Source organism: Salinisphaera sp. C84B14, assembly GCF_040361435.1.
In the GTDB taxonomy this organism is placed as follows: Bacteria; Pseudomonadota; Gammaproteobacteria; order Nevskiales; family Salinisphaeraceae; genus Salinisphaera.
The window spans coordinates 1-56,444 of record NZ_APNL01000017.1 but is presented as its reverse complement, the minus strand read 5'-3'; the positions used below and the strand labels follow the sequence as shown (position 1 = coordinate 56,444).

Sequence of the window (56,444 nt, the reverse complement as noted above, 5' to 3'; positions counted from 1 at the left end):
TGAATAATTTAGCTTTACCTCGTGTTCGAAAATTATTATTTTCACACCGTGAGGGCGGGAATGATGGAGAGCAATGCTGAGAGTCTTGCGCTGATCGGCCTGGGGCCTCGAGGAATCAATGTGCTTGAGCGGCTTACGGCTTTCGCCAGCCTGCGTGAAAAGTTTCCGCTACAACGCATTTACTTAATCGATCCAACAGCCTCAGGCGAGGGCATCCATGAGATCGAGCAGCCAGATCATATGCTGCTTAATACGGTCGCTTCACAAATCACTATGTTTATGGACCATACGGTCGAAGACTCAGGGCCGATATTGCCAGGCCCAAACTTGCATGACTGGGCATTACTAAACGCACCTAAGTATCTTGACGATGGGCCGAACACTTATCTACCCAGGAAAGTGTTCGGTCGGTACATGCGATGGGTTTACAGCTATCTTTCTGAACGATTAGCGCGATATTGCGACGTGATTCCCGTTCGGCATAATGCGGTGGAACTCGAACGCGAACCCGGCGGGGAGTTTCGCCTAGCTCTTGAGAACGGCGAGAACTATTTCGTCGACAACGTGATCCTGACTACGGGCCATGCAAGCGTAGAAGGGGACTCGTTCGATAAACGATGTCAGCAGTTCGTTGCTGACCATAAGCAGGATAATCCGCACCTTCGCTACGTGGCTCCTTGTAAGTCGAGGATGGCCGAACAACTAAAAGATGTGGCGCCAGCCGCGAAGGTCGCGATCCAGGGCATGGGCCTGACTGCGATCGACGCAGTAACAACACTTACGATCGGTCGTGGCGGCTGGTTCAGTAGGGAACATAATAGCGATGGGATGAAATACCATCCATCCGGAAAAGAGCCCTCGATTATCCTGTACTCACGAAGCGGACTTCCACTTTCCGCTCGTGCGGTCAACCGAAAGCGCGACGACGAACAGCATCAAGCGCGTTTTTTCACCCCCAGGGCGGTCTCCATGTTGAAGACACTGCATGGAAAACTTGATTTCGAGACGCATGTTTTGCCGTTGCTAATGCGGGAAATGCGCCACGCATTTTTCCTTTCTCACGCCAGCCGTTGTGAGGGCAATCAATTTGCTCGTTTGCTTGATCTCTCAATGTCTGACAGCGATGAGAGTCGGGCTGACGAGATCTGCGCAGCGTTCTTTCCAGACGCGAAACTGCTGTCGTGGACGCAGCTGAGTGATCCAATACCATCTGAGGCTCGATCAAATTACCCAGCGTTTCGTGACTGGCTTCTAAGGTTCTTTAGAACCGATGTGCAGAACGCATCCGAAGGCAACGTCGACAATCCATATAAAGCCGCTTGCGACGTTCTCCGTGATACGCGCGACGTGCTTCGCTCATGCATCGACCACGGCGCGCTAACGGCCGACTCGCATCGGCGCTTCAAAAGCAACTTTCTTCCGGCGATGAATCGTCTCGCGGTGGGCCCGCCTCTAAATCGAATGTGCCAGTTGATCGCTCTGGTGAAGTCGGGGCACGTCTGCATGGACTTCGGACCGGGGCCAGATATGCAGCTTGATAGCGAAAGAAAGGCGTTCACTGTAACCAGCAAACTTCCGGAAGGCCCGTGCTTTGCTGCGGACGTGCTCGTGAGGGCGCAGATTCCTCATAGCGATCCACTCACTGACATCTCGCCACTTATGAGAGCGATGATCGATAACGGACTCGCTCGCCCCTTCCAGAACGAAGACTACTCGCCGGGCGGGATCGACGTAGATCGCAATCAACGCGTCATCGACCGCAATGGCCATCCTCAACCGAATGCGTGGGCACTCGGAACAATCTGCGAGGGCGCGAAGTTCTACACCTACATCGTGCCCCGACCCTACGTCAAATCTACAGCTCTAGTCGATGCCGCTGGCGTGGTCAATGACCTCCTTGAACGCATTTCCAGCCGCGCTTCTGATCGATCGACTTCGCTAGAAGACAGAGTTCCATTGCTCCAAATGTGAACTAACAAATACAGCGGCCTCAACAACTCCACTTCACCGCAAGTGAGATGCTCCAAGTGCAAGATGGAATCAACATGCTAACCAACAACTCAACATTTGCCGAATTGTTCGGCGCTAAAACACCCATTTTTCAGGCGCCTATGGCCGGCGTCGCCACGCCGCAACTCGCCGCCGCAGTAAGTGAAGCCGGCGCGGTTGGTGGACTCGGCTTAGGCAGCAGTTCTGTCGAAAAAGCCGAGAAGGCAATCGCTGAGACACAGGAGCTCACGTCAAAGCCTTTCAACGTGAACTTCTTTTGCCACAGACCGGCCGCTTGTTTGGAACAAACTCGGCAAGAATGGATCAGCAAGCTTTCGGAGCATTTCCGAAATAACAATGCCGCGCCGCCCACATCGCTAACTGAGGGCTATTCTCCGTTCGATCAAGATCCCGACGTGCTGCGCATGCTGCTCCGGCGCAAACCCGCGATTGTAAGCTTCCATTTCGGTCTTCCTGACCAATCTGCAATCGACGCGATACAAAGCTACGGCGGAAAGGTCATCACATGCGTGACCAACACCGCCGAAGCCCGAAAATCCGAACTAGCTGGTGTCGACGCGATCGTTGCTCAAGGGGTCGAAGCCGGTGGCCATCGCGGAAACTTCGACGCAAGTCGTGACGATGAAATCGGGCTGCACACACTGGTCCAGCTCGTCCGTAAGTCGGTCAACATACCGGTGATCGCGGCAGGGGGAATCATGAACGGGTCCAGCATGCGCGCCGTGATGAGCCTCGGAGCGATCGGAGTTCAGCTCGGCACCGCTTTCATTCTCTGCCCTGAATCCTCGGCGACCGAAGTTCATCGGGCTAAACTCAAAAGTCACGCCGCTTATCAAACTCAGATAGTGCGCTCGATCTCTGGCCGCCCCGCTCGTGGTATCAGTGGAATTTTTCAAGAGACAATCGAGCCGCTCGATTTAGAAACGATTCCTGACTATCCGGTCGCTTACTCCGCGGCGAAGATGCTTAACGCCGAAGCCAAGAAAGCGGGCAACGGGGAGTTTTCTCCAAACTGGGCGGGGCAGGGCGCCCCGCTTGCCCGTGAGCTTACTGCTCGTGACATGGTTCAGACGTTGATGACGGAGTTCGCCGAATATGAAGGGAGCTAGATCGCGTGTGGCAGCAGCCTGCCACACGCGCGTCTCATGTCTTTTGCTGATCTGCCTATTCCTTCGGACGCTTACTCATCCAGTTTCTATCGGCTCCAGCGCCGCGCTTTGGGGTGTTCCAATTGCGGCACTATACCTCTTTACCACACACTTCAAGAATGTGGCTAGGGCGCTGTCTGGCCGCATCGGTTTAATCGCCATCGCGATCGCGTTGATACTGTGCCTATTTACGGCCGGTTCCCCGAATTTACTTGATGGATTGAATCATTTCGACTCGGTTCTGCTTCTTCTCATTGGTATCGGGTTGCTTCGGTCATACCTGATCGACAAGAATCTGAATCAGGTTGTCGCCGGCACGCTCGCCCAAGGCTGGATCAGTGGCTACGTCTCACGTCTGTTCGGTCTCTACACAGGGTTGGCGCTCTTTCTGAGTTTGGCACTCGCCCCGATAATCGGGTCATTGGCACGAACATCGGGCCTTGATGCAAAACGCCACGCCGTGATCGCTATGCGCGCAATCTGTGCCAGCATGTTTCTCTTGCCGACCACCGTGGGCGCAGGCGCTGTCAATGCATCGTTGCACGATTTTCCGCTCCTAAAGGCCGTAGTGTTTGGATCGCCAATCGCCGTGCTATCGATGTGGCTCTCGGTAATCGAAGGAGAGTCTAATGCCGTACAAGGTCAGCTTGCAGATCGACCATCGCCTACACCAGCGGATCGATTCGCGCTAAGCTCAGCCACCGCTGCCTTCATCGTATTGGCTATCACGATAAAGGTAGGTCTGAACGCAACCACGGTCTCGGCTATTGCTTTAGCTATGACAACCACAGGCTGCGCAGGGATTTGTCTATCGCATAGCGTCAACGATCTGAGCAAGCGTATAGAGGCTCTCATCTCGAAAACTATGCCTCAGATCACGCTGTTTCTAGCTTCCGGTCTGCTGATGGCCGCTGTGAGCGGGTTCGTGCCAGCGGCGAGGTCAGCATTGTCCGACGGCATGCTCGATGTCCTCGGCGCGAGTGCTGTTCAGATTTTCCTTATTACAGTGGTACTACCGGCACTGTCGGTAATTGGACTCCACCCTATGCTGCTATGGGCTATTTTCTTCCCGCCGCTGCATGAAGTTACTCATATGCCCGACCTGGTCGAGTATCTCTGCTGGATATTCATGTTCGTGTCGGCTCAACTCATATCTCCCGTGTCCATCAGCGTAATCCTAACGAGCGCTTCAGTCGAACGCTCAAGTTGGGAGATGAGTTGGGGCTCTCACGGCCGACATATCGTGATGTTGACAGTACCTACAGCCACTTACCTCTATCTTCTCGACCTCGTATCAATCTAGCTCACGAAGACGGTCTCGTCGGATTGTTCTTGAGAGCCCACGCCCCCGCGCTCAAACGGCTCAACCTTCCTGCTATTGATGAGAAGCTCCCGGAACGAACTCACCGCAGCGGTCGAGCCATGTGACTCGTGCGATACGAGATAAGTAGTCGCTAGTGCGATCTCGTCTTCAACTGTTGTAATGTATAACCCAAAATCTCTGGCACGGGCCTCGACAGCGCTACGCGGAAGAAGCGCGAAGCCCATCTCCGCGGACGCGCAACTTAATATAGTCTCGATCGATCCGAACTCGAAAATCTTGACGTGGTGGATACCTCGCGCCGCAAGGAACAACTCTATTTTATGCCGATAATGGCAACCTTGTCTGAAAGCAAAGAAAGGTGACTCAGTCAAAGCAGACGCATCAGACACATCAGCGACTGGTGCGCCAGAGATCAACACAAGCTCTTCTTCGAAAAGCGGCGTCGACCGCAAGCTGGGGTGATTGACCTTGCCGCCGACCAAGGCGCAATCGAGGTCACCTTCCAGCACGCCCGAGTATAATTCAGATGTCGGCGCGGTCTTCAATTCTAGGCGGACCGAAGGATAGAGCCTATGATATCGGGTTATGACCGTGCCCAAGCGAACGGCTGCTGTCGTTTCCATCGAACCGATGCGCAAGTAGCCAGACGGCTCAGTATCGGGCCGAAAAGCGTCCACGGCAACGGTATGGGCATTAAGTATGCGATCCGCGTGCTCGAGCAACAGACGGCCTGCCGCAGTTAGTCGTACACCACCCTTACGAACGAATAACTGAACACCGAGCTCTGCCTCAAGCTTTTTGATATGACTGGTCACATTCGACTGAACGGTATGCTCGAACCGTGCGGTCTCGGCAAAGCTACAATTTCTGGCAAGCGTCTTGAACAGGCGCAGTGATCGGAACTCCATTGCCTCTCCAGCAAGTTATTCTGCCGTAGCTACTGCTTCTTATTACATCTTTCAAACAGATTGTATCTATCTTTCTAAAGAGTTTTCAACGACCGACTGACTCTGTGAAAGTTAAGTTTCATTTCCTCCGACGATGAATAATGCAGTTCCTAAAAAATAATTGGAGAGCAACCTTAATTGGTTCCAGCGCGACGTTCATCGGAATCGGGCTGGAACGATTCGCTTTCACGCCGTTAATTCCAACCCTTATCGCGCAAGACTGGTTCGATAATTCCGAGGCTGCCTTCCTAGGAGCAGCCAATCTGTTGGGTTATCTTTTTGGTGCAATTAGCGCCAAGCGTATTTCAGATCGCTTCGGCGATGCGCGGCTGATAATGGTCGCTGTCCTTTTCTCCGCGCTGAGCTTTCTGCTATGTGCATGGCCTGAGCCTTTCAGCTGGTTTTTTCTGTGGCGACTCATATCAGGCATTACCGGGGGGTGGCTTATGGTGATCGGCCCATCGATCGCTATCTCACATACTAAACATGAAGACCGCCCCGTCGTGGGCACGCTCGCTTTCATGGGCATCGGCGCAGGTGCCGTTCTATCGGCTGTTTTTATTCCTCCGCTTCTCGAAGTAAATCTTACAGTTGCGTGGTTAGTATTGGGCGGCATGGTGGTGGCAGTTGGAATGGCGGCTATAGCGGCTGCATCAGGTTTACCGTCAGTAAAATCGATTCAGCCGGGGCGCGCTCCCGAAATCACGTTTGCTAAGCTCGATCGCGCCCCTATTATCGCTGTAATACTGGTTTTGATCGCTTATGTTGGTGATGCTATCGGCTTCGTGCCGCATACCGTCTTCTGGGTCGATTTTCTGGAACGTGACGCTGGCTTGCCGGTCGAGGCAGCCAACTTGCAGTGGGCTCTGTTCGGATTCGGCGCTCTGCTCGGCCCGATCGCGGCTGGTCGTGTCGTATCAATCGTTGGTTGGAACAAGAGTCTATTCGGAGCGTTACTACTCAAAGCCGTTGCTGTAACGCTGCCGTTTATAACGGTGAGCCTGATTGCTCGTAGTTTTTCGTCTGTAGTCGTGGGCGCACTGGTCCCAGGCGTGGTGGCCCTCACATCAGGTCGAATCGCTGAGCTCGTAGGCTCAGAGAATCATAAGGCATTTTGGGCAAAGGCGACCGCTGCATTTGCTTTGGGGCAAGCCGCCTCGGGCTACGCAATGGCTGAGGTGCTATTACTGACAGGCGAATATCGACCGCTGTTTTTGATCAGTGGTCTGGTCCTCCTGATATCGTCTATTAGTGCTCTATCTTCGCATTTTGTGAAAGCAAAAACTTAGCTTGTTGCGTCCTTCTATCGAGGCCGTATGTATTGCGGATATCCCACTTGCGACTAGTAGCGCTTACTAGTCGGGGCTCGCGAAAGACACGTATCTGGTGAGCATTTTACAGTTCACGCACACATTGGGCGCCGCGTGACTGAGGCGCTCTGGCTGTAACGGATACACAGGTCGGTAGGCAATTCTGGCGGAGGTGTCCTGTGACCGCGACCATACCCCGATTTCAGTAGCGTTTCGACCCAGAGTCCCAGGGTTTAAATGGCCGCCTCTGCGGCCATTTGCGTAGCATAGTCAGCGGGCGTCAGCCCGCTGAGTTCTTTTTTCGGTCGCTCCTCGTTGTACTCCCGATGCCAGCCTCGGATGATCGTGGTGGCATGGGCGAGGCTTACGAACCAGTGCTCGTGCAGGCATTCATCTCGGAAGCGGCCGTTGAAGGACTCGATATAGGCGTTCTGGTTCGGTTTGCCGGGCCCGATCTGCTTGAGCTGCACATCGTTGTTGTGTGCTCGGTTCAGCATGGCCTTGCCAATGAATTCAGGCCCATTGTCTGATCGCATGATCGCCGGCAGGCCGCGGGTGAGCGCCAACTCATCAAGTACACGGGCGACTTGCGTGCCGCTCATTGATCGACCGGGCACGAGTGCCACGCACTCGTGCGTGGCGTCGTCGACGATGCCCAGAGACTTGATGGCACGGCCATCGGCGACTCGATCGAACACAAAATCCATCGACCAGACTTCGTTCGCCTGAGCGGGACGTATCAACGGCTGCCGGTCGGATATCGGTACCTTTTTTCGGCGTCTTCGTCGAACCTGCAGGTCTTGCTCGGCATAGAGTCGTTCGACGCGCTCGTGGTTGACGGTCCAGCCGGCCTAGCGGAAGCTTGAGATAGATCATCGGCGCGCCGTAGCGACGATAACGCTGTGCCAGACGCAGAATCTCGGCTCGCAAGCGTTCGTTTTGATCCGGCGCAGGCTGATACCGGAATGTGCTGGCACTCATGGCCACCACGGCCAGCGAGCGCCGTTCGCTCAACCCGCGCTTACCCATAAACCGCACCAGCTCGCGCTTGGCTGCTGCGGCTACCATTTTTTTCGCAAGGCCTCGCGCGTGACTTAGTTTTCGAGCATCGACTCGGCTAAGAGCCGCTCCAAGCGACTGTTCTCGGCCTCGAGCGCCTTCAGACGCTTCGCGTCCGAGACGTCCGTGCCGCCGAATTTGTTCCGCCACGTGTAGTAACTGCCTTCCGAGAAACCGTGTGGACGGCACAGCTCTTTAACTGGCGTACCGGCCTCGGCCTCTTTGAGAAAACCAATGATCTGCTCTTCGGTATAGCGCTTCTTCATGTCCAATCTCCAGAGTTCGGGTGATTGAACTCTAGATCAGCGTGCTACTCAATAACGGGGTATGGTCGGGGGGGGGGGGTCAAAGCCATCTAGTACCGCCAGCCAGAGTCGGTATCAGGTTGGGATATTTTGATAACCGCCGGGCGTAACCTGTTGATGAATCGGGACCGAATTGACAGGTATGAAAGAGTCCGGCTCCACCAGTCTGCGAAAAGGCCGCTCATCGAGCGGCCTTTTTCTTGCGCGTAATTAATGCGTTTCGCAAGGCCAGGGTGTGTGGCCCGGGCAGACGTGCCATCGTGCTTCGGCTTCAAGCCGAGATGCCGGTGCCGGGTATCGCGCCGCAGCGCCGTGTGCCGGCTAAAAGCCTGTGCCCCGCCTGTGCTCCGAGCCGCCCGACGTGATGAAGGCAGCCAATAGCTCGTTTCCTCTCGGCCGGATAAGCGCAGCGCGCCATCGCCGTCGCGCCCTACGCGGGCGGAGGCACGGCCGCATCTTCGCCATCTTCTCGTCGCCACACCGAAGATCGTCATCCAGGCTGGCCACAGCGCCAATCTTTATTGCTGTGCTGAAAGCCGATATCGCCAGGGCCGAATCCCCCGGACCGAATCCCCAGGCCCAGCGTCCGTCAGAAAGACTGCGTGCCCGCGCCCGGGGCGGATCGGCTCATGGGGCGGCAGCCCCTGTCGGCGTGAGACCGAACCGTTGATCCCACGCGTCGGCGTGGCGAACGACCGTCGGGCATCGCCTCGAATGCGCGTATTTTCTATGACCATCGTCGTAGGCACGGTCTTCCAAGCGACTGATTCAGCGAGGCATTTATATTCAGGCTAAGACGCTTAACACGGTATTCGTTGATTGGGCGCACGCGGCTGTCGTTCACTCGTCGTACAACGAAAATGACACAACGAGAGGAGGAGCCATGATCATTTATGGTGTGGCGTTGCTGGCCGCCTGCATGCTCGCGGGCAATATCATCGGCGAGCTCATCGGCATGGCCATCGGCGTGAGTTCGAACGTCGGCGGCGTGGGCCTTGCGATGTTGCTGCTGGTGTTCGTGGTTTACCGGCTACAGAAAGCCGGTTGCCTGGATACCTCGTCGCGGCGCGGCGTCGAGTTCTGGAGTTCGCTGTATATCCCGATCGTGGTGGCCATGGCGGCCAGCCAGAACGTGGTGGGCGCGGTCACCGGTGGCCCGGTCGCTCTGGTGGGCGGCCTGGCCGTGGTGGCCGTGAGCTTTGCGCTGGTACCGGTCATTGCGCGTCTGGGCCAGGGCAAGTATGCGGTGGCCCTGGACGATATCGAAACCGAGCGGGGTGATCGCGATGCATGAACGCCTCGTTGACGTATTCACCAGCAACGGCCTGATTACCGCTTTTGCGGCGGTGGGCCTGCTGATGCTGGTCTGCAATCTCGTATCCAAGCACCTCACCGGCGGGCGGATTCACGGCTCCGCGATCGCCATCGCGGCCGGGCTGGTGTTGTCCTATCTCGGCGGGGTGGCGACCGGCGGCGAAGACGGGCTGGCCGACGTGGCCCTGTTTTCCGGCCTGGGGTTGATGGGCGGCTCGATGCTGCGCGATTTCGCCATCGTCGCCACGGCCTTCGGCGTCGACGTGGAGGAGCTGCGCAAGGCCGGCCTCAACGGCGTGGTCGCCTTGTTCGTAGGCATCATCATGCCGTTTGCGCTGGGTGGGGCCATTGCCTATGCGTTCGGTTATACCGATCCGGTATCGGTCACCACGATCGGCGCGGGGGCGGCGACCTATATCGTCGGCCCGGTGACCGGCAGCGCGATCGGGGCCAGCTCCGATCTGATCGCGCTCTCGATTGCCATCGGGCTGGTGAAGTCCATCTCGGTGATGATCATCACGCCGGCCGTGGCGCGTTCGATATCGCTCAACAATCCGTCGGCCGCTCTCGTTTTCGGCGGCATGATGGGCACGACCAGCGGCGTGGCCGGCGGCCTGGCGGCCACCGATGCGCGCCTGGTGCCCTACGGCGCGATGACCGCGACCTTCTACACCGGGCTGGGCTGTCTGCTGGGGCCGTCGGTGCTGTATCTGGTGGTGCGTGCGCTGCTCGGCGGCTAAGGCGGGCGTGCTAGCCGGTGACCGCGATCGCGGCCTTTTCGAGGGCCGCGATGCGTTCATCCGCGCGCCGCGACTTCAGATAGCACAGGCCGATGGTCTGGGTGACGCGCTGATTCTCGACGACAGGCGAGAAGGCCAGCGCGCCGGGGTAGATGTCGTCGATGCGTTTGGGCAGCAGGGCGTGGCCCACGCCGCCCTTGACCAGGCTGGTGAGCGTGAATATGTCGTTGGCCCGCAGGGCTACTCGAGGCGTAATGCCGGCCTCCAGAAACATGCGATAGCTGTCGCGTCCGGTAGAAAACTCCTGCGACAGCATCACGAAAGGCTCGCCGTCGTAGCGGCGCAGGTCGACCGGCGCATCGCCCGCGGACTTGGCATCGGCGGCCTGGGCAAGATGGATTTCGTCGTCGAACAGCGTCTTGACGATGCGATGTCGGCGCCGGCTCAGCTCGTGCACGCAGATCAGCGCCGCGTCGATATCGCCGGCCTGAAGCTTGTCTTCGAGATCGGCGTTGGAGCCGAGCACCAGCTCGATATCGCAGTCCGGCACCTCGGCCTTGAGCGCGTTGATGATCCGCGGCACCAGGGCAACGGTGAGCGAGTAGAGCGAGCCGATACGAAAGATGCTGGGCGAGATGCCGGCGGCAGCGCGGGTATCGTCCACGCTGCGCTGGATGCGTTCGATGATGTCGCTGGCGTGGCGTTCGAGCACGAAGGCCGAATCCAGCGGCTCGAGCGAGCGGCTGCGGTGGGCGAACAGCGGACAGCCCACGGCGGCTTCCAGCGAATGGATGGCCTTGTGCACCGACACGCTGGACAACGACAAGGCCTCTGCGGCCCGCGCCAGATGGCGTTCGCGCATGAACACGAGAAAGATCTCGAGTTTGCGCAGGGTGATTTCATCGCTGCTCACAGGTATTCCCCGAGACGTTGCCGTTCCACGTTAACGAAGCAAACAACAGGTTTATTGAACCGGTGCGTAGCGCATTCTAACGTGAGCGTGCTTCGCGCAAGCCAGGACCCCTTATGACACAACGCCAATGGACAACGCGCCGCGACGACAAGCAGGCCCGCATAGGGCAGGTTGCGCCGTGGCTCACCGGCAAACAGCTGCCGGCCGAGCGCATCACCGATGCCCTGTATGCGCTCATCGCGCCGGGCGATCGGGTGATCGCGGAGGGCAACAACCAGAAGCAGGCCGATTTCCTGTCGTGCGCGCTCGCCGAGCTCGACCCCGAGCGCATCCACGATCTGCACATGATCCAGCCCAGCGTCGGGCGGCCCGAACATCTGGCGGTGTTCGAAAAAGGCATCGCGCGCAAACTGGACTTCGCTTTTTCCGGCACCCAGAGCCATCGTATCGGCGCGCTGATGATGGACGGCACGATCGAGGTGGGTGCAATCCATACCTATATCGAACTGTATGCGCGCCTGTTCGTGGACCTGATCCCCAAGGTGGTGCTTACCGCCGCCTTCAAGGCCGACCGCGACGGCAATCTCTATACCGGCCCGTCGACCGAAGACACGCCGGCGCTGGTGGAAGCCGCGGCCTTCTCGGGCGGTATCGTCATCGCCCAGGCCAACGAGATCGTCGACGACGTATCCCAGCTCGACCGTGTCGATATCCCCGGCTCCTGGGTGGACGTGGTCGTACAGGCCGACAAGCCGTTCTATATCGAGCCGCTGTTCACCCGTGACCCGCGCCATATCACCGACGTCCAGATCTTCATGGCGATGATGGCGCTCAAGGGCATCTATGCCCAGCACGGCGTGCAGTCGCTCAACCACGGTATCGGCTTTAATACCGCAGCCATCGAACTGTTGCTGCCGACCTATGGCGAAAAGCTCGGTCTGCGCGGCAAGATCGTGAAAAACTGGGTGCTCAATCCCCACCCCACGCTCATTCCGGCGATCGAATCCGGCTGGGTGGAAACGGTGCACTGCTTCGGCACCGAGCTGGGCATGGAAAACTATGTCGCGGCCCGGCCGGACGTGTTCTTTACCGGCGCGGATGGCTCGCTGCGTTCCAATCGGGCGTTCTGCCAGCTTGCCGGCCACTATGCTGCAGACATGTTCATCGGCTCCACGCTGCAAATGGACGGCGACGGGAACTCCTCGACGGTCACCACCTCGCGGGTATCCGGCTTCGGCGGCGCCCCCAATCTGGGCTGCGACGCGCGCGGGCGTCGCCATGCCACGCCGGCCTGGGCCGATCTCGCCCCCAGCACCGACCCGATGGCGCGCGGGCGCAAGCTGGTGGTGCAGATGGTCGAAACCTTCCAGGCGGGTTTGAAACCGACGTTCGTGGACCGCCTCGACGCGGTCACCGTTGCCGAGAAAGCCGGCCTGGATCTGGCGCCGGTCATGGTCTATGGCGACGACACCACCCATCTGCTCACCGAAGAAGGCCTGGCCTATCTCTACATGGCCGAATCACTGGACGAACGACGGGCGATGATCGCGGCGGTCGCCGGCGTCACGCCGCTGGGTCTAAGCGCCGACGCAGCCACGACCAAACGCCTGCGCGAGCAGGGCAAGGTCCGTACGCCCGAGGATCTGGGCGTGAGCCGTACCGAAGCCACGCGTTCGCAGCTCGCGGCAAGCAGTATCGCGGATCTGGTCGACTGGTCCGGCGGGCTTTACGAGCCGCCGGCGCGTTTTCGGAGCTGGTGATGACGATAGCAACGACAGGCACAGCCGTACGCGTCGATACGCTGGCCGGCGTGCTGGCGCGCGCGGCCAGCGACGCGCTGCGCGCGGAAGTGGACCTCACCCCCAAGCCGGGGCTGGTGGACCGGCGCGGCAGCGGCGCGCATCGGGACATGAATCGTGCCCTCATGCATGCCTCGGTGGATGCGCTCGAAGTGGGTTTTTACGATATGGCAGCTGCCTCCATCGAAGAACATGACCCGGCCACGCTGCGTGCCGAGCTCGGCCTGCTCGGCCGCGAAAGCGAAGCACGCATGATGCTTGCCACCGACGGCGTCAATACCCATCGCGGTGCCATCTGGTGTCTGGGACTGATCGTGTCGGCCGCGGCACGCCGCCCGAGTCGATGGCATGCGGATACGCTACTGGCAGAAGTGGCGGCAATGGCTGCCATCGACGATCCGGCCGTATCGCCGGCGCGTCGCTCGAACGGCCAGCGCGCCGTACAGCGTTATCAGGTCGCCGGCGCGCGCGGCGAGGCCTGTCGCGGTTTCCCGCCGATACGCGAAGCCGGCCTTGCCATGCTGCGTCGGGCAAGAAAGGCGGGCTGCAGCGAACGCGTCGCGCGGCTGAATGCGCTGCTCGCCATCATGACCGTGCTCGACGATACCTGCGTGCTCAGTCGGGCCGGGCGTGCCGGTCTGCTGCGCGTGCAGGGCGGGGCGGCGACGATTATCGAGCGCGGCGGCGCGGGCACGCGGGCCGGGGCACGCGAACTCGCGCGCTTCGATCGCGAGCTGTTATCCATGAATGCCTCGCCGGGCGGCAGCGCCGATCTACTCTCGGCCACGCTGCTTATCGACGCACTGGAAAACGCGGCCGGTCGCGACTGGCCGCTGCGCTGCAATGGCGAACAATCCGCCCAGGAGAATGAATATGCAACGCTTATCGCTTGATTATCCGGCCGGTGACCCGGCCGCAAAGCGGGCGCTGGCCGGCGTGGTCGGCTCCGGCGATCTGGAAGTGCTGCTGGAGCCGGCCCAAAACGGGCGTTCGACGGTAGCGATCACCACGTCGGTCGACGGCGTGAACGATATATGGACAGCGGTGATCGATCGCATCTTCGCCGATGCCGAGCAGCCGGCGGTCGCGCTCGAGATCAACGACTTCGGCGCCACGCCGGCGGTGGTGCGGCTGCGTATTGCCCAGGCCATGGAACAGGCCGCCAGCGCCGGGAGGACATGATGGACAGCGCAGACCTATTGCAACGCGAAAGCTTCGTCGAAAAGAGCGCCCGCCAGCGGGTGCAGTATCTAGTCGACGCCGGCAGCCTGCGGGAACTGCTCGACCCCTTCGAACGCCTGAGTTCCCCCTGGCTGCCCCTGCAGGACATCGTGACCCAGGCCGACGACGGTGTGGTCATTGCCCGCGGCACCATCGACGGCGTGGTCGTCGTGGTTGCCGCGATCGAACCGGCGTTTCAGGGCGGCTCGATGGGCGAGGTCGGCGGGGCGAAGATCGCCGGCGCGCTTGAGCTCGCACTCGAAGATGCACGCGCCAAGACCCCTGTCGTGCCGGTAATTTTGTTCGAAACCGGCGGCGTGCGCCTGCAGGAAGCCAACTGCGGACTGGCGGCGATTGCCGAAATCCATGCCGCGATCGTTGCCCTGCGTGAGCATGTGCCGGTGGTTGGTGTCATCAGCGGGCCGGTGGGCTGTTTCGGCGGCATGTCGATCGCGGCCGGGCTGTGCTCGACGCTGATCGCCACCCGCGAAGCCCGGCTGGGGCTCAACGGCCCGCAGGTGATAGAACAGGAAGCCGGCGTCGACGAATTCGACTCCCGCGATCGGCCCATGATCTGGAGCCTGACCGGCGGTGCCCAGCGCCATGCCACGCATTTCGTGGATACGCTTTGCGACGACGACAGCGCCGAAATTCGTGCCGCCGTCGCCAACGCGGTGGCGCGACCGGTGGGCGATCTGGCTCGCACCCAGGCGGTGGAGGCGCATCTGGAAAGGCTGCGCGCTCTGAATACCCAGCGCCGCGCCGACGCCGCATGGGCGCGCGAGGTCATGGCGCAGGAAATTCACGGCTCGGGAGATCCGTCATGAGTACACAAGAGCAGGGCTCGCGGGGCGCGGCATGGCTCGCCGCGCTTACCGACAATGCCGCCCGCGTTGCGGGCTTTCCGGCCAGCGTGCAGGTCGTCGATGGCGCGATCGACGAGCGCAGCGCGCGCTATATCGCGGTCGTGCCCGATGCCGACAACGCCTATCCGCGGGCGCGCGGCGGTGAAGTCGGTCTGGTCGAAGGCTGGGCGCTGGCCCAGGCGGTCAGGCAGGTCGTGGCCGCCGACGCCGGCGCAGCGCAAAAGCGCGCCATCGTCGCGGTCATCGATGTGCCCAGCCAGGCCTACGGGCGCAGCGAGGAAGCCTTCGGCATCCATCAGGCGCTGGCCGCCGCGGCCGAGGCCTATGCCGTGGCCCGCGAGGCCGGCCATCCGGTGCTCGGGCTGATCGTGGGCAAGGCCATGTCCGGCGCGTTTCTCGCCCATGGCTATCAGGCCAATCGATTGATCGCGCTCGACGATGCCGGCGTGCAGGTGCATGCCATGGGCAAACAGGCCGCCGCCCGAATCACCCAGCGTACCGTCGAAGGCGTGGAACAGCTGGCCGAAACGATCACGCCCATGGCTTACGACATCGCCAGCTTCGATCGCCTGGGCCTGCTGTTCGCCCGGGTGTCGGTCGCCGATGCCGAGCGGCCGCACGGCGAAGATGTGGACCACGTACGCCAGACCCTGAGGCGGGCGCTGGCCGACATCGGCGAGGATTTCAGCTTGGCAGCGCGGCTGCACGCCGACGGTCGCGCGGCGTCGGTGAAAGTGCGCGAGCGTCTGCGTGCGCAGTGGAACGGCGATTGATGTCACCCGCCTCGGGTGACTACAGCGAAGGCGCGGCTGGGTGCCGCGCGGCCCGCCCGCACGACCTGCTGTGGTGCGCGCAGCAAAGCGTTGGTGATGAGGCGCCGGCCTGGGCGAATCCGCTGATCGCCCGCGGCGGGCCGTTCGTGGTGCGACGCGCGCCACGCGTTTGCGGCCGCCTGCCGGTGGGCGTACGCGGTGCGCAGCGCAATCAACGCTTCGCCACGACCATCGCCACAGAACAGGTAATGAAAACCGTGACGCCGGAGCAGTGCGCGGCGTTTATCGAACAGCCCACGGCAGAACGCCGACGGGCCATCCCGGCACTCGCGGCACTGCCGGCGCTGGCCGCCGCGCTGGACGCGCACGGCCAGTGCGGGGGATTGACCGGCGCCGTCGGCTACGAGCTGGCCACCGGCGAAGCCAGCTGCCATGCCGCGTCGGATATCGATGTGCTGCTGCGGCTGCCGCAACGGCTCACCCGCCGCGATGCGGCCCGGATCGTCGCCTCGCTGGCCGTGCTCGCGGCGCGCTGCGATATTCAGATGGAAACGCCGTCCGGCGGGGTGGCACTGGCCGACTGGGCGGGCGACCACGACAAGGTGCTGGTCAAAAGTGATCAAGGGCCCTTTCTTTGTGCCGACCCCTGGGCAGAGTCCGTGCCCCACCAGCGGGCCTCGTACACGGCCGCGGGCTGATTGCCATGGGCGTCGTATTTACCTTTGCCGGCCAGGGCGCGCAACGCGCCGGCATGCTCGCAGAACTGCCGGATAGTGTGGCAGTGCGCGATACATTGGCCGCAAGTGCGGATGTTCTGGAATGCGAAGTGGCGGCGCTGGATACGGACGATGCGCTGGCCGGCACGGAATCGGTCCAACTGGCTCTGACCGTTGCCGGCGTTGCTGCGGCCCGGCATCTTGTCGCCGAGGCAGGCGCGCCCGACGCGGTGATGGGGCTTTCGATCGGGGCCTGGCCCGCGGCCGTGATCGCCGGCGCGATCGACTATGCCGATGCGCTGCGCCTGGTTGCCCGGCGCGGTCGGCTCATGGCCGAGGCTTATCCGCAGGGCTACGGCATGAGCGCGGTGATCGGCCTCGACGAAACAACGGTTCGGGCACTGATTGCCGAGCTCTATCGTGACGACGCGCCGCTGTATATCGGCAACATCAACAGCGATACCCAGATCGTGGTCGCGGGCGGCGACGCCGGGCTGGAACGCCTGGCCGATAAAGCCACCGAACGGGGCGCCGCACGCGTACAACGCCTGGATATGGCCGTGCCGTCGCACTGCGAATTGCTCCAGGCCCCCGCTCAGCGCCTGGCCGAGGCGGCGGCCGATACGGTATTCAATGCCCCGAGTTGTGCCTATTTCAGTGCGAACCGGCGGCGCCGGCTCTGGCGTGGTGCCGATATTCGCGACGATCTGATCTACAACATGGCGCGCACCGTGCACTGGGCGGCCAGCGCGCGCATCGTGCACGAAGCCGGCTACGAACTCGCGCTGGAAATGCCGCCCGCGCGGGTGTTGACGCGCCTGCATCCGGGCATGGATGGCCCGGGCGAGGCCGTGGCCGTCATCGATGCCGGCTGGCATAATGCCGCGGCCCTATTGGCCCGGCACCGAAACCGCTGACTGCGTCAGCAGTTTCCAATGCCGTGGAACGAAAGGCTGGCCGCTGTTCGTCGTTTCGTCCAATGGCTTCACGACCGTTGGCCGTGGCGCGTGTGCTTTCGCACACGCGTGATATCCACCCGAAAAATCAACGATTGAATAATCTATCTTAGGGCCGGGTTAATAATCCGGCGCGCCCCAGCGGGCTGACCCTGCCGCCGCGCCTGCGGCGCTGCCGGCGCCCCGCATCCCAAGGAGCCGCCTGCATGGCCACGTCCCTCGAAAGCCGCGCGGCATATTTCGTATTCATTGCCGTACTCGGCATGCTGACCGCGGTTACGCCGTTGTCGATCGATATGTACCTGCCGGCGATGCCGGGCCTGGCTCGCGAGTTCGCGGTCGATCCGGCGTACGTACAGTACAGCCTGAGTCTGTTCTTCCTGGGTCTGGCGGCCGGCCAGTTGACCTACGGTCCGCTCTCCGATCGCTACGGGCGGCGGCCGATACTGTATTTCGGCCTCGGCCTGTATCTGGTCGCCTCCGTCGCCTGTGCCCTGTCGGAGTCGGTCGGCATGCTGATTGCCGCGCGTGCCGTTCAGGGCTTTGGCGCGGCGGCCGGCCCGGTCATGTCGCGGGCGATCGTACGGGATCGTTTCCACGGCTCGAAGGCGGCGAGCGTGATGTCGTTCGTGGTGATGGTGATGGCCACCGCGCCGTTGCTGGCCCCCATTGTGGGTGGGCTGGTGCTCAAGTTCGCCGCCTGGCAGGGGATTTTCTGGCTGCTCTGCGTTTACGCGCTGATGTGTCTGGTCGCGTTGACGGTGCTGCTGGGGGAATCGCATCCGCCGCAGCGGCGTATCCGCGATCGCAGCCTGCTGGCCCAGTACGCGGGTTACCTCGCGCTGCTCAGGCGCGGCCCGATCGCGCTGTTTCTATTGTGCGGCGGGCTGATGTTCGGGGCGCTGTTCTCGTACGTCGCGGCCAGTTCGTTCGTCTATATCGAACAGTTCGGGATCGACGAATCCCTGTTCGGCTTTTATTTCGGCGCCAATGTCTTCGCCATGCTCATCGGCACCGCCAGCAACGGCCGGCTGGTGATGTTTCTCGGCTATCGCATGCTGCTGGGCGTGGCCGTGCTGAACACGATGGCCTGTTCGCTGGTGCTTCTGGCGACCACGCTGACCGGATTCGGCGGCTTCTGGGGCGTGGCGATACCCTTGTTTTTCCTGCTATCCACGGTCGGTGTGGCCGGCGCAAATACGGTTGCGGGTTTGCTCGATCTGGCGCCGGATGCAGCGGGTGCGGCCTCGGCACTGTTCGGCGTGGTGCAGTTTTCCTGCGGCGCGGTGGCGACCTGGGCGGTGGGCGCGTTCGGCGGCGATGCCGTGGCCATGGCCGCGGTGATGTGCCTGGCTTCGGGCGGGTCGACAATGGCGTATATCGGGCTGCGGCTATTCACGTCCGCGCAGCCTGCTCAGCGCTGAGGGCCCGCCGTGGGCCGGTAGAAACGGGCGCGCGCTGCGCTTTCGGGCCGGGCTGGGCGCGCCGATCACAGCACGCCTAAAAGGCGACGATGAGCCCCATCCCGAAGGCGATATCGTCGCGAAAGTCGTCGTCTTCGTTTTCGATCAGCCGGTCGTCATTCAGGCCAAGCCCACCCAGCAGGGCAACGCGCTGGTTGATCCAGTTCTGCTTCATGAAGCCGCGCAGGCCGTATTCGGACTTGAACAGGTTATAGCTTTCGACTTCCGGCGCCTGCTTCTGAAACTGGCTTACATCCAGCGGGTTGGGCCGGGTCCTGGTGGTCGCGGCTGCGGCCTGAGCGCGCGCCGCATGATCGGGCGCGTCGAATGCGTTCTGGACGTTCAGGTCCAGTGTCTCGTTTGGGTCGTTCTCGACAAACGCGTCGCTGGTTTGAGCATCCACGCTCTTGGCCGCGGGCGCAGGCTTTGCTGTCTTCCGGGACGGCGCAGGCTCATGCTCGACGAGGCGATTCGCGCCGTCTAGGCGCAGCGTCATTTCTGTCACCGGGCTGGGCGCGGGCGTTGTCGCCGCGGGTTCTGACCGTTCGACCGGCCCCGGTTGCGAAGCACTCCAGCCCTGCGGCGCGGGAACGGCCGGCTCCTGTGACTGCTTACCGTACCACCAGGTGCCCGCGGCAAGCGCGCCGACCACCGTCAACGACAGCGCGGCGATATTTCGGGAACGAGCAAAGGCGTGCGTTTTCATCGCTTCATCCATGACTGAACGTCAAAGAAGCCGGATATTCCGTATTCGGGTCAGATAGTTCAAAACGTATCATCGCGCGATTTCGCACGCTGCACAATACGTAACAAAACGGGCGGCTCGTGGATCGCGAACCGCCCGGGGCGCGCGTCGTCATCGGCGACGCACGTTTACCGCGTATTTTATTGACGTCGGCTGAGCTAGACCTGAACGTCGAGCGTGACGTCAATATTGCCGCGCGTGGCGTTGGAATAGGGGCAGACCTGATGGGCCGCCTCGACCAGCTTGTCGGCCTCACCCTTGTCCATGCCCGGCAGCGAGATATTGAGTGTGACCTCAATGCCGAAGGCCTCGCCGGAGGGCCCGATGCCCACGTCGCCGGTCACGCTCGTGTCCTTGGGCAGTGACACTTTCTGTTTGCCGGCCACCACCTTCATCGCGCCAATGAAGCAGGCCGAGTAACCGGCCGCGAACAGCTGCTCGGGATTGGTGCCGTCGCCGCCGGCGCCGCCCAGAGCTTTCGGTGTATCCAGTTTGAGATCGAACTCGTTGTCGGCGCCGGTTGCTCGGCCGTCGCGTCCGCCTGTCGCCGTGGCCTGGGCCCGATAAAGAACCTTGTCTACTGCCATGTCGTGATCCTGTTTCTGAGTTATTCGTGGATGAATGTTGTGCGCAATATGATTCGATTCAAGAACGCCCGGCCATTGCGCCTGCCCAGCCTTGCCACGGCAAGTTCTAGGCGGCCTTGCCCAGACATTCTTCGAACAGGGTCAATAGCCGTTTGAAATGACGCGCATCGGCACGGGCGTCGTAGACGGGCGCATCCTTTGCGGTATAGCCGTGGCCGGCACCTTTGTAGAGTTCGGTACAGAAATGCACGCCGGCTTCGGCCAGGGCCTGGTCGAGCCGTGCGATCTGCTCGGGTGGCAACAACGTATCGCCGTCGGCATGCCCGAAATATAGCTGTGCCTGAATCGATTCCACGTCGTGAATGGGGCTGTCCGGATCGTCTGCCCTGGCAAGATTCGCGGAGTGGAAACCCGCGGCCGCGGTGATGCGTTCCGGGTGCCAGGCCGCCATGCGCAGGGCGAAGGCGCCGGTCATGCAGTAGCCGACAACACCCACGGTAGCCGAATCGAACTCGGGGGCGTCGTCGACAGCCGATAGCCAGGCGGCAAAGTCCTGGCGTTGTGCTGCAGGGGTCAGCTGGGCGGCGTATTTGAACAGCGTGGGACGGACGTCTTCATCGCGAAAAGACTTGCCTTCGGGAACGACCGCACCGTGGCCATGGCGATAATAGACGTTGGGCAGGAGCACCGCATAACCGCCGTCGGCCACGATCTGGGCTTTCTCGTGATAGCAGGGGCGCAGTCCGCCGATGTCGGTGAGGAGGATGACCGCGGGCAGGGCGCCAGGCGCGTCGGCGGGCGTAAAAACATGGGCGTCGATACGGCCATCGGCGCTGTCGATTTCGATACGATAACTCATGGGCTACGACCGGCTCGCAAGCGAATAGACGTGCAATTTCTACGTTGCCGCAGGCCGATTCGCAAGCTGGAGTGCAGCGGTTCTGCAACGTGCCGACTCGCGACGTACCGCTCAACCGATGACTTGGTTGCGCCCGCCGAGCTTGGCGCGGTAGAGGTTCTGATCGGCCGCGTGGAGCAGGTTATCAAGCGGCTCATCGGCGTCGCGGCTGACGGCAATACCGATACTCGCAGTCAAGCGCAATACCACCTCGCAATCGTGACACGCAAGCGCTTCGATGGCGGTGCGGGTGCGTTCGGCCAGCTGGCGCGCGGCGCAAAAATCCGTGTCGGGTAACAGGATGCAGAACTCTTCACCACCGAGCCGGAAGACGAAATCGGCATCGCGCATCTGTCCTTTCATGGCCTTGGCTACGGCGCGTAATACTTTATCGCCTGCCCGGTGGCCATGGTTGTCGTTAATGCGTTTGAAGTGATCAAGATCGACCATGAGCATGGCCATTGGCAGTCGGGTGGCGGTCATATGGCGCGCATAGATCTGTTCAAGGCGGATGCGATTCGGCAAACCGGTCAGGGCATCCGTCGAGGCCATACGCCGCAGGCGGCGTTCGGCCTCGCCCCGGCTGCCTTCGTATACGTACGACAACAGATAGCTACAGCAGGTGATCGTAACCATGTTCGCGATCGATCCAGGATTGGCAAATACCGGATCGGTACCGAAACGCCAGATGAATATGGCCGCTGCCAGCGGCACGAATACCGCGCATAGCACGCCGCCCCACAAACGTCCGATCAACAGATGCGCAACCACGGGCATGAGTAGAACCCAGCCGAAGACCGATACCGAGGTTTCGGGTGTGATCAGCGCATAGCTCACACCGCTATACAGTACGATCAGATACCCCACAGACCAGCGTTGAAGACGTGGCGTACGCCTAACGACGGGTAGCAGAGCCAGCGCAAAGGTCGAGACGGCGACTTCGACGGCCATCAACATGTATTTGCCGGCGAAGAAGTTGATGACGATGAAAAAAATGCCGAACAGCGCGGTAAACGCGAGCAGCACCAGCAGCAACGCGCGCCGATGCCGGTGAAAGGATAGGGAGTCGTCCGGACCGATCGGGGCGTTCATGCGTATGCTCGTGCCGGCCGCCGAATGTTCGCCGGCCAAGCGACATTCGGCAACGAGTTCGTGTTGCCAATGCCCTGCTCGTCAGGTTGGCTGGGCTTGATCGGCCGCATGCGTGCTCCCCTTGTGATAATCACGGCCGGCGCTCCCTGGTTTGCTGCTAGAAATGTCCGTTGCCGGTATTTTGCAGTCTGCCCTGTGGTTTAGCAGGCCGCATGTGGCCCGGGCTGGCAAGCGGGGAAAGGCCGGTAACCAGGCCGCGAAATTAACTGGCGATACTCACCCGGCAGCGACCGCCACGCTTTGCCTCGTAGAGGGCGACGTCGGCCCGATTCAGGGCTTCGCGCCACTGGCCCTTCTCGAATTCCGCATAGCCCATGCTGGCGCTCAGCTTGAGGCCGTCTATACCATCGATACGGGTCTGGTCGAGGGCCCGCACGAGACGCTCGATGGCCGGATTGGTGGCATCGTTCTCGGCCCCGAGCTCGAGCAGCACCAGGAACTCGTCGCCGCCCCAGCGGCACACGATATCGCGTTCGCGCGTGGCCTCGCGCATACACTGGGCCACCGTCTGGATCAGCCGGTCGCCGGTTGTATGGCCGTAGTCGTCGTTGATCTTCTTGAAGTGATCGAGGTCAACGAACAGCAGGCCGCCGCGAGCTTGCGCGCCCCCGCGGGCCATATAGTCTTCAAGGTAGCAGCGGTTATAAAGGCCCGACAGCGCGTCGCGATTGGCGCGGTCGGTGACAGACCTGAGCTGGGCGTATTGGCTGCGCTGCTCGCCGAGGGTCACCGAGTAGTGCCAGACCATCACCGCACAGGCAAAGGTCTGAAACAGCACGGCGGCCAGCGCCAGCGTATCCATGGGCAGCAGCGACAGGCCGAGTTCACGCAAGGCGTCGTGTATGCCGCAGAGCAGGAACACGGCAAATCCGAAACCGGTTACTAGCGAGATGCCCGCACTCTTGCGGGCCGGGGCGTGCCGCAATATGCGGTAGCTGACGACGGCAAACACGGCCAGACAGCCCGCGAAGAAGGGCGCCGCGCCCGCGCCGTAGTCGAGAAATATGTTGGCCCGGGTAATCGTGAGCTGTTCGCTGGCCACCACCAGATAGGCGTTGTCGAACCACGGCAACAGGGCAGCACACAGACCAACGCCGTAGACCTCGACGAGCAGCCGACGCGCGGGCCAGCCCTCATGCGTCATGCAGCGGTAGACGAAGAAATAAGCCGCCAGCGCGAGCGGGAGTACGGCGATGGCGGTGCGGTAGGCGAGCTGTACCACATCGTCCCGAGCCAGCATCGTCGCGACGATGACTACGGTATCGGCCACGATATAGCCGGCGGCAAAGAAATTTGCGATCGTGAAATGCAGGGCGGTCGGCGCATACTGATCGCGACGCTTGTATAACGACAGCGTCAGCACGACCAGCACCGCGGTCAACGCCAAAGTCGCGCCCGCGGTTAGAATTTTCAGCCACAGCGCCCATGCGCCCAAAGAAGACGCTGTGTCTGCGCCCATGGCGATATATGCCTGCGGCATGCTTATACCGTGGTCCCCGGCCCCGTCCAAGGATCATAGCAGGATGCTTCACGCGCCGGTGCAATACATGGCGCGCAACACATCGCCTGTCGTTACGGGCGTTTTTCTGGAGCCGGCAGATGCGGCGGGCGCTTTTCATGCGCGCTCGTGCAACGCGCCTGGTTGGCGGCCGCTGGCAAGGGGAAAGCGTTAGCGGGTTACGCTCCGCCAGCGATCCCAGAGCGGCGGGTCGCCGATCTGTTCGAGCACGTGATTGACGAAGGCGCGTGTCTTGGGCGGGGCGAGCTCGCGCTCGGCATACAACATGTAAATCAATCGTTGCTGCGGCGTGACTTCCCATTGCCAGTCTTCGAGCAGCGGGACGAGCGTGCCGGCGGCCAGCTCGCGGTCGATCAACCAGCTTGGGAAGAGCACGAGGCCGCTGCCCGCCAGCGCGGCTTCGCGCAGGCTGACGGCGTCGTCGCTATAGAGAGGGCCATCGACGGTCAGCGGCGTATAGGCAGCGTCGGCATGTGAGCGCCAGTACCACTGCTGGCGGCCGTAGTCACCCTGGTAACGCAGGCAGGCATGGGCCAGCAGGTCGGTGGGGGTTTGCGGCGCGGCGTGTTGCGAAAGATAGCTCGGCGCGCCCGCGACGATATACCGCATCGGTGCGAGCGGACGTGCGATCAGAGCGGAGTCGGCGGGCTGGCCGACCCGGAAGGTGACGTCGTGGGCGCGGCGTACCGGATCCTCGAAGCGGTCGGAAAGGCGCAGGTCGACGCGGATCTGGCGATAGCGCGCCTGAAAGCTGCCCACGAGCGCCATGAGCTGCCGCTGGCCGAAGGCAACCGGCGCATTCACGCTGAGTACGCCCGCGGGCTCGGCCTCGTCGCTGAACAACGTTTCGGTGGCGGTATCGATCTGTTCGACCAGAGGCCGCACCGCGTCGAGATAGAGCCGACCGGCTTCGGTAAGCGATACCGCCCGCGTGTGTCGATAGAACAGGCGCTGGCCCAGCGCCCGTTCGAACGCGGCGATCTCCCGCGATACGGCGGATACCGAGCGCTGGCTTCGTTGCGCGGCCGCGGTGAAGCTGCCGGTTTCGGTCACCGTCTGCAGCAGCCGCAGGGCATTGAGATCGAGTGCATTGCGTTTCATGCAATAACCAATTGCGAAGTTATCGATTGTAGCAAGTCGCACAGGCCGGATACTGGGCACGTTACTCAAGCAGCTCCTGCTGCATCGCTACAAGAGGCTCTATCATGCAAAAAGGAACCGCGCTCGTCGTCGGTGCCACCGGCATCGTCGGTGGTAATCTTGCCGCTTATCTCGCGGCCAGCGGCTGGACCGTCTATGGCCTGTCGCGGCGGCCGGCCGATACCGGCGGTGTCATCCCCGTCCAGGCCGATCTGCTCGACGCGCCGGCCACGGCGAAAGCGCTGGCCGGCCTCAAGATCACCCATGTGTTCTTCTGCACGTGGACCGCTCGCGACTCCGAGGCGGAAAACGAAAAAGCCAACGGCGCGATGATGCGCAACCTGTTCGACGCGCTGGACGAAACGAAACTGCGCCATGCGTCGCTGGTGACCGGCACCAAGCAGTATCTCGGTTCGTTCGAAGCCTACGGCAGCGGCAACGTGGAAACGCCGTTTCGTGAATCCGCCGAACGTGTGCCGGGGCCCAACTTCTACTATGTACTCGAGGATATTCTGTTCGAAAACGCCCGGCGTTATGGTTTGAGCTGGAACGTGCATCGACCGCATACCCTGATCGGCTATGCGCGTGGCAATGCCATGAACATGGGCGTGACGCTCGCGGCCTATGCGTCGATCTGCAAGGCCACCGGTCGTGCGTTCAAGTTCCCCGGTTCGCAGACGCAGTGGAACGCGCTCACCGACCTCACCGATGCGTTGCTGCTGGCACGGCAGATGGAATGGGCGGCCATTTCGCCCGGCACCCAGAATCAGGCATTCAATTCGGTCAACGGCGATGTGTTTCGCTGGCGTCGTCTGTGGCGGGAGATCGGCGAATACTTCGGGCTCGAGGCCGAGGGTCCGGACGAAACGCCGCATCCGCTTGAGCAGCAGATGGAGGGTATCGAATCCACCTGGGCCGAACTGGCCGAAACCCACGGCCTGGTGGAGTCGGATATCGGCCGCCTCGCGTCCTGGTGGCACAGCGACGGCGATCTGGGTCGCGAGCAGGAATGCGTGAACGATATCAACAAGTCGCGCAACTTCGGCTTCATGGATCATCGTGAAACGCGCGCGTCGTTCTTCGATCTGTTCGATCGGCTGGCTGCCGAACGCATCATCCCGCCGATTCAGGCCGACTAAGCCTTTGGACCGAGCCCGGCAGGCTGCGCCTGTCGGGCCCGGGCCTGCAGACGTGTTGCTGTGCGCCGGCAAAGCGCCTGCGGCTTCGCGTTATCATTGCGTGATGCACACGATTTCCGACGACCTGCGCTTGGATCAACGCGCCGCGCTACCGGCCGAGATCGCGCTGTTGCGGGCAAAGTATCCGGTACCGCAATGGCCGGCGCACGCCAATTACGGCGAACTGGCCGCATTCTGGCTGCAGGTTCACGATGCGCTGCGCGCCGAGGGCGGCGCCCTGGCCCGGGTTAGCGAGGATTTTCGCGAGGGGCGCACCGACATCGCGGCGTTTGAGCGCGCGTTCGCGCCGCGCCTGCGGGCCTATCTCCAGCATCTGGAAGGGCATCACCGAATCGAGGATGCCCATTACTTTCCCCGATTTCGAAACCTCGACAAGCGCCTGATCTACGGCTTCGATCTGCTGGAGAACGATCATGAAATCATTCACGAACAGCTGCTGTCGGTCGTAGCTAGCGCCCAGTCGTTGCTGCAGGCGTTCGCGGTGGGCGACGACGCGCGCTACGGCGTGGATGCCTATGCCGAGCGCGCGGACCGTCTGTTGCTGCTGGTTACACAGCACCTGGCTGATGAAGAGGAAATCGTGATTCCGAGCATTCTCGAATACGGCGAACTGGCACTGCGCTAACCGCGCTCGCGGCTTTGGCCGCTGGCCTGGGCGGTGAGCTTGAGCCAGCGACCAGGCGAAATGCCGTAGGCATCGCGAAACTGTCGGGTCATATGGCTCTGGTCGGCGAAGCCGGCCGCCAGCGATGCATCGGCCAGCCCGTGGCCGGCATCCAGACTGCGTTTGCAGCGCTCCAGGCGTCGCATGGTCAGGTAACGATAGGGGCTGGTGCCGAACAGCACCCGAAAATCCCGCGACAGCCGCCAGCGGTTCTGCCCGGTCACGGCCTCGAGCTGATCGAGGGTGATGCGCCCCTGTGGGCTGTCATCGATGAACGCGCGTGCACGCTGTGCGGACACGGTATCGACCCGCCGCGGTTTGGTTTGGGTGCCCGCCAGCGCGTTCATGGCACGGATCAGATCGAACAGGGCATCGTCTTCCTCGAACGATTCGAGCGGGTCGTCGATAGGGCGCAGCAGCCGCAGCACGCTCTCGGCCATACGGGCATCGGTGGTAATGCCGCCCGGCAGAAACGGCAGCGGCTGACCGCCGAGCATGTCCTGGAACACGGTCGGCGGAACATAGACCATGCGGTAGCGAAAGCCGTGAATATCGCCGGCATGACCGTCGTGCACTTCGTCCGGATGAATCACGATCGTGCGCCCGGGCAGACTGTGTCGATGCGAGCCGCGGTAATGAAAGCTCTGCACCCCCGCCAGGGTGACCCCGATCGCATAGGTATCGTGCCGATGCGGGTCGTAGGCATGGTTGCCGAAATAGGCCTCGATGCGGTCGAGGCGCGGCGTGGGCGAGTGGATGAACCAGTCGTGTTGGTAGGTGGCGGCGCTCATGCGATGCCGTTGCCGGTGGCGATAAAGAAATCGTAAGCGATTGAAGCGGCCACGGCGACCAGGCACAGGGCCATCACCTTGTTGGCGATGACCAGCGTGCGGCGGTGATGGATGCGCGCGCCGGCAAGCCGACCGAGCAGTGCATAGCAGGCCGGCGCGCCAACAGCACCCAGCGAAATAAGCAGAGCACAGGCGAGTATGCCGAGGCCGCTCAGTCCGGCGGCCGGAAACATGAGCGTCGTTACCGGCAGCACCAGCACCCAGCCCTTGGGGTTGAGCAGCTGCAGGCAATAGCCCTGGCGAAAACGCAGCTCGGTGGCGGGTTCGGCCGCCTTCGCCGCGTTCGTGTCCGCGGTAAAAAGATGATAGGCGAGATAAAGGATATAGGCGCTGCCGGCGCCGGCCAGCCACGGTAGCAGGGCGTCGCGAACGAGGGCCGCACCGGTGTAACCCAACACCAGGAATACACTCAGCATGGCCACGCCCACGCCGACGCAATAGCCGGCCAGCGTGGCCGGCGGGCGGTGCAGGGCCGTGTTGAAGGCAAGCAGGTTGACTGGCCCCGGCGAATACATCACGCAGAAGGTATAGATCGCGATTTCCATGGCGTGTCGACGAACAGGCGGACGGGTATCGACAAGCTTGAAGCGGACACGTCAAGGCGATCTTGAACGATCGTGCAAGCGATCGTTCAACGTTGCTGCGCGTGGCGTTCGGGCGGGGTTACAGGCCGACGTCGGGCCGATACTGCCACAGCGTCGCTGGCGGCCAGTTAAGTGCGACCCGCCGAAAGCGGTCGGCGCGATAGCCCCAGCGCTCCAGCGCCCGCTGGCGCACGGGCGAGCCGGGCAGGTAGGTGATCTGGGTGAAAAGCGTGCCGGGCAGGGCGCGTGCGAAGCAGCCGTCGAGCACGCGGCGCTGATCGGCGCGGGAAAAATGCAGGATCGGCAGGGTGGATACGATCGCGGCCACCTGGTCGATACCCTGTTGGGCAAACAGTGAATCCAGCGCCCGGGCGTCGCCCTGGACGATGCCGCCATGCCCAAAGCGTTGCCGCAGCAGGGCAACGAGGTCGTTGTCGTATTCGACCACGCACAGCCGGCGGCGATCGATGCCGGCCTCCAGCATGGCGGCGGTAATCGGACCGGTGCCGGCGCCGAGCTCGACGATGTGGCCCTCACCGGGGGCGGCGTCCAGCGCATCCACAAAAGCCTGGGCCACGGCGCGCCCGGTCGGCGTCCAGGTGGCGATCTGGCGCGGCTTGGTCAGCCATAGCCTCAGTAGCAGGCTGGTATCCGACATGTTGCTGTCCTGGAGCGAGCGTTATCGCTACTGGATAGCAGCTTGAAATGACGCAATCGTTACATTCCGCTGCGTCATACAGGCGTCACCGTTGGGTCATTTGCGTATCACACAGGGCTCGGAGAATCGCGGTCGTTGATTCGCGATCGAGATGCCCGCCATGACCGCAACGACGACCAAACAAGCAGCGCAGGAGCGCGGTGCCCGTTTCTACTACAGCTTTGCCCGGACCCAGAACGAGATCGACGACAGCCTGGCCCTGCGCTATCGCGTATTCGTACAGGAAATGGGCGCCCAGGCCACGCTGGCCGGCAGTGGCCTCGAAGCCGATGCCATGGACGCCTTCTGCCTGCATCTGCTGGTTCGTGATGCCCGCGATGGGCGCGCGGTTGCCAGCACCCGGGTGCTCACGCACGAAGCAGCCGTCGCCGCCGGCGGCTTTTATTCGTCCAGCGAATTCGAGCTCGACGCAGTGCTCACCTGCCAGGGGCGCTTCCTCGAAATCGGCCGTACCTGTGTTGCCGAAGAGTATCGGCGCAGTCCGGCGATGGCGGTGCTCTGGAGCGGTATCGCCGATCTGATTCGTGCCGATCGCTACGATCACCTCATTGGCTGTGCGAGTATCGATCTACGCGACGGTCTGGCGCTGGCCCATGCGACCTATCGCCAGATCTGGGCCCGCCAGCCGGCCGAGCGGCATCGTTGCGTGCGACCGCGCCTCGCGCTGCCGCCCGCGGACGCGCCGCTTGAGCGTGCCGTGCGCCTACCACCGCTGATCAAGGCCTATCTGCGTGTCGGGGCCTGTGTCGGCGGGCCGCCGTGTTACGACCCGGACTTCAACGTGGCCGACGTGTTCATGCATCTCGATCTCAACCGGCTGACGCCGCGCTATGCGCGGCACTTTCTGGGCCGGACCATGCCCGATGATGGCCGCTCGGCCGCGCGCATGTCGGCTTGAGCCACCCGGCGCCTGTTCGATGATCTGCCTGTTGATCGCGCTGCGTGGCGAGCTGCGGCGCTCTCGGCGCTAGCCGCCGGCTGGCCAGTGGCTGGCGCGCCGATGTAATATATGCGTTATGCATCTATTGGGCGGGCGTGACCGCGTTGGCCCTGGCTTTTCGCAGACGGCGGTTCCCATGTCCTCACCCGATCGCACGGCCCGTTTGGGTGCCGTGCTGCTTCTTGTCGCAGTCCTCGCCGGGTTCGGCGTCGCGGTTTATTCCTATTTTGCGCCGCTGACCGGCGTCACAGAGACGCTGGGCGCGCTTGCCGCGATTGGCGTGAGCGCCGTGCTGGTCGTATTGTCGCTGCTGCTCGCTCGGCGGCCCGGCCAGGGCGTTCTGGTGGCGGTGACGTTGATCGGATTGGTCGGCAACGCGTTTGCTGGCGCGCTCCTGCACGAATGGTGGCTCTGCATGGCCATGGGCGTCGGGTTGATCGGCTTGCTCGTGGATACGCTGGCGCCGCAGCGCGGCCGCAAGGCGGTGCACTCATGAGTACCAACGCGTATGCCGTACTGCGTGCCGCAGCCATCGGCGCGGCGCTCGCGCTGCTTGCAGCTTGTGGTAACAACGCCGCGGCACGCCAGACGGGCGCGCCCGAGGGTAAGGCTTCGGGCACCGTGCCTGTTGCCGCGAACACGCCCGCGTCGCTGGTGCCCGCCGAGTCCACCTGGGACAGTTTTCATGGCCAGCTCAACGCACAGAAATACAGCCCGCTGAGCCAGATCACCGCGGACAACGTCGCCGGGCTCGAAAAGGTCTGGGAATTTCATACCGGCGACGTCTCCGATGGCAGTGGCGATACGCCGGCGACGGTCTGGTCGGCGACGCCGATCTTTGCCAACGACACGCTCTATATCGGCACGCCGTTCTATCGACTGATCGCCCTCGATCCGGCCACCGGCGAACCGAAGTGGACGTTCGATACCCACACCAAGAAGCAGGCCTTGACCCAGCCGGTGCTCAAGAACCGGGGCGTATCCTACTGGGCGGCCGAACAGCCGGTGCCGGGCAAGGCCTGTCAGAAGATCGTCTACATGGGCACGATGGACGCACGCCTGTTCGCGCTCGATGCCGATACCGGCGAAAAATGCGAGGGTTTTGCCGATCACGGCGTGCTCAACGTCAATCAGTGGAACGACACCCACGCCAAGTGGCCGCTGTCGCTGCTGCAGCCGCCCACCGTGGTTGGCGATCATCTGCTGCTTGGCTGGGCCGGCAAGGACTGGGCCTTCGAACAGGCCCCGCCCGGCACGGTGTTCTCGATCAATGCCCGTACCGGCGAGCGCGAATGGACGTTCCAGGCGCTTTCCGACGACATGCGCAAGAAGAGCGGCACGGCCAACGTGTGGACGCATATGTCGGCCGATGAAGAACTCGGGCTGGTGTATGTGCCGGTATCGTCGCCGTCGCCGAATTTCTGGGGCGGCAATCGCCAGGAAAAGGCGCCGCTGGCGACCTCGACCACCGCGCTGGATCTCGATACGGGCGAGGTCGTATGGTCGCGCCAATGGGTGCATCACGATATCTGGGATTACGATATCAACGCCGCGCCCACGCTCATGGACATCACCGTGGATGGCGAAAACATCCCGGCCCTGGTCCAGGCGACCAAGATGGGTTTTCTGTTCGTGGTCAATCGCAAGACCGGCGAAGACGTATGGCCGATCGAGGAACGCGCGGTGCCTGCCGGCGACGGTTCGGTCGCCGGCGAGATCTATTCGCCCACCCAGCCGTTCCCGACCAAGCCCGCACCATTGCTCGACCAGACGACAAAACCGCCGGTCTGGAAACTCGCCGACATCGTCGGCGGCGGCCAGTGCTCACGGCTGTGGGACCAGCTCGACTACCGGGGCATGTATACACCGCCCACAACAAAGGGCGAGGGCGCGATGGCCTATCCGGACAGTTCCGGCGGCGTGCAATGGGGCGGTGTGGCCTTCGACCCTGCCAGCCAGACCGCGATCGTGAATACCTCGCATATCGTGCAGTACGTCAAGCTCTACGAGCGCGAAGCGTATGAACAGGCCGATACCGGCTCGGGCAATGAAAGCGGGTTTTCGCCCCAGAGCGGGGCGCCTTACGGCATGCGCCTGAATGTGGCGATGAACTGGCTGGGCATGCCGTGCTGGCAGCCGCCGTTTGGTGAACTCGTGGCCCTGGACATGCATACCGGCGACGTGAAATGGCGCCGCCCGGTGGGTGCCTCCCAGAAGTACGGTTTCTTCATGCCGGAAAAATGGGGCTCGCCCACCATCGGCGGCCCGGCGGTGACCGCCGGGGGCGTGGTGTTCATCGGCGCATCGATGGACGCCAAGCTGCGTGCCTTCTCGCTGGCCACCGGCGAGCAGCTCTGGTCCGATCAGGCCCAGGCGCCGGCGGTGGCCAATCCGTCGGTCTATGAATACCAGGGTCGTCAGTACGTGGCCTTCGTTGCCGGTGGCAATACGATCCTCAAGGATCAAGTCGGCGATCAGGTGGTCGTTTACGCGCTGCCGCAGGACTAGCCGGCTTGGTTTGGCCATACGCAATCGAACACCGGACGCGGCGTAGTCGATTCGACGCGTGAAAGCCCGCATCGCAGGAACCGGCCGGTGCGTCTGGGGGCTGGTGGTTGCGGGCGGAGCGTTCTCACTCCAGGCGTTTCGCCACGGCGTCCAGGCCGGTACGGAATACGCCGTCGGCCACGGTATCGATCGTGGCAGCGGCGTCTTCGGCCGCCACTTCGAACTCGGCCTTCCAGACCACGAGGCTGGCGGCCTCTTCGGTGATCGGGATCACGTCGATGGTCGCATCGTAGCCGTTCACCGGCATGGGCGATTCGAGAATCGCGTAGCGCATATGCCGGTCGGCATCCGATAGCGCGGTGAGCCGCTCGCGGATATGACCGCCGTCGGCGAGGTGAAAGCTGCGCACACAGCCCACGGCATCGCCTTCGCGTCCGTGCTCGATTTCGCTGTCGATGATCGCCGGATGCCAGTCCGGCATGCCGTTGAAGTCGCGCAGCAGAGTCCAGACCACATCGGCATCGGCGCGAATAACGCGGCTGATGAATACACGTTCCATGGCAATCTCCCGAATCGGTGAAGGTTTCGATCGTTGCGCCGGGTACGCGTATGCGGCGATACGCCTCGGCGCTTTCCTGCACCATAGCACTGAACAAAAAGCGCGCCGGGCCGCAGTCGGTGCAGCTTTTGGCGCCAAAAAGGGATTGCGACAAGCCCATGCTGAAAATCATCTCCAGAAACTGGCGGCGGCTCGTGCCCCGACTCACGCGCGCCGGCGCTATCTACGCTCTGATGCTCTGCGCCGGCATCGCGAATGCTGCGATCGATACGACATCGCTGGAGTCGATTGCCGAACGCGCTGGCGCGTTGCCGCGAACCCACAGCTTTCTGGTCGCCATCGATGGCAACACCGTCCTCGCACGCGGTTATCGCGGTCACGGCGTGGACGCCACCGCAAATATCAAGTCGTTGTCGAAGACGCTTATCGCCACGCTGGTCGGCGCGGCCATCGATCGTGGCGTGATCGACGGTGTAAACCAGCCGATCGGCGAGCTGCTGGGGCCGCGCATGCCGCAGAACGTGGATGCCCGGGTGGCGACGATCACCGTTGGCCAACTGCTGTCGATGCAGTCCGGGCTGGAGCGCACCTCGGGCGCGAACTACGGCAGCTGGGTCGCCAGTCGTGACTGGGTGGCCAACGCGCTGCAGCGCCCGATCGTGGCCGAACCCGGCACGCGCATGCTCTATTCGACCGGCAACAGCCACGTTCTGTCCGCGATTCTCACCCGGGCGAGCGGGCGCAGTACGTTGGCACTCATGCGCGACTGGCTCGGGGAGCCGCTGGGTATCGATATTCCGCCCTGGACGCGCGATCCCCAGGGCATCTATTTCGGCGGCAACGAAATGGGCATGACGCCGCGCGCGCTGCTGGCCTTCGGCGAAATGATCCGTCGTGGTGGCAGGATCGATGATCGACAGATTATTCCGGCCGACTGGATCGAAGCCAGCTGGCGCGGGCGAACCCGTTCGGTCTATACCGGGGATGCCTACGGCTACGGCTGGTTCACCACCAGGCTCGCCGGCGTGACGGCCCACTACGGGCGCGGGTATGGCGGACAGGTTCTGTTCGTGGTGCCAGAGCGCGACATGACGGTGGTGATGACCTCCGACCCGACGCCGCCGTCGAACGGACGCTATTTCGCCCGCCAGGCCGCGATCGTCGAGGCGTTGATCGAAGCGAGCTGACTGCATGCGGCGACCGTTGCCCGCTCGCCGCGCACGCCGGCAACCTGCGCGGGGCACGTGTTCGCTATCATGCGCGGCTGACTGCGTTGCCGAGTAGTGATCATGTCCAGCAAAGATGCCGGCCTGTCGTTCCTGTGCCTTGGCACGGGGCGCGGCGCGACCGCCGTTTACGACGGCGAGCCCAGCAGTGCCATCAGCCTGAGAATGAACGGCCATGACGTGCTGCTGGTGGATATCGGCTTTGGCGTGGTGCAGGCCTGCAAGCGATGGCTGGGCGCGATTCCCGATACGATTCTGGTCACCCACAACCACAGCGATCACGCGGGTGAATTGCCGGTGGTACTCGCCGCCGAAGCGGCGGCTGGGCGTCGCCTGCGCGTTGTCGCCGAGCCGGCGGTCGGGGTACGCCTTAAAGCACACCGCCTGCACGAACTGGAAAGTACGGGCGAGCCGCTGGCTGCGTTCTGCGACTGGGTCGATACGCCAGCGGGGCAGGCGTGGCCGTTAACCCCACGGTTGTCGCTGTGTTTGCTGCGCGCGCGTCACAGCGAACCCTGCTTCGGTTTCGTTGCCAGCCTCGACGGCGAGCCGATTCTGGGCTACGGCGGCGACTCGGCGGTCGATACCGACTACTACGACCGGCTGTTCGCCGCGCCCAACGTAATACTCGATGCCCGTGCCACCGGCAACGACGAGCACGCCGATTTCGACACGGTCGCGGCGTATATCGCGGGCCGGCCAACACATCGGGTATGGATTACTGGCTATGGTCGGGCCGATCAGGCGCCGGCGAGCATGACGCCGATCTATCCGGGCGACGCGGTCGCGCTGGACTCGGGCGCCGAATGAACAGTACTCGTCTGATCGAGTGGCTGGTGGTCGCCCTCTACCGGCTGTCGCCCTATGCCTGGCTGGATGCGGGTATGGCGCGCCTGGAGCGCGCGCAGGGCGCAGGCTGGCGACGGGCTCGCTATGTGGCCTCGGAGGCCTATATCGTCGGCTGGCTGGTATTGGCCGCACTGCTGTGGTGGCAGCATGAACATCTGGCGGCATGGCTCGCCGTGCCGGCGTTGCTGCGCGTGGCCGGCATACTCAACAAGGAAATCGGCGTCATCCTTTTCGGGCGCTGCAAGATCACGCCCGGCCGTATCGTGGCCGCCACCGGTCGGACTATCGTGCTGGCGCTGGAAAACTATGCGACGGCCGCCTTTCTGATGGCTTTCGTGTATACCAAGATGGGCCGCTTCGAAACGTCGCATGGACAATCCGGCATGCTCGAGGGCGGTCATGCGCTGGTCCAGTCGCTATCCGTCCAGTTCTCGATGAGCGGTGCCTACCGGCCGCTGGATCTGGATACATGGATGCTCGTAATGGCCCAGAGCGCATTCAGTTTCCTGTTCAGCCTGATCGTGATTTCGCTGTTCGTATCCCTGCTGGATATCGGCGCCGACCGTCATTAACCGCGTGGTTGGAGGATCGGGCAAACAATCGACAGCCTGCGATAAGCAACGGCTTGCGAATACCACTATGCTCGGGGGTGTTCATTCATAGCCTGTATGGAGGCTACGTGGCTAACACCGTCAAGACCATCAACCCGGCGACCGGTCAGGTCATCCGGGAATTCGACACGATTTCCGACCAGCAGCTGCAGGACAAGATCGAAAAGACCCACGAGGCCTTTCTCGACTGGAAGCAGCGCTCCTTCGACGAACGCGGCAAGCTGATCCGTAAGGTCGGCGAACTGCTGGTTGCGAATCAGGATCGTCTGTCCAGCCTCATTACCGAGGAAATGGGCAAGCCGATCAGCCAGGCGCCCGGCGAGCTCAAGCTGTGCAAGGGCATCTGCGACTACAGCGCCGACAATGCGGCGACGTTCCTCGCCGACGAAGAACGCGACCTGCCGGGCGGGCGTGCCCTGGTCAGCCATCAGCCGATCGGCGTGATCTTCGGCATCCAGCCGTGGAACTTCCCGTTCTATCAGGTCATCCGCTATACCATCGCCAACCTGATGGCGGGCAACACCGTGCTGCTCAAGCATGCACCCAACGTCTGGGGCTGTGCCGAAGCGCTGGAAGACATCTTCCGTGAAGCCGGTGTCCCCGAGAACGTGTTCAACGTGCTCTATATCCAGGAAGACCAGGCCAGTCAGGTCACCGAGCACAAACTCGTACGCGGTGTGACCTTCACCGGCAGTGCCGCGACCGGCCGCAAGATCGCCTCGGCCGCCGGCGAGCATCTCAAGAAGACGGTGCTCGAACTCGGCAGCAACGACGCCTTTCTGGTGCTCGAGGATGCCGATATCGACAAGGCCGTGGATGCCTGCGTGACCGGTCGTATCAACAACAACGGCCAGACCTGTGTTGCGGCCAAGCGCTTCGTTGTTGTGGATGCGGTCTACGAGCAGTTCCGGGATGCCTATCTCGCCAAGATGAAGCAGATCGAGTTCGGCGACCCGAGCGACAAGAACACCCAGCTCGGCCCGATCGCCCGCGAAGACCTGCGCGACAACCTGCATGCCCAGGTCAAGGAATCGATCGAGAAGGGCGCAACCTGCCTCACCGGCGGCGAAGTGCCCGATCGTGAGGGCTATTTCTACCCGGTGACCGTGCTCGAAAACGTCACCCCCGGCATGCCGGCCTATGACGGCGAGCTGTTCGGCCCGGTGGCCTCGCTCATCCGTGCCAAGGACGAGGCCGACGCGATCCGTATCGCCAACGATTCGGTCTACGGTCTGGGCGGCGGCATCTTCTCGGAAGACGAAAAGCGTGCCGAACTGCTGGCCCGGGATCATTTCGATACCGGCATGGTCAGCATCAACGGCTACTATATCGCCCAGCCGAACCTGCCCTTCGGTGGCGTCAAGGATAGTGGCTATGGTCGCGAACACGGCGGCTTCGGCATGCGTGAGTTCGTCAACAGCAAATCGCTGATGATCGCGCAATAGCGCCTCTGCGCGAACGTCGTCCGCGTGACGTCGTGAAAGCCCCCGGCACGTCGTGCCGGGGGCTTTTTTGTGTTCGTACGACGGCAACTTGTTCTCGAAGACAGTTCGCGAATGAACGCGAATACACGCAAATCGAGCGGGGTATTGGGCGCGCTCTGGTAGAACTGGCCACGCCCGTAACGCCACGTCGGTTAACGAACGCCGCTCCCGCATGCGCCCGTCATTGGCGTTCATTCGCGTTCGTTTTCGCACAGACCGCTTCGTTCTGCCGCTGGATTGGCCTGGGCCGTACGCCGCAAGTTGGCCGGACCTCAACTCGCGGCGGTGTTGGATTGCGCGAAGCGATTCGCGCTACCGGGCGGCGTTGCCTGTTGGATGACGCTGCGCTAATCCAACCTACGCCCGACGATGGTCGCGATCGTCGAATCGCGAGAGCTTATGTAGAGATGCCCCGGGCCGAATCGGTGAGCGCCAGGGTGCCGGTATGAGCCTGGCGCGGGCGGTCGTGGGTCGGCGCGACGCCGAAATAGCGCTTGTACTCGCGCGAGAACTGCGAGGCGCTTTCATAGCCCACCGCATGCGCCGCGCCGGCCACGTTCTCCACCTGGCTGGCAAGTAGGTCGCGGGCGGCCAGCAGGCGAATACGCTTTTGATACTGCAACGGCGACAGCCGCGTGACCCGCTTGAAGTGGTGGTGAAAGCTCGATGCGCTCATGTGCACACTCGCCGCCAGATCGGTAACCGACAGCGAGCTGGCATAGTCGGTATGCAGCTGGTTGATGGCGGTGCCAATACGCGCGTAGGCGCCGCGCTCGTGGATGAGCCGTCGCAGCAGATGCCCCTGCGGGCCACGCATGGCTTCGAAGATCACCTCGCGCACGCGAGCCGCATACAGCGCCCGTGCAGAAAGCTCGTCATCGAGGCAGTCGAGCAACCGTGTCAGTGCGTCGCTCATGTTCGAATCGAGCGCCACGGCCGCCATCGGCAGCGATTCGGTTGCGGTAGGGTCGGTCGCCGGCCAGACATGCTCGGGCATTGAAGTGACCAGCTCGTCGAGCACGTCCGGGTCAATGCGCAGCGAAGCCCCCAGCACCGGCACTTTGCTATCGCCGCGTGTTTCACATTCGAAGGGCACCGGCATGGCCTGGACGAGATAGTGTCCGGCGCCGTAGTGGATGACCCGATCTTCCAGATAGGCCGTCTTTTCGCCCTGGGCGACGAATACCAGCGACGGCTGGTAGACCTCCGGCTGACGAATTGTGCGTCCGGCATAGCCGAGCAGCGACAGGCCGTCCAGGGCGGTGGGCGTGAAACCGTCTCGACTGATATGCGGCGCGATACGGGCCGCCAGATGTTCGAATCGGCCCTGCGCGCGTTGGTTACGGGATATATCGACCACTACAGTCTTGTTGCAGGAAAAGCGTCCGCTCAATTATGCCTGTATTGGCCACCCGGGCCATGCCCGCCGCCTGTGCCCATGGCTTGAGCCAGGCGGCAGGTGTTCTATCATTTGCGCTACGTAAACCGCGACGTGGCTGGCGCGCGCCATACTGCTGTTGCACGTGCCGGCCGACGGAGACATACCTTGCCCAGCCTTGCTGCAATCTATCGCTACCCAGTGAAATCGACCGCCGCGCAAGCTCTCGCTACAGCCCGCGTGGAGCAGGAAGGGCTGGCCCATGATCGGCGCTTCATGGTGGTCAAACCCGACGGCGCATTCGTGACCGCCCGCCGGTACCCCGTTCTGCAGACGATCACGGCCCGCTTCGACGGCAGCCGGCTGACCCTGGTTCACGACGACCAGGTCGCGGTGGCCGAGTCGGTCGCGCAATTCGCACGCCAGCGTTTCGAGACCGGCGTGTGGGCCGACGATTTCCCCGCGTGGACAACCACTCTGCGCCTGGATGCCTGGGTGAGCCGCATCGTCGGCGAGCCCGTTCATCTGCTGTGGCTGGGCGAGCAGTCATCGCGTTTTCGCGACAAGCTGGGCGTTCGCGTGAGCTTTGCGGACGGCTATCCGTTGCTGCTCACCAGCGAAGCGTCGCTGGCCGACATCAACGCGCGTACCGATGGCTCGCACGTGATGGCCCAGTTTCGCCCCAACGTCGTGGTCAGCGATACCGACGCGTTCGCGGAGGATGGCTGGCAGCGTATCCGTATCGGCGACGTGCTATTTCGGGTCGACGCGCCGTGTTCGCGCTGCGTGATGATAACGGTCGACCCGGCACGCGGTGAGCGCCGTACCGACGGCGAGCCCATGCGTAGCTTGTTGCGGTATCGCAAGGGCGAGGACAACCAGGTGTATTTCGGCCAGAATCTCGTGGCCGAGAACGAAGGCGAAATCCGGGTCGGCCAGACGGTCGAGGTATTGGACTGACCCGCAACGCCAGCCTGTATCTAGGGCCGCGATGGGCAGTCGTTGTCGCAGCCGACGATCCGCCGCGGGCCAGCCCGCGGCGGATAGACGTGCGACGGCTTACTGACGCTTGCTCGACTCCGGGGTCTTGTCCTTGCTTTCGTCGTGGACGACCGGGTTCTGGCCTTTGTAGCCACCGACCTCGTCTTCCTTCACCGGCGACTGGACGCGATAGCCTTCCTCATGGGCGGCGTAGCCCCCGGCCGCGCCGGCGCCCGCGGCAGCCAGCACGCAGCCTTGCATGCCCAGGCTGGCGGTGGCGAGCGTTGCGATCGTGACGAAAGTGGCGAATCTACGCATGAGTACACCTCGAAGCATCGAAAGATCGCCCGAGTATGCGCAGCCAATATGAGCCGATGCTGAATACAGCCATCCGTGATTACAAGGTCGAGGATCGCCGGCGCCGCCGGATACGGGCCGGTGTCAGCCGTCGGCCGGGTCGTTTGTGCGCCAGTAGCGCTGCATTTCGATATACAGAAAGGACGCCGTCCAGGTGATCAGCATCAGTCCGGTGAGCGATTCGATGCCGGTGAGATAGCGCAGCCCGGCGAGTGGCTGAATATCGCCAAAGCCCAGCGTCGTGAACGTGGTAAAGGAAAAATAGGCGCAGTCGAGCAGGCTGCCGTTGAACTGGCCTTCAAAGTGGCCGAAGCCGCCCCAGTACAACATGCCGTAGTAGGCCAGGGCGAACAGCCAGACTTCTACCGCGTGGGCGCACAGCGCGCCGAACACCCCGAACACGATACGAAATCGGTGGGCGGCCGGCAGGCGCGGCATGAGCCGCGTCATGCGGTAGAGAAATTCATAGTGGATGAACACCGCAAGGGCCACAACGCAGATATTGATGGCAATGATGGTCGGCACGGATCGAATACCCCCCGGGAATCGGCGAAAGCCAGCCTAGCGCGGTGCGTCCGGCGTGGACAGTGGCCGTTGTAGCGATCCTCGCGCGCGATTGCGCTAGAGTTGAATGCCGCCGTAGGTGGGGGCGACATGCCTGAAAGGGGGACGGCATGGCAAAGAACATACTGATCTTTTCGGACGGGACCGGTCAGATCGGCGGGCTACGCCCCGATCAGCGGCTGTCCAACGTCTACAAGATGTATCGGGCCATGCGGGCCGGGCCCGATTCGCCCATCGACCCGAACCAGCAGTTCGCCTTCTACGATCCGGCGCAGTCGGGCCCGGGCCAGCGTGTCAGCCGTTGCTGATAACATTGCCGCGACCCTCCTGCAGAACACGGACGACACCAATGGACGCTGACGAATTCGCAGGATCCCGGGCCCAGGCCTTGCTCGATGCGCACGTCGCGTATCTGGCCGCACACCTGCAGGGCGAAACGCTCGAACGCGAATATCAGCGGCGCGTCGACTGGGTACTCGCCGATGCCGCACGGCTGCGCCTGGGCGATGTCGTCAGCGAAGCCGCGGTCAAGCAAACCGCGATCGACTACGCCGCCGACATGAAACTGGGCGGCGGTATTCCGGTGCTGGTGGGCGATATCGCCGCGGCGATCTACGAACATCCGGTCCACGAACACACCACGCTGGCAGAACTGCTGCCCGATCGCGAGTTCGAGGAGCTGCTCGACAAGCTGCTGGAAATGCAGCGGCTGCGCGAAGAGGTCATCCATCATTCCGTGGCCAACCCGGTGTTCGCCAATCTGGTGGCCCAGCTGCTGTATTCGGGGCTGCGCGGCTATCTTGCCGAGGGCCAGCGTATGGCTCGGCGTGTGCCGGGGTCGGGGATTGCGATGAAGGCGGGGCGGGCGTTACTCGATCGTGCGCCGGCCCGGCTCGGAGCGGCCGTCGAGCGCGGTATTCGTGCCTATGTGGAGCGCTATACGCGCAGCGGCATCCGGCTTAGCGAGGCCTATCTGCGCGCGGCGTTCGAGTCCGACGAACTGCGCCAGGCCGTGCTCGAATTCTGGGACGACCACAAGCATCGCTCCGTGGCCTCGGTGCGCGACTTCGCCGGTCAGCTCGATATCGAAGAACTGTTCGTGATCGGCTACGAATACTGGCAGCGCCTGCGCCGCACGCCGATTTATCGCGAACTCATAGAAAACGGCGTGGAAGTGTTCTTCGAGACCTATCGCGACGCGACGCTGACCGACCTGCTGGCCGATATCGGGGTGACCCGGGATATGATCCTGCGCGACGGCATGCGATTTGTGCCCCAGGTGGTTCATGCGCTCAAGGCACGCGGCATGCTGGAGCCGATGCTGCGCCGCCACCTCGAGGACTTCTACCGCAGCGATGCGGTGGCCGACATCCTGCGCCGGCCCGCCGGCTGAAATGCCCGCGATTACGATCCATAGTCGGGCTCTCGGACCGGTTTCGCTCACGGCGGCCCCGCTTCAGAGAGCTGCGCGGGAATAACGGCCTCCAGGCGTCGAGCGGGCGAACCCGTCCGGGTTACACTGCGCGCCGGTCACGCTGTCCAGAGATTCACCATGCCTGCCCGAGCCCGCCGCGCTACAACGCGCCACCAAGAGCCTGCCGGGGCCGATAAGCGATGAGCTACGCCGTCAAGGAAATGTTTCTCACCCTGCAGGGCGAGGGCGCACAGACCGGCCGCGCCTCGTTGTTCTGCCGATTTGCCGGCTGCAACTTGTGGACCGGGCGCGAGAAGGATCGTCACAAGGCGATCTGCCAGTTCTGCGATACCGATTTCGTCGGCGTGGACGGGCCCGGCGGGGGCCGTTTCGAGCATGCGCAAGCGCTCGCCGAGCGCGCGCGCGAACTCTGGGACCAAACCGCGAACGCGGGCGGTAGGCCCTATATCGTCTGCACCGGTGGGGAGCCCTTGCTTCAGCTCGATGAACCGCTTATCGACGCGCTGCATGCAGTGGGCTTCGAAATCGCGGTAGAAACCAACGGCACCCTGAACGCGCCGGCGGCCATCGACTGGGTCTGTGTCAGCCCCAAGGCGGGCAGTACCCTGGTCCAGACCCACGGCAACGAGCTCAAGCTGGTCTGGCCGCAGCCGGGTTTCGCCCTGGAAGAGTTCGAAACGCTGGCGTTCGATCGCTTCTATCTGCAGCCCATGGATGGCCCGGCCCGCGAAGCGAACGTGGCCACCTGTATCGAAACCGCGCTAAGCCGGCCGCAATGGCGGCTGTCGTTACAGACCCACAAGATGATCGGCATCGCCTGAGCGCTGGCCGTGGCCGCGCAAAGCCGTGGCCAGGCCGTCGGATAAGGCGCTTTCGTACCGGGGCGACATCGGTAGCACGCCTGTCGCGTCATCCGTGGTTGCCGTGGCTTGCGTAGAATGACAGCGCCCAGGGCGCCGTATTCCTCGATAGCCGTAGCCGGGATACGGTCGCCGCCCGCAGCCATTCGAGTACCTGTTTGGAGACGTCTTGACCGCCGCCTATCGTATTCGTCGCCAGATCGGCATCGACGCCGGCCATCGCATACGCCTGCACGGCAGCAAGTGCCGCCATCTGCACGGGCATCGCTATACCGTGGAAGCCGTCTGCGAGGCCGGTGAGCTGGCCGATACGGGCGAGCAGGCCGGCATGGTGCTGGATTTCGCCTTTCTAAAGGACGAAATGCTTGGCGAGATCGATAGCCCCTGCGATCACGGCTTCATCGCCGAAGTGGCGGACACCGACCTGCTGGCCCTGTTTACGCCGGCCGGCACCGACCCGGCCGAATTCGCGCAGGCGCTCGACGCCGTGGTACGCGAACAGGGATTCGCCCTGCCGGACGATACCGCGCTGGGCACAAAGCTCTACGTGATCGGCGTCCCGCCAACCGCGGAAAACCTGGCGCGCCACTGGTTCGAACGCCTGGCGCCGCGGGTGGCCGTACGCAGCGCAGGCCGGGCCCGCCTGGTGCAAATCGTGGTGTGGGAAACGCCCAACTGCGCGGCCGAGTGGCCCTGACGTTTGGCGCCCAGCGCAGCCACCCGGTCGGGACTATTGATCGGGCACCAAAACAGCTAGCTGCGTGAGCTGTTGCAACGCCTTCGAAAGAAACGCCGGTACCTGTGCGTGCTTTGCCCCAATGGCTTCAAAACCGTTGGCCGGAGCGTGCGCGCTCTCGCACACACGCGTGATCAGCCCGAAAAATCATCGGTTTCATGCCGGGTTATCAACGCTCGGCCGGGGCTTCGAAGATGACCGGGAAGGGGGCGGCCGAACCGTTGCATTCGCTTCGGGCACGATATTCCACTAGCCGGAAGTCGTAGCCGTCCCAGTGCCAGCGGCGCGCGCCGCCGCAGTCGCCGATGCCGCGATCCTTGTATCGGTCGGAAAGCACGCCGGACTCGGCGTCGAATTCGGGATCGAACAGGTCCGCCGTGCCGGTCCAGCTGTCGTTGCGCCACTGTGCGAACAGCAGGCGGCGCGGCGCGCCATCGTCAGGGGCCCATACCGCGTTGTAGCTCGTCTGGTAGGCGCCGCGTATGCACGGCACCAGCCACAGCTTGCCGCCGGAGTCGGGCAGCGTGTAGCTGCGGGCATCGTCCACCAATTCAGCGGCCGGCGTGTCGCTACAGGCGATTTCGACGGCCGGCACCGCCGGCGACTGGGCGGTGCTCATGCCGGTGCCTGCACACCCGGCCTGGGCCAGCACGAGCGTGCCCGCAAGAAGGCCGGCCGTCGACAGAGCGAATCGATCGGTACGCATGGCATCCGCCGCTTGTTTATTGACGGTGCGATTATAGGCGCGCTGAGAGCGCATCCGCTATCGGACGGGCGATCCGCCCGCGTGCTTCGTGGGTAAGCGCGGCAACCCGCTCGCGCCCGGGTCTTGCCGATCGGCGCAGCCGTGGGCAGGATTGCGTCGCGTCGCCAAAAAGTCAGCACCGGTATGATTGCGTTGTCGGTGTTTTGGCCGGCAGGGGAAGGGCACGAGCGACGGCACAGGCGGGGGACGGTTTGACGTGCGATCGGAAAACGAGTCGGGGCATGGGTTACTGGATCGCTGGCATCGGCTGATCGAGGGCGATACGCAGTCGCCCGAGCAGCGCATGAATCGAAGCTTTCTATTCTGTGCCGCGGTGGGCTGCTTCAGCGGGGCGATACTCAACTATTCTGCCGGTCTGACCGACATGGTCTATGTCGTGCTGGTTACGATCATCGGTGCCGGGATGCTGGCCATGTGGGCGCATCTGCGGCGCGGGCGCAATGCCCGCCATTCGGCGATGGTGACCAGCTGCCTGGTGGCCATCGGCCTGCTCCCGCTCAACTGGTTCTATAACCAGGGCACCCAGGGGCCGAGTCTGCTGCTCTTCCTGGCGGTCGGCGGCTATGCGTTCTGTCTGCTGCTGGTCGCGCCCGTGCAACGACTGCTGATCGCGATGCTGTTCCTGGTCGTGCCGTACGTGCTGATCTGGCTGGATTATCGTTTCCCCGACTGGATCGAGCCCTATCCGTCAAAGGCGGCCCATGCCATCGATGCGGCAGCCACCTACTCGATCTGTGTGATCCTGCTGCTGGTGATGGTGACCGGGTTCTTTCGCCGTTTCGAAAGCGAACACCGGTTGCTCAACGAGTATGCTGAAAAACTGCGTGAGGCCGGTCTGCGCGACAGCCTGACCGGCCTGTTCAACCACGGCTCGTTCTATGCTCTGGCCGATGCCTATTGTCGCAAGGCCGACCCGACGCCGGCCGAGCATGGCGCGCTCATCATTTACGATCTGGACCACTTCAAGAACGTCAACGACAGCCATGGCCACGTCTATGGCGACACCACGCTGAAGTTTTTCTCGCGCGTGCTGCGCGAGATCGTGGACGCACGCGGCGGTACCGCCGGGCGATGCGGCGGAGAGGAGTTCGCGGTGCTTCTGCCCGGCGCGGGACCGGCCGAAGTGGAAGAAGTGGATGCAACGCTGCGCGCGCAGCTCGAGGCGCACCCACTCGAGTATGGCCCGGTCCGAGTCAGCGGCGGGGTTGCGTTCGAGCCGGCCGCCAGCATCAAGGCCTGGATGGAGCGTGCCGACCACGCCCTTTATGAAGCCAAATGCCGGGGGCGCGACCAGACGGTTTACTACGATCGATCGGACACCGGCGTGGTGGCATAAAGACCGCCCTTAGGGCAACGGCGCCGCAACGTCTGGCCTACGTCGACGTCGACGTCGACGCCGGGCTGGCGGGTACGCCTCGCCCGAGCCCGATCAGCAACACCATGGCCATCAGTACGGCCGTGCAGGCGACCAGGAACGCATCCGAAAATGCGGCGGTGGCCGCTGCGCCTTCGTAGAACGGATTCAACGCCGGCGCGGCCTGCTGCTGGCGCGCGGTGAGCACCGAACCGAACACCGCTGCACCGCTGCCCGCGCCCATGAAGAAGAACAGTTGATAGATGCCGAAACCCACCCCGGCGATCTCGGGCGACAACGCCTTGGATGCCGCATTCGCCGCCGGCGATGTGACGCCCGCATAGCCAATGCTGGCGATCACCAGCGCGATGGTCACCATCCAGGGCGCCGCGCCCACGGCGAACGACGACATGAATAACAGCCCGCACAGCAGCCAGGTCAGGCTGATACCCAGCACCGGCCGCGGGCCGAATTTGTCGGACAGACGCCCGATCGTGGGCGCCAGCAGGGCAACGGCAATCGCGCCCGGCGCAACGACCAGGCCGGTTTCGAATGCGCTCAGGCCCAGCTGGTTGATAAGCAGCAGCGGGGTGAGAAACAGACCGCCGCCGATGAACGCAGCCTGGGAGAGCAGGGCGATCGCGGCGGCCGAGAGAAACTGGCGGTTGCCGAAAAGAGCAGGCGGGGCGAATGGATGGCGCGCGGTGCGGATACGGCACACGAACAGGGCGATCAGAGCGGCCGCCAGCAGCAGCGCGCCCCAGGCCTGGGGCGCGGCCAGCCCGGAATGGTTGGCCGCGGTCACGCCGAACAGCAGCGCGGCCGCGCCGAGTGCGAGCAGCAGGCCGCCCGGCAGGTCAAGACGGGCAAAGCGATGGGGCTGGCGTGCGCGTTCGGCGTTCAGGTCGGGCAGGAAACGCCAGGCGGCAACGAAAAGCAGGCAGATCACGGTCAACGTGCCGTAGAAAAGCACGCGCCAGCTGAAGGCGCTCACGCCAAGCCCGCCAATAAGCGGCCCGGTAGCCGCGCCGAGCCCGATGGCCGAAGACAGCGTCCCGAACACCACGCCGCGCTTGCCCGGCGCGAACAGCCGGGCGACCGAACCGAATGCCAGCGAGGGAATCGCGGCGGCACCGGCCGCCTGAATCGCTCGGCCGGCGACCAGCCAGCCAAAGCTAGGGGCGAGCGCACAGGTCAACGAGCCAATGCCGAAGATCACCAGCGCCGAGAGAAAAGTCAGCCGGAAGCTGTAGCTGTCGGACACCCGCCCATACAGCGCCACGCCGGTGGCAAACACGATCGAAAACGCCGTGATCACCCACCCCGACAGGCTGGGCGAGACGTTAAGCCCGGTGCTGATGGTCGGAATGGCGACGTTCACCATGCTGTTGTTGAGCACGCTCGTGAACGCAGCCAGCACCATCACCAGCAGCAGGGGGTTGGTCAGCGGCGAGGCGGAAGCGGTATCGGAGAAGCGATTCATTCAACGCGCCGGGTCGGAAAAACGGCGCTTACTTTGCCATGAAGCGGATGCAAAAACGTGGGTTGGCGCCGCGTATGCCCGCGGCTATCGGCTGACCGCCGGCGCGGGAACCGAAATCAACGGTTGAAAAAAGCGCAGCGGGCCAGCACCAACGTCTTGTAAGCAAAGACACGATACGAACAACGTCTGGAGACCGATCGATCATCATGACCGATGCCAAAGATAACGAAAGCCCGGAAACCCATGCGCCCATGCTGCAATGGCGCGATATCAGCGCGCTCACGCTGGCCGACGAATCGCCCTGCGTGACCATCTATGTGCCGACCACGCCGGTATCCAACTACCGCGAAGAAAACCGCATCCTCTACAAGGATCAGGTAAAGAAGGTGGGCGAAGCGCTCGAACAGCGCGACATGGACAAATACGAACGCGATGCGCTGCTCGAACAGCTCGAATCCGTCGGCGCCAACGAGGTGTTCTGGACGCACCAGCAGTACGGGCTGGCCGTATTCGCCTCGCCCAAGCGCCTTACCGTGCGCCGCATGATGACCCGTCCGGCCGAAGCCCAGGGCATCGTGGCCGATTCCTTCCATCTGCGTCCGGCGCTGCGCGCAGCCTCCAACTGGATGGACTACCAGGTGCTGTGCGTGAGCGTGCAGGATGTGGCGCTCTACGATGCCAATCAGGACGCAATCGTCGAAGTGGATCTGCATAGCGAGGTGCCGCGCGGCATGGGCGACGCACTCGGCAAGCCCGATACTTCGCCCAACCGCAAGGATTCCGAGAGCGCCGGCAGCAACAGCACCGATCTGAAGAACTACTTCAAGGAAGTCGACAAGGCGATCCGGGCCTACCACGGCAAGACGATTCGCCCGCTGGTGCTGGCCGCCGTGGCCGAGCATCAGGGGCTGTATCGCGAAGTCAGCGAGCACCCCAATCTGCTCGAAAACGGTCTGAATCACGACCCGTTCGAGGCCATCCGCCAGAGCAATCTCGGCGAACAGGCCTGGGAGATCGCCGAGCGTGCGACCCGCGACAACATCGAACAGGTCATCGAACGCTACAACGAACGCGCCGCACACAAGGAAGGTGCCAGCGCGCTCGAAGAGGTCGCCTACTCGGCCACCATCGGCCAGATCGATACGCTGTTGATCGACGAGACCGCCCGCGTCGAAGGCTCGGTCGATAGCAACGGCCGTATCGCATACGGCGCGGCGGGCGACGGCTACACCGACGACGTGCTCGACAAGGTCGCCGAGTTCGTCATCGCCAGTGACGGCGACGTGAAGTTCGTGCCGGGCCACATGATGCCCACGGACACGGGCGTGGCGGCGGTGCTGCGCTATGCGATGGAGCCGCAAACATAAACGTGGCTTCCGTCGAAGCCGCTGGCCCGACAGGGCTGGCAACTTGAGCGAAAGGCGGTCATTGTCTTCAGTGACCGCCTTTTTCATGGGCGGCCCAGGCCCGACGCGTGCGCGCGTTCCTTGTTACCCCGGGAGGCTGTCCATGATCGCTCGTACAACCCTACTTGCCCTGGGCGCATCGCTGGCCGTGGGCGCGGCGCATGCCGCCGACACCGCCGCTTCGCAAGCCGCCGATGCCCCGGCCGTCATGGCCGAGGGCGCCGGCGCGACGACGCCGACGCCGACGCCGGATAATGGTGTCGCGGCTGATCGCAACCAGCTGGACCCCGCCCGCGAGGACTCGGGCTACTACGCCAACCCGCCGGAAAACGACGCCGACCAGCAGGACCGCAGCGAACGCACACACGGGCTGGACGATACGGCACGGGATACGGACGACGCGCCCCAGTCAGGCGGTTCGACACGCCCTTAGCGGACCTTGCCTTACCGCTGACGCCAGCAAGGGCCAGGGCGCCGATGCAGTCGATCGCCCACCGCGGCCAACTCCACGCATCGGCATAACCCGCGGATCAATGGCTTCTGGTCGAGTACGTCGCCCGTACGCGCCGACCGCGATCCGAGGCGAAGCGCTCGTCAGCGCTGCCGTTAGGCGGCCGCCAGCGAATCGGCCGGGCCGAAGAACTCGTAGTGCATGTGCTCGCGGCCAACGTCGCGTGCGTCGAGCATGCGGCATACATGCGCCAGCATGGGGTTCGGCCCGCAGAAGTAGTATTCGGCGGGCCTATCGCCGACCACGGCATCCATTAGCGCGTCGTCGATGAAACCCGGGCTCGCCTGTGCCGCTGCGGGTACCGTCTGGGGTACGTCCTCGCTGTAACGAACGTGCAGCTCGAAGTTGGGGTGGGCCTCGATCAGCGTTGCCAGTTCAGCCGCGAACGGGCGCAGACCTTCGTTACGTACGGCCTGAACGAGAACCACCCGGCGATCCGGCGCCGCGGCAAGGGCGGCATGCAGCATCGACAGAAGGGGCGTGATGCCTACGCCGCCCGCCAGCAACACCAGGGCGCGGCCGTCCTGGGGGACCGGCGCCAGGGTGAACTCCCCGCAGGGCGGGCTTAGCCGAACGCGATCGCCCACGGCGAGTTGGTCGTGGGCATAGTGCGAGAACACGCCGGCCGGCGCTGCGTCGCTGGGAGCGTCCTCGCGCTTGACGCTAATGCGGTAGTAGGGCGTACCCGGCGCGTTCGACAGGCTGTAGTTTCGCAGTGCCGTAGTGCCATCGGGCAACGTGCTGTGCACGGCGACATACTGCCCGGGCCGCTGGGCCGCCAGCGGTGCGCCGTCTTCCGGCTCCAGATAAAGCGACAGGATATTGTCCGAAGCTGGCTCGCGCCGGGCCACCACGAACGGCTTCAAACCGGTCCAGCCATAGCGCTGCTGTTGCGCGTCGTAAAGCGCGTGCTCGCGCGCGATGAAGATATCGGCCAGCTGGGCATAGGCGGCCGCCCAGGCATCGAGCACTTCGGGCGTGGCGGCATCGCCCATGACGGCTTCGATACTTCCAGCAGGTTCTTGCCCACGATCGGATAGTGCTCGGGGAGAATGCCCAGCGACACGTGCTTGTTGGCGATCAGCTCCACCGCATCCGCGAGCGCGGCCGGGTTGTCGACGTACTGCGCATAGGCACACACCGCCGACGCCAAGGCCCGCTGTTGGCGCCCGGACTGTTGATGGGCGGGATTGAAGTAGGGTTTTACTTCGGGGTTGTTCTTGAACATGCGGGCATACATGTCGCGCGCCAGCGTCTCGCCGCAGGTCTCCAGGGCCGGGGCCGTCGCCTTGATCGTTGCCGTCTGTTGTTCGCTGAGCATGGCTGCACTCCTAAAGTGGCATCTTAGTTACCTTTTAAAATAAGTATATAGTTTACCGATTTGGGGTCAAGCACATGCAGCTCACCACGCATACCGATTACGCGCTGCGTCTGCTCATCTTCGTGGCCGTACGCCGGGACGAATCGCCGGCGCGGGTACAGGATGCGGCCGCACGCTACGGCATTTCCGCCAATCACCTAGCCAAGGTGGCCCAGACGCTTGTCCAGCTGGGTTATCTGGATAGCTTTCGCGGGCGCGGCGGTGGGATCGCACTGGCCGTGCCCGCCGAATCGATCAATATCGGCGCGCTCGTGCGCCAGACCGAGAATCTGCGTCTGCTCGAATGCTTCGGCCCGGGTTCCACTTGTCCGATCGATCCGGCCTGCACGCTCAAGCGCGCGCTCGCCGAGGCCCAGCAGGCGTTCCTCGAGGTGCTCGACGGTTATCACCTGAGCGACCTGGTTGCCAACGGCGATACGCTGCGCATGCTGCTGGGCCGCCCGTGACCGGCGGCGCGGCGAGACGCCGACCAGGCGCAAACGGTCCTCGGCGGCCGGAACGGCGGGTACGGCTGGCCCTGGCGCGGTCATGGCTGGCAAGGTGTCGCTTTATTCCCGAGGAGTGACCCATGGCCCGTCCCGACCACGCGAGCGCGGCAGAAATTCAGACCTATCTGAGCGGGATGGCGTATCCCGCCAGCAAGCAGCAGCTCGCCGAGCATGCAGAACAACAGGGGGCCACCCTGGGGGTGCGCACCGTGATCGAAGCGCTGCCCGACGCTGAATACAGCGACGCCGCGGCAGTGAGCCGTGCGGTGGGCGCAGTCGAATAGGGCAAATCCGGATGCACGGGCCGGGGCCGACCGGCAGGCGTTGCCCACGACATCGGGTGCAACGCCGAGCGCTGTCGGCGCCGTGCTCTCCGGTCCGCTGCCAGTTCTTCATGTCTTGCGGCCAGCGACGGCGCGGGCCTATCGACCGGCGCCTGGAAGTCGCTCATAATTCGGCCAATCGAGACGCTGCCGGGGCAGCGCGGGTACCCATCATCATGCATCCGTGTTTGAGTTGTGGCGCGTGCTGTGCGCATTTTCGTGTGGCGTTTCACTGGCTTGAAACGGAGCGGTCCGACGGCATCGGCGTACCGGCCGCGCTTACGGAAACGCTCGATCCTCATCGCCTGGTAATGAAAGGAACGCGCAATGGCCCGGTGCGCTGTGTCGCGCTGTCTGCGGATATCGGCCAGCACGCCCGCTGTACGATTTATGACCAGCGCCCCAGCGTATGCCGTGACGTCGCCGCGAGCTGGGAGTTCGGCCAGCCGAGCCCGCAGTGCGACCGGGCCCGTAGCGCGCACGGGCTGGCGCCGCTTACCGAGCGTGATTGGGCGTACGTGCAGCCGGCAGTTGCCGCGAACGAGTCCGGCCTTCGGCCGCCAAACGCACCGGTAGCAGCCTAGCCGCAACAGCCGGCTATCGGTTTAAAGCGCGTTGCCATCGGCGGTTCAAGCGGCTGTCTTGTGCTGTGGCTGCAGGTAAAGAAAAACGTCCGGTATCCATGTCGAAGGTTGGATTTCTGCTTGCTGCGAGCCGATGCCGATTGGGTTCGTGCTCGTGTTCGCGGCGCGCGGGCGTCACCATAGATGGCGTGTTAACGTTCCGAGTGCCTCGCGGCACTCGGCACCACAGCGGTCACTGCCATCCCGCGCGCTTTGCAACTACTGAGAAACGCCCGTCATGAATGATTTTCTGATCCTGCATCACTACGACAGCTCGCCCTATGCCGAAAAGGTCCGGCTGATGCTCGGTTTGGCCGGCGCAAGCTGGTCGTCGATGCTGTCACCGGTGCAGCCGCCGCGGCCGAGTCTCGACCCGCTCACCGGTGGCTATCGCCGTATTCCCGTGGCCCAGGTGGGCGCAGACATCTTCTGCGATACCGCGCTCATCGGCCCGGAGCTCGCGACGATGCTCAATTGCCCCGCGCTCGACCCCGCGAACGTCGATGCCGAGGCCGCCGCGCTGATGGAGCAGGCGCAGAAAAAGGCGTTTTTCGCTGCCATCGGGGCCGTGCCGACGCCGCGCCTGTTGGGCACGATGCTGGGCATGTTCGGGCCGATCGGCGCGGTGAAGTTCATCAAGGACCGCATCGACCTTGTCAAAGGTGGAACAGTACGCGCGCCCAAGGGCGACAAGGCCCGCGCCGTGCTCAACTCGCTCCTCGACAATCTCGAAAACCGGCTCGAAAAACACGCCTGGGTCGGCGGCGATGCGCCTTCGGTCGCGGATTTCGCCACCTACCACCCGCTTTGGCTCTATGCCGCCTGCAATCGTCGGCCGGTCGAGGCCGGGCCAAAAGTCGAGGCCTGGTACCAGCGCGTGGGCGAAATCGGCCACGGCCAGCGCGAAGAGATCACCCAGGAACGCGCCTTTGCCGCAGCCCGCGATGCCGAGCCCCGGCCGTTGCCGGAAAGCGTGTCCGATACGCCTGCACCGATCGGTACTACCGTAGAAGTGGCGCCCTCGGACTACGGCCGGATCCCGGTCACGGGCATGCTGGCCGCGGTGACCGAGGATCGCGTCGTCCTTGCGCGTGACACCGACCAGTTCGGCCTGCTACACGTGCATTTTCCGCGCGACGGGTATTCGGTGAAGGCCAAATAGGGGGCAGCCGGCCGCTCGCCGCAGTCAGTTAGCACAGCATTTCTTGAACTTGCGGCCGCTGTTGCAGGGGCAGGGGTCGTTGCGGCCGGGCTTGAGGACATGTACCGCGTGGTCGCCGTCGAGATAGAACCACTGGCCGTGTTCGCGTAAAAAGCGCGAGCGCTCTTCGAGCACGGCGAAGCCCTCGAAGTTCCGGCAGGTGGCACGGAAATGCACCTGTCCGGTGTCGCCCTGGGCATCGCTGCTGAGCACGTTCAGGCCCAGCCACCGATCGCCGGCGGCCAGATCCAGGGTCTGCGGCCGCGTGTCGGGATGCCAGCTGGTCTTGACGTAGGCCGCGTCGCCCAGCGCATAGGCGCTATACCGGGCGCGCATCAGCGCCTCCGGCGTAGGGGCAGGCATTCCGCGGTGGTAGGGCGCGCAGCATTCGTCATAAGGCACGCCGGATTGGCAGGGGCAGTTCACGATATACCGGGCGATTGCAAAAAGGCCTGCTAAGCGTGGCGCGTATGTGGCGCGGCCACAAGCGGCAAGCACCCTGCGGTTTTACCTCGCACCCGGCTTCATGCGGCGGCAGTGAATGCGCCGAACACAAGCCATGCCGTGTAGGCGACGAACGAGAGTAGAAACACGCCGCCCTCGATACGGTTCAGATGGGCGGGGCGGCTGCCAAAGCGCATTGCAAAGACCAGCAGCAACAGCGTCAGGCCCAGCATGATCGGCCAGTCCCGACTCAGCACGCTCGGATCCACGTCGATGGGGGTGATGAGCCCGGCCACGCCGACCACGCCTAGCGTGTTGAACAGGTTGGAGCCGACGACGTTGCCCAGCACCAGATCGTAGGCGCGGCGACGGACCGCGCTGATCGACGAGGCCAGTTCGGGCAGCGAGGTGCCGACGGCCACGACGGTCAGGCCGATGACGAGATCGCTCACGCCGAGCGCGCCCGCGATGGTGCTTGCTCCCCATACCAGCAGGCGCGAGCTGGCCAGAAGCAGCGCCAAACCAACGACCAGCCAAACCAGCGAGCGGCCGAATGGCGGCACGTCGCTGGGCGTATCGTCAGGCGTGGGTGCCGTGGACGTAGCGTGCGCCGGGTTGCGGCGGGCTTCAAAGGCGACGACGGCGATATAGCCGATCAGGGGCAGCACCAGCAGCAGAGCGTCAAAGCGGCTGATCGAACCGTCGCCGATCAGCCAGCGCGACATCAGGGTGACGACGATTAGTAGCGCCATTTCGCGGCGTACGATGCCCGCCCCAACCGCCATGGGCGATAACAAGAGGGCGACGCCGAGAATCAGGCCGATATTGGCGATGTTGGAACCGTAAGCGTTGCCAATGGCCAGCCCCGGCTGGCCCTGCCAGGCCGCAAGCCCCGACACCAGAAATTCCGGCGCCGAAGTGCCAACGCCCACAATCACGGTGCCGATGATGAACGAAGGCAGGCGCAGGTGATGGGCCGTACCCACCGCACCTTCGATGAAGCGTTCCGAACTCCAGATCAGTACGGCAAGGCCGACGAGGACGGCGGCTGCGGCCATCAGCATGACGTATCTTCCTCAGATTGGGCATGGGCGATAAATCGATCAAAGCTCATGATGCCAGAGGAGCCACAAGCTGTTGATTCAAAGCGCCACAACAGCGAGCTGCCGTAATGGCGCAATTATCAATCGAATATAAACATAGATGATTTTCAGAGTTGATTAGCGCCTGCGCGCACGCCGATGCTGTGCTCGCTCTGGTTGATCGTGGCGTCACGGCGAACCGCGAGCGACCCACGAGCCGTAGCGGCGAAGGCGCTTGGGCCTGGCCGGCGCTCGGGGTAATGTCTAACAGTGCCGCTGCCTTGGTTGCCACAGTCACGGCGCTGTCAGCGCGATATCGTCAACGCATCGGGGGATCAAACGATGAACGAGCGGGGAATACCGAGCAATCTGCTCCAGCGGATGCTCGACCGAATCGAGCGAACGGGCAACCGTCTGCCGCATCCGGTGCCGTTGTTCGCTTTGCTGGCGTTGATTGTGGCGATCGTCTCGGCGCTGCTGTCGCAGCTGGGCATGACCGTGGCGCCGCCGGGCGGTGGCGCGCCGGTGGCGATCGAGAACCTGCTCTCCGGCGAAGGTATCCGCTATATCTTCGGGTCGCTGGTCGACAACTTCATGAACTTCGCGCCGCTGGGCGTTGTGCTGGCCACCATGATCGGTATCGGCATGGCCGAGCGCACCGGCCTGATCAGCGTGTTGCTGCGTGGTTTTATCCTCTCGATCCCGAAATCGCTCATCACCTTCGGTCTTGTCTTCGCCGGCATCCTGTCGAGCGTCGCCGCCGACGCCGGCTATGTGGTGCTGCCGCCGCTCGGTGCCATGATATTTCTCGCGCTCGGGCGCCACCCCATCGCCGGGCTGGCGGCCGCCTTTGCCGGCGTTTCGGCCGGCTATAGCGCCAACCTGTTGCTCTCCGCGGTGGACGTCAACCTCGGTCAGCTCACCATCGAAGCAGCCGGCACCATCGACCCGACCTATGCGGATGCGATGAATCTGGCGATGAACTACTACTTCATCATCGTTTCCACCTTCTTCCTCGCCGTTGTCGGCACGCTGGTCAGCCAGTTCGTGGTCGAGCCGCGGCTGGGCGACTATCGCAACGACGAACAGGGCGGGCACGACCGCCCCAGCACGGCCATCACCGCCGAGGAAAAGCGCGGCATGAAGTGGGCGGGCATCGCGCTACTCGTCACCATCGCGCTGCTCGCGTTGCTGGTCGTGCCGCCCGGCGCGCCGCTGCGCGGCGAGGGCGGGGGCATCGTGCGCTCGCCGTTCATGGACTCGCTGGCCGTGGTGCTGATGATCGTGTTTTTCGTACCGGGGTTGGTGTACGGCATCGTGATCGGCGCGATCAAGAACGACCGCGACGTGGCCGAGAATCTGTCGCAGACCATGGCCAGCATGGGCATGTTCATCGCCCTGGCGTTCACCGCCGGCCAGTTCGTGGCCTGGTTCGCCGAATCCAATCTTGGCGTGTTCATGGCCGTCTATGGAGCGCAGGCGCTGCAGGCGATCAGCCTGGGTGGGGCGCCGCTGCTGATTCTGTTCGTGCTGATCGTGGGCTTCGTGAACCTGTTCATCGGCAGTGCCTCAGCCAAGTGGGCCATCCTCGCGCCGGTGTTCGTGCCGATCATGATGCAGCTCGGCTATTCACCCGAGCTCACCCAGATGGCCTATCGCGTCGCCGACTCTTCCACCAACATCATTACGCCGCTGATGCCTTACTTCGCGCTGATCATCGCCTATGCGCAGCGCTACGACGAAGACATACGCATCGGCTCGCTGATATCGATCATGCTGCCGTTCTCGCTGGCTTTTCTGGTGTTCTGGACGCTGCTGCTCATCGTCTGGATGACGTTGGGCCTGCCGCTGGGGCCCGGCGCGGGCATTGTCTACGGCGGCTAACGGCGACGATTACCCGAGCTGGCCGGCCGAGCCCATGCGCGGCGCCGCGTACTGCGTTCTGTCGTCGGCGCGCGAGTGCACGCCCTAGG

Annotated in this window: 56 protein-coding genes and 2 pseudogenes; 36 read left to right on the top strand and 22 right to left on the bottom strand. The window is 63.2% G+C overall.

The genetic code is table 11. The features are described from left to right. Positions 1-21: 21 nt before the first annotated feature. The 3 genes from C84B14_RS14380 to C84B14_RS14370 all read left to right on the top strand — a co-directional run bounded on the left by C84B14_RS14380 (position 22) and on the right by C84B14_RS14370 (position 4,461). A complete protein-coding gene (locus tag C84B14_RS14380; RefSeq protein ID WP_353225107.1) occupies positions 22-1,971 on the top strand; it encodes an FAD/NAD(P)-binding protein in 1,950 nt (649 codons plus the stop codon). 74 nt (positions 1,972-2,045) lie between these two features. Beyond that, entirely contained in the window at positions 2,046-3,119 is a 1,074-nt protein-coding gene (locus C84B14_RS14375; protein WP_353225105.1) for an NAD(P)H-dependent flavin oxidoreductase, read from the top strand. A gap of 160 nt (positions 3,120-3,279) precedes the next feature. Further along, positions 3,280-4,461 carry a hypothetical protein gene (locus C84B14_RS14370; protein ID WP_353225103.1) on the top strand — a complete coding sequence of 394 codons (1,182 nt, stop codon included), beginning with the start codon at positions 3,280-3,282 and terminating at the stop codon, positions 4,459-4,461. Here C84B14_RS14370 and C84B14_RS14365 read toward each other — a convergent pair. Next, positions 4,458-5,390 (bottom strand): LysR family transcriptional regulator, encoded by a 933-nt coding sequence (locus C84B14_RS14365; protein ID WP_353225101.1) that lies wholly within the window; start codon positions 5,388-5,390, stop codon positions 4,458-4,460. The genes C84B14_RS14370 and C84B14_RS14365 overlap by 4 nt on opposite strands. A 140-nt stretch (positions 5,391-5,530) precedes the next feature. On the opposite strand from C84B14_RS14365, the gene C84B14_RS14360 reads away from it, so the two are divergent. Beyond that, positions 5,531-6,718, top strand: a complete 1,188-nt coding sequence (locus tag C84B14_RS14360; RefSeq protein ID WP_353225099.1) for a YbfB/YjiJ family MFS transporter — start codon at positions 5,531-5,533, stop codon at positions 6,716-6,718. 254 nt (positions 6,719-6,972) lie between these two features. Here the strand turns inward: C84B14_RS14360 and C84B14_RS14355 are convergent. Beyond that, positions 6,973-8,064, bottom strand: a pseudogene (locus C84B14_RS14355) (IS3 family transposase). Positions 8,065-8,986: 922 nt separating this feature from the next. Here C84B14_RS14355 and madL point away from each other — a divergent pair. Then, a complete protein-coding gene (madL, locus tag C84B14_RS14350) occupies positions 8,987-9,397 on the top strand; it encodes a malonate transporter subunit MadL (protein WP_293624040.1) in 411 nt (136 codons plus the stop codon). Beyond that, complete coding sequence (gene madM / locus C84B14_RS14345) at positions 9,390-10,157, top strand: malonate transporter subunit MadM (protein ID WP_353225097.1); 768 nt, start codon at positions 9,390-9,392, stop codon at positions 10,155-10,157. Before madL ends, madM begins: the two co-directional genes overlap by 8 nt. Positions 10,158-10,167: 10 nt before the next feature. Here madM and C84B14_RS14340 read toward each other — a convergent pair whose 3' ends face one another. Next, the gene (locus tag C84B14_RS14340; protein ID WP_353225095.1) at positions 10,168-11,070 is read right to left on the bottom strand and encodes a LysR family transcriptional regulator; all 903 of its coding nucleotides are present in this window, start codon (positions 11,068-11,070) and stop codon (positions 10,168-10,170) included. 113 nt (positions 11,071-11,183) lie between these two features. Here C84B14_RS14340 and mdcA point away from each other — a divergent pair, with 113 nt between their 5' ends. The 8 genes from mdcA (at position 11,184) to C84B14_RS14300 (ending at position 18,825) form a co-directional block, all read left to right on the top strand. Next, positions 11,184-12,830: a malonate decarboxylase subunit alpha gene (mdcA, locus tag C84B14_RS14335; RefSeq protein WP_353225093.1), complete on the top strand. Its 1,647-nt coding sequence runs from the start codon at positions 11,184-11,186 to the stop codon at positions 12,828-12,830. Further along, positions 12,830-13,762 (top strand): triphosphoribosyl-dephospho-CoA synthase, encoded by a 933-nt coding sequence (locus tag C84B14_RS14330; protein ID WP_353225091.1) that lies wholly within the window; start codon positions 12,830-12,832, stop codon positions 13,760-13,762. Before mdcA ends, C84B14_RS14330 begins: the two co-directional genes overlap by 1 nt. Continuing rightward, positions 13,743-14,051, top strand: a complete 309-nt coding sequence (locus C84B14_RS14325; protein WP_353225089.1) for a malonate decarboxylase subunit delta — start codon at positions 13,743-13,745, stop codon at positions 14,049-14,051. The genes C84B14_RS14330 and C84B14_RS14325 overlap by 20 nt, the downstream gene beginning before the upstream one ends. Then, the gene (locus tag C84B14_RS14320) at positions 14,048-14,917 is read left to right on the top strand and encodes a biotin-independent malonate decarboxylase subunit beta (protein WP_353225087.1); all 870 of its coding nucleotides are present in this window, start codon (positions 14,048-14,050) and stop codon (positions 14,915-14,917) included. The genes C84B14_RS14325 and C84B14_RS14320 overlap by 4 nt, the downstream gene beginning before the upstream one ends. After that, positions 14,914-15,729, top strand: a complete 816-nt coding sequence (gene mdcE, locus C84B14_RS14315) for a biotin-independent malonate decarboxylase subunit gamma (RefSeq protein WP_353225086.1) — start codon at positions 14,914-14,916, stop codon at positions 15,727-15,729. Before C84B14_RS14320 ends, mdcE begins: the two co-directional genes overlap by 4 nt. Beyond that, positions 15,729-16,427: a malonate decarboxylase holo-ACP synthase gene (locus C84B14_RS14310; RefSeq protein ID WP_353225084.1), complete on the top strand. Its 699-nt coding sequence runs from the start codon at positions 15,729-15,731 to the stop codon at positions 16,425-16,427. The genes mdcE and C84B14_RS14310 overlap by 1 nt, the downstream gene beginning before the upstream one ends. Positions 16,428-16,432: 5 nt before the next feature. After that, complete coding sequence (locus tag C84B14_RS14305; protein WP_353225082.1) at positions 16,433-17,362, top strand: ACP S-malonyltransferase; 930 nt, start codon at positions 16,433-16,435, stop codon at positions 17,360-17,362. Between the two features lie 245 nt (positions 17,363-17,607). Further along, complete coding sequence (locus tag C84B14_RS14300; protein ID WP_353225080.1) at positions 17,608-18,825, top strand: Bcr/CflA family multidrug efflux MFS transporter; 1,218 nt, start codon at positions 17,608-17,610, stop codon at positions 18,823-18,825. 76 nt (positions 18,826-18,901) lie between these two features. Here the strand turns inward: C84B14_RS14300 and C84B14_RS14295 are convergent, their stop codons facing one another. From C84B14_RS14295 to C84B14_RS14270, 6 genes are all read right to left on the bottom strand, one after another. Beyond that, entirely contained in the window at positions 18,902-19,582 is a 681-nt protein-coding gene (locus C84B14_RS14295) for a hypothetical protein (RefSeq protein WP_353225078.1), read from the bottom strand. 185 nt (positions 19,583-19,767) lie between these two features. Then, positions 19,768-20,196 carry an organic hydroperoxide resistance protein gene (locus C84B14_RS14290; RefSeq protein ID WP_348766801.1) on the bottom strand — a complete coding sequence of 143 codons (429 nt, stop codon included), beginning with the start codon at positions 20,194-20,196 and terminating at the stop codon, positions 19,768-19,770. A gap of 106 nt (positions 20,197-20,302) precedes the next feature. Then, positions 20,303-21,055, bottom strand: coding sequence for a dienelactone hydrolase family protein (locus tag C84B14_RS14285; protein WP_353225077.1), 753 nt, complete (start codon positions 21,053-21,055; stop codon positions 20,303-20,305). 111 nt (positions 21,056-21,166) lie between these two features. Further along, positions 21,167-22,186: a GGDEF domain-containing protein gene (locus C84B14_RS14280; protein WP_353225076.1), complete on the bottom strand. Its 1,020-nt coding sequence runs from the start codon at positions 22,184-22,186 to the stop codon at positions 21,167-21,169. Between the two features lie 262 nt (positions 22,187-22,448). Continuing rightward, complete coding sequence (locus tag C84B14_RS14275) at positions 22,449-23,705, bottom strand: GGDEF domain-containing protein (protein ID WP_353225074.1); 1,257 nt, start codon at positions 23,703-23,705, stop codon at positions 22,449-22,451. A gap of 210 nt (positions 23,706-23,915) precedes the next feature. Next, the gene (locus C84B14_RS14270) at positions 23,916-24,866 is read right to left on the bottom strand and encodes a LysR family transcriptional regulator (RefSeq protein WP_353225072.1); all 951 of its coding nucleotides are present in this window, start codon (positions 24,864-24,866) and stop codon (positions 23,916-23,918) included. A 104-nt stretch (positions 24,867-24,970) separates the two neighbouring features. Between C84B14_RS14270 and C84B14_RS14265 the strand changes: the two genes are divergently transcribed. Both C84B14_RS14265 and C84B14_RS14260 read left to right on the top strand, forming a co-directional pair. Beyond that, complete coding sequence (locus tag C84B14_RS14265) at positions 24,971-26,044, top strand: SDR family oxidoreductase (RefSeq protein ID WP_353225070.1); 1,074 nt, start codon at positions 24,971-24,973, stop codon at positions 26,042-26,044. A gap of 103 nt (positions 26,045-26,147) precedes the next feature. Next, positions 26,148-26,729 (top strand): hemerythrin domain-containing protein, encoded by a 582-nt coding sequence (locus C84B14_RS14260; RefSeq protein ID WP_353225068.1) that lies wholly within the window; start codon positions 26,148-26,150, stop codon positions 26,727-26,729. Here the strand turns inward: C84B14_RS14260 and C84B14_RS14255 are convergent. The 3 genes from C84B14_RS14255 to C84B14_RS14245 all read right to left on the bottom strand — a co-directional run bounded on the left by C84B14_RS14255 (position 26,726) and on the right by C84B14_RS14245 (position 28,861). Beyond that, positions 26,726-27,559 carry an AraC family transcriptional regulator gene (locus tag C84B14_RS14255; RefSeq protein ID WP_353225066.1) on the bottom strand — a complete coding sequence of 278 codons (834 nt, stop codon included), beginning with the start codon at positions 27,557-27,559 and terminating at the stop codon, positions 26,726-26,728. The genes C84B14_RS14260 and C84B14_RS14255 overlap by 4 nt on opposite strands. Further along, positions 27,556-28,164, bottom strand: a complete 609-nt coding sequence (locus tag C84B14_RS14250; protein ID WP_353225064.1) for a LysE family translocator — start codon at positions 28,162-28,164, stop codon at positions 27,556-27,558. Before C84B14_RS14250 ends, C84B14_RS14255 begins: the two co-directional genes overlap by 4 nt. Before the next feature lie 118 nt (positions 28,165-28,282). Then, the gene (locus tag C84B14_RS14245; RefSeq protein WP_348765858.1) at positions 28,283-28,861 is read right to left on the bottom strand and encodes a class I SAM-dependent methyltransferase; all 579 of its coding nucleotides are present in this window, start codon (positions 28,859-28,861) and stop codon (positions 28,283-28,285) included. 160 nt (positions 28,862-29,021) lie between these two features. Here C84B14_RS14245 and C84B14_RS14240 point away from each other — a divergent pair, with 160 nt between their 5' ends. From C84B14_RS14240 to C84B14_RS14230, 3 genes are all read left to right on the top strand, one after another. Further along, positions 29,022-29,819, top strand: coding sequence for a GNAT family N-acetyltransferase (locus C84B14_RS14240; RefSeq protein WP_353225062.1), 798 nt, complete (start codon positions 29,022-29,024; stop codon positions 29,817-29,819). Between the two features lie 214 nt (positions 29,820-30,033). Continuing rightward, on the top strand, positions 30,034-30,357 hold the full coding sequence (locus C84B14_RS14235) for a hypothetical protein (protein ID WP_353225153.1): 324 nt from the start codon (positions 30,034-30,036) through the stop codon (positions 30,355-30,357). Beyond that, a complete protein-coding gene (locus C84B14_RS14230; RefSeq protein WP_353225060.1) occupies positions 30,354-32,369 on the top strand; it encodes a pyrroloquinoline quinone-dependent dehydrogenase in 2,016 nt (671 codons plus the stop codon). The genes C84B14_RS14235 and C84B14_RS14230 overlap by 4 nt, the downstream gene beginning before the upstream one ends. A 124-nt stretch (positions 32,370-32,493) precedes the next feature. Here the strand turns inward: C84B14_RS14230 and C84B14_RS14225 are convergent, their stop codons facing one another. Then, positions 32,494-32,928, bottom strand: coding sequence for an SRPBCC family protein (locus C84B14_RS14225; RefSeq protein WP_353225058.1), 435 nt, complete (start codon positions 32,926-32,928; stop codon positions 32,494-32,496). Positions 32,929-33,122: 194 nt separating this feature from the next. Between C84B14_RS14225 and C84B14_RS14220 the strand changes: the two genes are divergently transcribed. The 4 genes from C84B14_RS14220 (at position 33,123) to C84B14_RS14205 (ending at position 37,059) form a co-directional block, all read left to right on the top strand. Next, positions 33,123-34,115 carry a serine hydrolase domain-containing protein gene (locus tag C84B14_RS14220; RefSeq protein WP_353225056.1) on the top strand — a complete coding sequence of 331 codons (993 nt, stop codon included), beginning with the start codon at positions 33,123-33,125 and terminating at the stop codon, positions 34,113-34,115. 102 nt (positions 34,116-34,217) lie between these two features. Further along, positions 34,218-34,964, top strand: a complete 747-nt coding sequence (locus tag C84B14_RS14215; RefSeq protein ID WP_353225054.1) for an MBL fold metallo-hydrolase — start codon at positions 34,218-34,220, stop codon at positions 34,962-34,964. Continuing rightward, on the top strand, positions 34,961-35,575 hold the full coding sequence (locus tag C84B14_RS14210) for a hypothetical protein (RefSeq protein ID WP_353225052.1): 615 nt from the start codon (positions 34,961-34,963) through the stop codon (positions 35,573-35,575). Before C84B14_RS14215 ends, C84B14_RS14210 begins: the two co-directional genes overlap by 4 nt. Before the next feature lie 107 nt (positions 35,576-35,682). Then, positions 35,683-37,059: an NAD-dependent succinate-semialdehyde dehydrogenase gene (locus C84B14_RS14205; RefSeq protein WP_348765850.1), complete on the top strand. Its 1,377-nt coding sequence runs from the start codon at positions 35,683-35,685 to the stop codon at positions 37,057-37,059. 436 nt (positions 37,060-37,495) lie between these two features. Here the strand turns inward: C84B14_RS14205 and C84B14_RS14200 are convergent, their stop codons facing one another. Further along, positions 37,496-38,458: an AraC family transcriptional regulator gene (locus C84B14_RS14200; protein WP_353225051.1), complete on the bottom strand. Its 963-nt coding sequence runs from the start codon at positions 38,456-38,458 to the stop codon at positions 37,496-37,498. 132 nt (positions 38,459-38,590) lie between these two features. On the opposite strand from C84B14_RS14200, the gene C84B14_RS14195 reads away from it, so the two are divergent. After that, the gene (locus C84B14_RS14195) at positions 38,591-39,436 is read left to right on the top strand and encodes an MOSC domain-containing protein (protein ID WP_353225151.1); all 846 of its coding nucleotides are present in this window, start codon (positions 38,591-38,593) and stop codon (positions 39,434-39,436) included. 99 nt (positions 39,437-39,535) lie between these two features. On the opposite strand, the gene C84B14_RS14190 is transcribed toward C84B14_RS14195, so the two are convergent. Further along, complete coding sequence (locus C84B14_RS14190) at positions 39,536-39,775, bottom strand: hypothetical protein (RefSeq protein WP_353225049.1); 240 nt, start codon at positions 39,773-39,775, stop codon at positions 39,536-39,538. Positions 39,776-39,898: 123 nt separating this feature from the next. Next, positions 39,899-40,339, bottom strand: a complete 441-nt coding sequence (locus C84B14_RS14185; RefSeq protein ID WP_353225047.1) for a potassium channel family protein — start codon at positions 40,337-40,339, stop codon at positions 39,899-39,901. A gap of 149 nt (positions 40,340-40,488) precedes the next feature. Here C84B14_RS14185 and C84B14_RS14180 point away from each other — a divergent pair. From C84B14_RS14180 to C84B14_RS14165, 4 genes and pseudogenes are all read left to right on the top strand, one after another. Beyond that, positions 40,489-40,647 (top strand): annotated as a pseudogene (locus C84B14_RS14180) (phospholipase effector Tle1 domain-containing protein); the annotation flags it as partial. Positions 40,648-40,727: 80 nt separating this feature from the next. Continuing rightward, positions 40,728-41,771, top strand: a complete 1,044-nt coding sequence (locus C84B14_RS14175; RefSeq protein ID WP_353225045.1) for a hypothetical protein — start codon at positions 40,728-40,730, stop codon at positions 41,769-41,771. Positions 41,772-41,992: 221 nt separating this feature from the next. Next, positions 41,993-42,634: a 7-carboxy-7-deazaguanine synthase gene (gene queE, locus C84B14_RS14170; RefSeq protein ID WP_353225043.1), complete on the top strand. Its 642-nt coding sequence runs from the start codon at positions 41,993-41,995 to the stop codon at positions 42,632-42,634. A gap of 208 nt (positions 42,635-42,842) precedes the next feature. Then, a complete protein-coding gene (locus C84B14_RS14165) occupies positions 42,843-43,370 on the top strand; it encodes a 6-carboxytetrahydropterin synthase (protein ID WP_353225041.1) in 528 nt (175 codons plus the stop codon). Positions 43,371-43,578: 208 nt separating this feature from the next. Here C84B14_RS14165 and C84B14_RS14160 read toward each other — a convergent pair whose 3' ends face one another. Next, on the bottom strand, positions 43,579-44,115 hold the full coding sequence (locus C84B14_RS14160; protein WP_353225039.1) for a DUF1176 domain-containing protein: 537 nt from the start codon (positions 44,113-44,115) through the stop codon (positions 43,579-43,581). A 256-nt stretch (positions 44,116-44,371) separates the two neighbouring features. Between C84B14_RS14160 and C84B14_RS14155 the strand changes: the two genes are divergently transcribed. After that, positions 44,372-45,511, top strand: a complete 1,140-nt coding sequence (locus C84B14_RS14155) for a GGDEF domain-containing protein (RefSeq protein ID WP_353225037.1) — start codon at positions 44,372-44,374, stop codon at positions 45,509-45,511. A 37-nt stretch (positions 45,512-45,548) separates the two neighbouring features. Here the strand turns inward: C84B14_RS14155 and C84B14_RS14150 are convergent, their stop codons facing one another. Further along, positions 45,549-47,012 (bottom strand): MFS transporter, encoded by a 1,464-nt coding sequence (locus tag C84B14_RS14150; RefSeq protein WP_353225035.1) that lies wholly within the window; start codon positions 47,010-47,012, stop codon positions 45,549-45,551. Positions 47,013-47,218: 206 nt separating this feature from the next. On the opposite strand from C84B14_RS14150, the gene C84B14_RS14145 reads away from it, so the two are divergent. Beyond that, positions 47,219-48,379 (top strand): baeRF3 domain-containing protein, encoded by a 1,161-nt coding sequence (locus tag C84B14_RS14145; protein ID WP_353225033.1) that lies wholly within the window; start codon positions 47,219-47,221, stop codon positions 48,377-48,379. 142 nt (positions 48,380-48,521) lie between these two features. Then, on the top strand, positions 48,522-48,851 hold the full coding sequence (locus C84B14_RS14140; RefSeq protein ID WP_353225031.1) for a hypothetical protein: 330 nt from the start codon (positions 48,522-48,524) through the stop codon (positions 48,849-48,851). Between the two features lie 173 nt (positions 48,852-49,024). Here C84B14_RS14140 and C84B14_RS14135 read toward each other — a convergent pair whose 3' ends face one another. After that, a complete protein-coding gene (locus C84B14_RS14135; protein ID WP_502949913.1) occupies positions 49,025-49,678 on the bottom strand; it encodes an FAD-binding oxidoreductase in 654 nt (217 codons plus the stop codon). Positions 49,679-49,791: 113 nt separating this feature from the next. After that, entirely contained in the window at positions 49,792-50,250 is a 459-nt protein-coding gene (locus C84B14_RS14130; protein WP_353225029.1) for a globin domain-containing protein, read from the bottom strand. Positions 50,251-50,324: 74 nt separating this feature from the next. Here C84B14_RS14130 and C84B14_RS14125 point away from each other — a divergent pair, with 74 nt between their 5' ends. From C84B14_RS14125 to C84B14_RS14110, 4 genes are all read left to right on the top strand, one after another. Beyond that, a complete protein-coding gene (locus C84B14_RS14125) occupies positions 50,325-50,756 on the top strand; it encodes an RrF2 family transcriptional regulator (protein ID WP_353225027.1) in 432 nt (143 codons plus the stop codon). 122 nt (positions 50,757-50,878) lie between these two features. Then, entirely contained in the window at positions 50,879-51,082 is a 204-nt protein-coding gene (locus C84B14_RS14120) for a DUF2795 domain-containing protein (RefSeq protein WP_353225026.1), read from the top strand. A 212-nt stretch (positions 51,083-51,294) separates the two neighbouring features. Then, positions 51,295-51,705 (top strand): YkgJ family cysteine cluster protein, encoded by a 411-nt coding sequence (locus tag C84B14_RS14115; RefSeq protein WP_348765863.1) that lies wholly within the window; start codon positions 51,295-51,297, stop codon positions 51,703-51,705. 277 nt (positions 51,706-51,982) lie between these two features. After that, complete coding sequence (locus C84B14_RS14110) at positions 51,983-52,906, top strand: glutathione S-transferase family protein (protein ID WP_353225024.1); 924 nt, start codon at positions 51,983-51,985, stop codon at positions 52,904-52,906. A gap of 24 nt (positions 52,907-52,930) precedes the next feature. On the opposite strand, the gene C84B14_RS14105 is transcribed toward C84B14_RS14110, so the two are convergent. Together C84B14_RS14105 and C84B14_RS14100 are read right to left on the bottom strand one after the other, a co-directional pair. Then, a complete protein-coding gene (locus tag C84B14_RS14105) occupies positions 52,931-53,371 on the bottom strand; it encodes a YchJ family protein (protein ID WP_353225022.1) in 441 nt (146 codons plus the stop codon). A 98-nt stretch (positions 53,372-53,469) separates the two neighbouring features. Continuing rightward, positions 53,470-54,453 carry a calcium/sodium antiporter gene (locus tag C84B14_RS14100; RefSeq protein WP_353225020.1) on the bottom strand — a complete coding sequence of 328 codons (984 nt, stop codon included), beginning with the start codon at positions 54,451-54,453 and terminating at the stop codon, positions 53,470-53,472. 360 nt (positions 54,454-54,813) lie between these two features. Between C84B14_RS14100 and C84B14_RS14095 the strand changes: the two genes are divergently transcribed. Then, positions 54,814-56,355, top strand: coding sequence for an AbgT family transporter (locus C84B14_RS14095; RefSeq protein ID WP_353225018.1), 1,542 nt, complete (start codon positions 54,814-54,816; stop codon positions 56,353-56,355). Positions 56,356-56,444 lie beyond the last annotated feature (89 nt).

Excerpts from the sequence above, each read along its gene's own strand:
- C84B14_RS14375 (WP_353225105.1), top strand. The coding sequence starts at position 2,046 with ATGCTAACCAACAACTCAACATTTGCCGAATTGTTCGGCGCTAAAACA.
- C84B14_RS14365 (WP_353225101.1), bottom strand. The coding sequence starts at position 5,390 with ATGGAGTTCCGATCACTGCGCCTGTTCAAGACGCTTGCCAGAAATTGT.
- C84B14_RS14360 (WP_353225099.1), top strand. The coding sequence starts at position 5,531 with ATGCAGTTCCTAAAAAATAATTGGAGAGCAACCTTAATTGGTTCCAGC.
- madL (WP_293624040.1), top strand. The coding sequence starts at position 8,987 with ATGATCATTTATGGTGTGGCGTTGCTGGCCGCCTGCATGCTCGCGGGC.
- madM (WP_353225097.1), top strand. The coding sequence starts at position 9,390 with ATGCATGAACGCCTCGTTGACGTATTCACCAGCAACGGCCTGATTACC.
- mdcA (WP_353225093.1), top strand. The coding sequence starts at position 11,184 with ATGACACAACGCCAATGGACAACGCGCCGCGACGACAAGCAGGCCCGC.
- C84B14_RS14330 (WP_353225091.1), top strand. The coding sequence starts at position 12,830 with ATGACGATAGCAACGACAGGCACAGCCGTACGCGTCGATACGCTGGCC.
- C84B14_RS14325 (WP_353225089.1), top strand. The coding sequence starts at position 13,743 with ATGCAACGCTTATCGCTTGATTATCCGGCCGGTGACCCGGCCGCAAAG.
- C84B14_RS14320 (WP_353225087.1), top strand. The coding sequence starts at position 14,048 with ATGATGGACAGCGCAGACCTATTGCAACGCGAAAGCTTCGTCGAAAAG.
- mdcE (WP_353225086.1), top strand. The coding sequence starts at position 14,914 with ATGAGTACACAAGAGCAGGGCTCGCGGGGCGCGGCATGGCTCGCCGCG.
- C84B14_RS14310 (WP_353225084.1), top strand. The coding sequence starts at position 15,729 with ATGTCACCCGCCTCGGGTGACTACAGCGAAGGCGCGGCTGGGTGCCGC.
- C84B14_RS14305 (WP_353225082.1), top strand. The coding sequence starts at position 16,433 with ATGGGCGTCGTATTTACCTTTGCCGGCCAGGGCGCGCAACGCGCCGGC.
- C84B14_RS14300 (WP_353225080.1), top strand. The coding sequence starts at position 17,608 with ATGGCCACGTCCCTCGAAAGCCGCGCGGCATATTTCGTATTCATTGCC.
- C84B14_RS14295 (WP_353225078.1), bottom strand. The coding sequence starts at position 19,582 with ATGGATGAAGCGATGAAAACGCACGCCTTTGCTCGTTCCCGAAATATC.
- C84B14_RS14290 (WP_348766801.1), bottom strand. The coding sequence starts at position 20,196 with ATGGCAGTAGACAAGGTTCTTTATCGGGCCCAGGCCACGGCGACAGGC.
- C84B14_RS14285 (WP_353225077.1), bottom strand. The coding sequence starts at position 21,055 with ATGAGTTATCGTATCGAAATCGACAGCGCCGATGGCCGTATCGACGCC.
- C84B14_RS14280 (WP_353225076.1), bottom strand. The coding sequence starts at position 22,186 with ATGAACGCCCCGATCGGTCCGGACGACTCCCTATCCTTTCACCGGCAT.
- C84B14_RS14275 (WP_353225074.1), bottom strand. The coding sequence starts at position 23,705 with ATGGGCGCAGACACAGCGTCTTCTTTGGGCGCATGGGCGCTGTGGCTG.
- C84B14_RS14270 (WP_353225072.1), bottom strand. The coding sequence starts at position 24,866 with ATGAAACGCAATGCACTCGATCTCAATGCCCTGCGGCTGCTGCAGACG.
- C84B14_RS14265 (WP_353225070.1), top strand. The coding sequence starts at position 24,971 with ATGCAAAAAGGAACCGCGCTCGTCGTCGGTGCCACCGGCATCGTCGGT.
- C84B14_RS14260 (WP_353225068.1), top strand. The coding sequence starts at position 26,148 with ATGCACACGATTTCCGACGACCTGCGCTTGGATCAACGCGCCGCGCTA.
- C84B14_RS14255 (WP_353225066.1), bottom strand. The coding sequence starts at position 27,559 with ATGAGCGCCGCCACCTACCAACACGACTGGTTCATCCACTCGCCCACG.
- C84B14_RS14250 (WP_353225064.1), bottom strand. The coding sequence starts at position 28,164 with ATGGAAATCGCGATCTATACCTTCTGCGTGATGTATTCGCCGGGGCCA.
- C84B14_RS14245 (WP_348765858.1), bottom strand. The coding sequence starts at position 28,861 with ATGTCGGATACCAGCCTGCTACTGAGGCTATGGCTGACCAAGCCGCGC.
- C84B14_RS14240 (WP_353225062.1), top strand. The coding sequence starts at position 29,022 with ATGACCGCAACGACGACCAAACAAGCAGCGCAGGAGCGCGGTGCCCGT.
- C84B14_RS14230 (WP_353225060.1), top strand. The coding sequence starts at position 30,354 with ATGAGTACCAACGCGTATGCCGTACTGCGTGCCGCAGCCATCGGCGCG.
- C84B14_RS14225 (WP_353225058.1), bottom strand. The coding sequence starts at position 32,928 with ATGGAACGTGTATTCATCAGCCGCGTTATTCGCGCCGATGCCGATGTG.
- C84B14_RS14215 (WP_353225054.1), top strand. The coding sequence starts at position 34,218 with ATGTCCAGCAAAGATGCCGGCCTGTCGTTCCTGTGCCTTGGCACGGGG.
- C84B14_RS14210 (WP_353225052.1), top strand. The coding sequence starts at position 34,961 with ATGAACAGTACTCGTCTGATCGAGTGGCTGGTGGTCGCCCTCTACCGG.
- C84B14_RS14190 (WP_353225049.1), bottom strand. The coding sequence starts at position 39,775 with ATGCGTAGATTCGCCACTTTCGTCACGATCGCAACGCTCGCCACCGCC.
- C84B14_RS14175 (WP_353225045.1), top strand. The coding sequence starts at position 40,728 with ATGGACGCTGACGAATTCGCAGGATCCCGGGCCCAGGCCTTGCTCGAT.
- queE (WP_353225043.1), top strand. The coding sequence starts at position 41,993 with ATGAGCTACGCCGTCAAGGAAATGTTTCTCACCCTGCAGGGCGAGGGC.
- C84B14_RS14160 (WP_353225039.1), bottom strand. The coding sequence starts at position 44,115 with ATGCGTACCGATCGATTCGCTCTGTCGACGGCCGGCCTTCTTGCGGGC.
- C84B14_RS14150 (WP_353225035.1), bottom strand. The coding sequence starts at position 47,012 with ATGAATCGCTTCTCCGATACCGCTTCCGCCTCGCCGCTGACCAACCCC.
- C84B14_RS14145 (WP_353225033.1), top strand. The coding sequence starts at position 47,219 with ATGACCGATGCCAAAGATAACGAAAGCCCGGAAACCCATGCGCCCATG.
- C84B14_RS14140 (WP_353225031.1), top strand. The coding sequence starts at position 48,522 with ATGATCGCTCGTACAACCCTACTTGCCCTGGGCGCATCGCTGGCCGTG.
- C84B14_RS14130 (WP_353225029.1), bottom strand. The coding sequence starts at position 50,250 with ATGCTCAGCGAACAACAGACGGCAACGATCAAGGCGACGGCCCCGGCC.
- C84B14_RS14125 (WP_353225027.1), top strand. The coding sequence starts at position 50,325 with ATGCAGCTCACCACGCATACCGATTACGCGCTGCGTCTGCTCATCTTC.
- C84B14_RS14120 (WP_353225026.1), top strand. The coding sequence starts at position 50,879 with ATGGCCCGTCCCGACCACGCGAGCGCGGCAGAAATTCAGACCTATCTG.
- C84B14_RS14110 (WP_353225024.1), top strand. The coding sequence starts at position 51,983 with ATGAATGATTTTCTGATCCTGCATCACTACGACAGCTCGCCCTATGCC.
- C84B14_RS14100 (WP_353225020.1), bottom strand. The coding sequence starts at position 54,453 with ATGCTGATGGCCGCAGCCGCCGTCCTCGTCGGCCTTGCCGTACTGATC.
- C84B14_RS14095 (WP_353225018.1), top strand. The coding sequence starts at position 54,814 with ATGAACGAGCGGGGAATACCGAGCAATCTGCTCCAGCGGATGCTCGAC.